Below are 48,178 nucleotides of genomic sequence, written 5' to 3'. Positions count from 1 at the left end.
CGCCCGCCCCGCGCAGTGGACCCGCCGTCCGACGGCGATCCGTCACTGCATCCGGGGTGCCAAGGCCCCGATCACCCGCTCGACGTCGTCCCGCCACGCACACAGCTCCGCCTGCGTGGGAGCCAGCTCGTACCCGTAGTAGTGGCAGGCCCGGCTGAGACCGGCCCAGGTCGACGACCAGCGGCGGGCCGTGTCCGGCTCGGCGTAGGACTCCAGGCACAGGGCCTGGGCGTGTGGCGGGCAGCGGGCCAGCTGCGGTTTGCGAGCCTGCCGGTAGCGGCGCAGGGCCTCTGCGGGGGCGTGGCGCAGCAGGCGGGGTCCATGGACTGCACCGGGTCGTCGATGACGAGGAACCGGAAGGGGTTCTCGGGGAGGAAGGTGCGTGGGAGGAAGAGGGACAGGGCAAGGGCGTGCAGTTCTCCCTGGCTCATCACGCCGAGTGCGGGGGCGTCGATGTCGTCGACGGTCACGTCGAGGGCGACCTTGCTCTGGGTTCCGGAGCCGCCGAGGCGGACGGGGCCGAGCGCGACGTTGCTCTGCTCGCGCAGGTTGGGCCAGATGCGCTGGGCGTCCTCGGCGATGGGCCGCATCCGGTCGGCGCGGATAGTCGTGGGTGGCCTTGAGCCACTTCTGGGCGGTCTTGACGCGGGCCAGGTGTGGGGCCGCCTGCTCTGCGGCGTGGGCCTTGTCGTGCCAGGCGGCGAGACCCCGCGCGGCGTCCGCCAGGTGTCGTCCTGGTCGGCGAGGCGCCCCGCGGCCTCCTGACGGGTGACCCGTGCGGCGTCGGCGGCGGTCCGTGCGGCGTTCTCGGAGACGGACGCCAGCGCGGCCGGGTCGGAGACGGTACGGCACCTCAGCCAGTCGTCCCAGGCGGCGGCGATCTCTGATGGCAGCCACTCGGGGGGCGGGACGGCCGGGTCACGGACGGCCTGCGCGGCCGCGTCGAGTTCCCTGCGGGCGGTGAGGATCTGCTCGGCCTCGGCGCGCAGCAGGCGTTCCTGCTCGGCGGCGTCGCGTGCCCATTCCTCGTCGAGGCGGGCCGTGCCGCCGCACACCGGGCAGGTGACGAGGGCGGGGTGGGAACGGTGATGGGCGAGCGCGCGGGCGAGGAGTTCGGCGCGGCGCAGCGCGTCCTCGGCGGAGGTGCCCCGCAGGTCCTCGGCGGAGGCGATGGCTTCGCGCAGCCGGGTCACGGCCGTGACGACCGCCTCGGTGTCGGGTCCGGCCAGGGTGGAGCGGCGGCGCAGGTCGAACAGGAGGGACTCGTCCGCCGTGCCGGTCCTGGCGGCCAGTTCGGCCGCTCGTGCGAGGTCCGGGCGCCGGCCGCTCAGGGCCGTGTGGGCAGCCTGGGCGCGGGGGTCGTCGGTGCCGTCCAGGAGGGTGAGCAGGGCGGGCAGTTCGGCCCTGGCCGCCTTGGCGGGTGCCTCGTACTCGCGAGCCAGCTCGCGCAACCGCTTGTCGGCGGCGGCAGTTGCTCCAGCCTGAGGATGGAGGCGACCGCGTCGTACATCTCGCTGGGCCTGCCGCCGATCACGTGGCCGGGCGCGGAATACGACAGGAAGGGGCGGTAGGTTGCCAGGTCCTCCTGCCAGCCCAGGTCCGGGAGGGGGACGGAGTCGTGGCCGGGCCGGTCGAGTTCGGCTGTGGAGTCGGCGACGTGAAGCGAGGCTCGATGTCCCCGGCCCGCACTCACAGACGCCACTCCTCGGCGAGCATGCCCAGCAGCTCCTCCTGCCTGGCCTTGCGGTAGGGCGCCCAAGACGACGGCGGACAGGTCGCCAATGTCGATGCCCATCTCGAGGGTAGGCGTGCAGGACAGCACGTTGGGGTCGTTGAACCCCTCGCCGTTACGGAAGGCGTCCTCGACGCGTTCGCGCTTGCCGCGGGAAAGCAGACCGGTGTGCTCGGCGGTGATGACCTGGTAGGTACCCGCTCGCCGGTACAGGCTGCGGTAGTAGTCGTCGCGGTAGTCGCGGTCCCGGTCGTGCCGGTCCACAGTCTCCAGCCACCGATCCCCCGCGACCAGCCGCCCGGTCGTGCAGCGATACGCCTGACAGGGCTGCCCGTGATACTGCGCCAGCAGCGAGGGGTGGACGGTCTGCTCCCAGAAGCACTTCGGGCAGCGCACATACGCCTCGTTGACCTGGGCGTCCGTCAGCAACTGCAACCGGATGGCGCCCGGTTGAAGGCCGTGCAGACGGGCCGCCGTGTCGCTCGGGATGCGCGCAGCGAGCAGCCCGGCGTCAGTGAGCCGGGGCAGAAGCCGCACCCAGAACTCGTCGGCCTGCTCGCGGGTCATGTCGAGGCAGCGCTGGGCCCAGGCCTGGTACCAGGACAGACGTCCGGCGGCGAAGTCGAACTCGCTGCTCGGCTTGGGCCGCGCGAGCAGGAAGCTCGGTGCGGAGACCCCCTTGGGGAAGGCTTTCATGCCGCGCGGGCGCCCTCCCCAGATGAAGTAGCGGCTGGTGCCCGCCTCGTCGAGGAACTTCTCCAGCCACCGGTGCCCAACCGCTCCACGCGTACGCAGCCGCTCCAACAGGCCGCGTAGGAAGGGTGGCTGCGCGACCTGTTGTGGGACCACATCGCCGACGTGCTGCGCTCGCCCACCTGCCCGCGCAGCGCCCAGCCGGTGGACTTCGTGCGCCGCGCCGGCGCCGAACTGGCCGCGTTCTTGGAAGCGGAGACACCGGGCGGCGGCCACGACCCCACGGTGCTGCGAGGCGAGCACGTCCACCGCTTCGTCGCGGACCTGCGCAACCGCGAACGCCTCGGCCTGGCCTTCCGCGGCCAGGCCCGCCTGGACGGCAAAAGGGCGAAAGTCACCGAGAACTCGCGCCGGCTGGTGTTCAACTACGGCCGGGCCCTGCTGCGCGGCGCGCTGGACAGCGGCAGCGGCGAGCAGATCGGTCTGGACCGCGCCTTCATCGCCGCCATGCCGGTCGGTGGCCCGGGCACGCCCCGCAGCCGCAACCCCTTCCCCGACGAAGTCGCCCGGGCGCTTGCGGACGAGGCCAACCTGCAGCAGCTCGCCGCCGGTTACAACCCGCACGACCGGGGCCTGAGGGATATGTGGGAGACCATCATCGTCACCGGCCGGCGCGCCAGCGAGGTCATCCAGCTGCGCCTGGACTGCGTCGGCCGCTACGGCGGGCTGCCCCTGCTCTGGCACGACCAGACCAAGGTCGGCAACCTGAATGCGGCCGTCCGCATCCCCGACCATCTCCTGGACCGGCTCGAAGAACGCCGCCAAAAGACCCTGACCCGCTACGTCGACCGGCACGCCGGCCGCCCGCCCACTGCCGCCGAGCGCGCTCACCTGGCCTTGTTCCCCACCGACATCCTCAACCCAGACGGCCGCCGCGCTTTGTCCTACACCTGGTTCCACACCGGGTTCCGTAGCTGGCTCGCCGAGCTTGACCTCGGCGGTCACTACGTCGCCCACCAGGCCCGACATACGCTGGCCACCCGGCTGCTGCGGCACGGTGCGAGCCTGACGCACATCCGCCGCTACCTCGGCCAGGTCTCCGACCGCATGGCCGAGCACTACGTCCACCTGACCCAATCGGACCTGGACAACGTCCTCCAGCACGTCTGGGTCGCCGGACCCGGCGCCGCCCACCCCGGCGAACTCCTCACCAGCGACACCACCCCGCTCACCCGCGAGCAGGCCCAGGCCCTGGCCATTCGACCTGTCCCGCCGCAGCACCCCCGCGGAGGGCGGGTTCTGCACCTTCCAGCCCGTCGTCGAGGGCGGCGCCTGCCCCTTCAGCCTCGACTGCCACAACTGTGACAAGTTCGTCCTGTCCGGCGCGGACCTGCTCTACTGGCGTCGCAAGCGTGAGCAGTGGCTGCTGCTGGCCGAGGGTGCCCCGGACGACGCCACCGCCGACTACCTCCATCGCTACTTCGAGCCCAGCGCCCGCGCCATCGACGGCCTGGAAAAGGCCCTGGCCGGCCTTGGCCTCCTCGACGACGCTCTCGCCCTGGACCTGCGCAAACCCCAGGACTACTTCCACCGCGTGTGGTCCACCGCCTTCCGCACCGCCGACCTCGCCGACGCGGGCAGCGACGAGCAGGACGAGTACAGCGATACATGCACAGCCGAGGGAGACGACCCCGAACAGGAAGCCGCATGAACACCGCCGCCATTCCCGAACCCCGCACCGCGGCGGCCCTGGCCGCCCGCCGCCGCAAGACCGAAGCCGCCCCTGAGCGCGTCCACCAGGCCATCGCCCGGCTCCGACGCGAGAAAGCCCAGATCAGTGTCGCCGCCGTCGCCCGCCGAGCGGGCGTCTCGCGCACCTTCTCTACGGCAACGTCGAGGCCAGAGCCGCGGTCGCCGCAGCGATTACGCAGGCCGGCGAACACCAATCCGGCACGCTCGCTGAACAGGGCGACGAACGCGAGGCGACGTGGCGCGAACGCGCCCTGAACTCCCAGGACGCCCTCAAGGCCGCCCACACCGAGATCCTCACCCAGCGCACTCGGATTGGCGAACTCATGGGCCAGATACGGGACTTGCAGGACGAATGGACCGAGGGCGCTATCCAGCGGATCACCACCGAGAGCACCACCCTCAAACAGCGCGTCCGCCAGCTCACCACCGACAACCGCACCCTCGACGAACGACTCAAGGCCGCCCGCTCCAACCTCCGCTTCCAGGACCGGCGCGTCGCCGACCTCGAAGCTCGCATAGCCGAACCGGCGCCGAAGTCCTGATCCTCCTGCCCAGCCACTTCACGGCCCGTCCTCCCTCCCGGTGGACGGCTCGTGCACTCCGAATGCCACCGTCAGCATCACGCTGGCGACAGCGAACGGGCCAGATAACCCTGCTGACCTGCGAAGCCCTCGTGGCTTGCTTGAGCCGGATGCGCTGAAAGGTGCACGTCCGGTTCTGAGGGGGCCGGGTCACGGCAACGTGATCCGGCTACCCGACCACAGCCGGGGACGAGCCGCTCATGCTGGAGCGGGCCCACAGTTCGATCTCGATGTCCTCCACGTTGGTGAACTTTCGCCCCCGCTGCTGCTCGGCGGCGACTGCTCCCGAGTGGACGGCGTACATGGAGGGCTGGATGATGTTGCGCTTACGTCCAGCTCGGTGCCGCCCCTTTGGGGTCTCCGAACGGCACTGGTCGACCGGTGAGGGCGTCCAGGAGGAGGCGGTCACCGATCGGCTGCGACAGTTCGACCCTCACGTTCTGTTCGATCATGTCGGCGGGGCATGTGCCGCTTTCGGCCCCCTTGATGGAGGCGTACAGTACTACGCTCTCATCTGTTTCCAGCGCTTTGACGATGGGGCCGTCGTCGCAGGATCCGTGAGTGGCCTTCACAGATAGGGAGCGGCCATCTGCCGCCGTTCCGGCCAACCGGGCGATGCTCCTGAGACCGCCAGTAGCCCCTTGTCGGGCTTGTCCGATCGGCGGCTTGGGAAGCTTTGAGGGGGTCACGGCGACACGCTTGAGCGGGGTGTCGTAGCTCTCCAGCGTGAACAACCATGCGGGAACGGTTGCGCTGCCGCGGCTTGTCATGATGGTTGTTGTTCCGAGACGGGCCCCAGTCACGGTCAGTTGGGGTCCGTCACTGCGGTTAAGGGCGAACGACTGGTATGCCTTCTTTGCCCCGATCAGTGGGCGGGTGAGATCTTTCCTCTTTCCCCAGTCCACCTTCCCGAGGGCGGCGGCTGTGCTGGGCAGATCGCCGCCCAGGACGAAGTTCTTCGTTTCGTAGGCTCGCTCGTCTGCCTTACTGCGCCAGCCGGATTCCGGCTTCTGCACCGCGTCGGCCATCGGGTAGTAGCCCTGCGCCCAGGCAGCGGCGGCTGCAGATGCCCGCCAGGCATCGGCTACTTGCCGGGCACGCTCTTCCTGCATGCGCAGCGACTGATCGCTCGCATGACCATCGTCTGTGCGCTGATCATTGCCGCAACCAGCAAGGAGGCTCATGCTCAGGAGTGATACCAATAGTATGCAGACGGAGCGCTTCGGTTGCGTATTCATGGAGTCCTCTGTGGCGGTCGACGAGGGTTAGGTACGGAACACAAGGGCGCGAGGGCTCTTCAGCGTCCAGCGCTGCCCCACTCCCACACCTTCGACGCGGACGGGCGCATCCGGGTTCACTCACGGCCTCTCGCCGCCTGCTGCATCTGCGTTGGCGTCGCAGGGCCGCAGGCAGCGAGAGGTCGTCCGTGGCCTAGTAGACCTTCAGGCCCTCCCAGGAGAGCACCTTGTATACCGGCTCGTAGAAGCTGGAACGGTCCGCTTGACTGTCGGAATCCCCACATGGCTGGTTGGCATAGCTGCCGCCCGAATTGATGCCCAGCGCCGTCTCACCGCTGAAGAGGGGTCCTCCGCTGTCGCCATGCACGGTGCAGTTGCTCGCCTCGACCATGTTGGTGAGGGTGGTGCCGTCGGTGTAGGTGACCGTCGCGTTCGTCGCCAGCACCATGCCCACCAGGTCCTGGCTCATGGTCCCCACGCGCTTCACCTTCTCTCCCTCGAACGCGGAGGCGGAACGCGAGATCTGCCCTTCCGAGCCGTCCCTGTACTGGATCGTTCCGTACGGCGCGACGTCGCTGTTGCTGTACTCCACCACTCCGTAGTCGGACTGATTCACGTCGTTGCCGTAGGCCCAGTCGATGGCCCTTCCGAGGGGAATGTCCCCGCTGCTGCGGCGCCAGGTAACAGCGCCTCCCTGCATGCAATGGCCGGCGGTAAGCATGTACTTCTTACCGCTGGAATTCTGCACGTTGAATCCGGCCGAGCAGGTCTTGGTCCAGTTTGCCCCGCCTGACGTGAAATCCGATTTTATGCCGAGGCCGCCGCGCATGGCGTACGCGGTCGATTCGATCTTGCCGGAGTGTTCGGTTATGTCGACCGCGTCCCCGATTCCGGAAACGGCCTCCTCGATTCGAGTCCTGTCGGCGTCGGAGACCCCGTCGTAGATCTTTACTTTCACCCGGTTGCTGCTCTGGTCGATACTCCAGGCAGTATTGGGTATCCCCGCCAGTTGATCCAGTTCCGCCTTGGCGGAGCTGAGCTCGGCCGCGCTGTGTGGGACGACCTCCGCTGCCGCCCCAGCGCTTCGCACGGTTTCTGCCGCGGCCTGATCGGTAACGGCGACAACGAGTCGTTCGTCCTGGTAGTAGATGCCGGCTGTGCGCTTATTGCCCAGCTGATCGGCGATCGCCGCCACCTCTGCCGGATCGGTGAGCGGTGCCGGCGCTGCCTGGGCGGTGGTAAGTGTGGTCAGCGTGAGAACCCCGCCGACCGCCGCCGCTACGATCCCTCGGTACGCGTGATGAAGTCTTCGCATGTATGCCCCCCTGCTTGTCGAAGTTGGATTGCGCTCCCTGTGATCGACGTGCTCGGGCGAGACTCGCGACAGCAGGTGACTGAGCGGTGAATTGGGCATGACAATTGCGCTTGCTGATCACGTTTGGCTTGAATCCACAAGCTGCGGGCCGGAAAGTCCCCACGGAAAGGCGTCTTGGCCCCGCCGCCTACGTATGAATCAGAGCGTGGTGGTGAACCGTGCTGTAGCTCGATGATCTGTGGCTTTCCTGTCCCCGTCCTGCGCCCGGGCTATGACCCGCGCCCGCCGGTCTGGCAGCCCGGGATGGACGCTCAGTCCCTGCCCGGGGCCTACCGGCAGGTGTTCGCGGCGGTCGTGGCGGCTGCGGGACCGGTGTCCGCGCAGGAGCTGACGCGCGTGCTGGGCCGGGACGCGTCGCGGTTGGGGCGCGTTTCTTCTGGGGGGGGGACAAGAAATACCTGGTCAGCACCTTGCGTCTGCGGCAAGCGCGGCACAGGAGGTCGCGCCGAGTTCCCAGCACCGACCACGTCCGTGTTGGTCGGCAGCGAGGTCCCTCAAGAAGAAGCGCACCCGAGCCCCAACCACGGCCACAACTCCCCGTCGCGGACATGCAGTCTATGAGTCGTCGCAGTTCAGGGACGGTTCGCGAGCTCCTGCGGTCGGTAAAGTGGAGTACAAGAAGGGCTCCGATAACGGAGTCGTGTCGCAGGCGGTCTCGTACCTGTCGTGGCTACGCTCCGCGCGTCACGAATTCGAGGCGCTGGTCAAGGAGAAGCTGGGCACAGAGGCAGCAGAGGCGATCGACTGGCGAAATCCGCGAATGGTCTGCATCGCCGCCGGCTTCTCGCATCACGACCGGGTTGCCGTGCACGACCTGAACAAGCGGATTGACCTCGTGCGCTACCGCGTCTTCGACGGCGGGCTGCTGAGCCTGATGCTGGTCGAGTCGGCCCCCGGGACCACCAGCCCAGCATCGGCTCGGCGACGTTCTCCGGGACGGGAAGTAACGGTTGATGTCGACGGTGGCACCAAGTCCGTTCAGGCGACTCTCGACGCGGTTTCCGATGATTTGCGTGCGCTTTACGCTGAGCTGGACGAGGTGCTAACCGCCTCGGGCGAAGTGGAAGTCGACACAAAGCAGCACTACATCGCCTACAGACGGATGGTGAACATCGCCTCCGTCATCTTCCGACGCAAACACGAGGCAATCCTGGTCTACCTGAGGGTTGACCCGGACACCGTGGCGCTGGAGGAGGGCTTCTCGCGCGACATGCGTGGCATTGGCCATCTCGGAACAGGCGACCTGGAGGTCCGGATCTCCTCGGCTGCATGCCTTGAGAAGGCAGGCCCGCTGATCCGGCGGGCGTTCGAGGCAGCCTGACTTTCGAGGCTGGAACCGTGATGGCCGTTGGAGCGGGACATCGGTATTTCACACCTCAAGGAGCTCGTCCTCAAGCTGCGCCCAACTCGGCCAGGTGCCACCGGTCTCGCGGACGACGGTGAGGAGCCGCCCTTCCAAGTGGACGTCCGCCCGTTTCCCCGCCAACTCGATGCCCTCGGGGTGTCGGCGGGCTCGGCGCTGCCCTGATGGGTACTCGGCCAGGACGCCGATCAGGACGTCATGACGGGCAGTGCCCAGTTCGTCGGCTGATGCCCAAGAACCTCGTACAGGTACGCCTGCGAAGCTTCCGACTGTCGGACCGGCTGTCCGGTAGAGCGTGTCGAGGACGTCCCCCACTCTCTCGTCCGTGCGGTCGCGGATGGCTACCACGTTGGTACGCCTCCTTCCGGGCCGTAGGGCCGAGGGTCGCCTGTCCATACCGTCGTCCAGCTCGGATCCCCGCACCCGGCGCGGCGGCTCAATCCACCAATCTGGCTCGTACTCCTCCTGGATCGCCCCGAGCTGCACGCCGTCACCACCCAACCAACCGGCTTTAGGGATGAAGATGTCAACTCCCACGCCGGTCGCGCCGATCCATACCCAGCTCATGAAGTACGGGTGATCCTGCAAGTCTGCTGACCAGGAGGCGAGTTGAAGAAGCCGCTTCTTCTGGTTCGAATCCGGGTTCTTCGGGAACAGCGTTTTCGCCTCGCGGTGACGTCCACGCGCCTCTCCGGCGACGGGCCCGTTCGGCAGGTGGAACAGAAGGTCCGGCCTAACGCCGAACGTCCCGTACTTGGTCTGCAACGGGCCGGGCGGGAGGACATCGAAGCTATGCAGAGTGTTACGCCCAGGCTTCCAGGAGAACAACGACTCGCTCCCGGCTGTCATCACCCCGAGCCCTGCGCACTCACTGATGAACCGTCGGACGTGCAGTGATGTAGCCAGCAGAGACGAGTAGTCGACCTGAAGGGCCAAGCCGCTTGGGGCGGCGAGGTAGCTGGTCAGCAGCCGGGCCTCGTGCAGACGGATGCGGTAGTCCACGACTCGCCGGAAGTCGCAGGCCAACGCGTTGATGTGAACCAGACGAGCGAGATGGACGGGTAGGTCCATCCCTCCAAGCTTCTTCGCGTGAACGCTGGGATCTCCACCCGCCCCCGGAACGATCTCGAACTGCCAGACCCTGGCGTGCACGGTGTTCATGTCAGCAGCTTACGGAGCCGCACCGACAACCGCACAGCACGGTGGCGCGCCCCCCAGTGCGCCGGGTTCCTGGCAGTCCTCCACCGAGCATGGACGGCTGGTGACTCGTGCTTCACATGCCACCAGCCGTCTGCTCTGTATCTCCGGGACAGCAGTGCTGCGTTCCTACTCTCATTCCTCTGGTCCCGCCAAGACGAAGTCCTCGCGCTGTGCAGTCTGTTGCAGCGTCTGCAACAGCCGAGCTTCTGCGATGTCGGCGTAGTGATAGGAGAGTTCGACGCCTATGAACTGGCGGCCTTCACGCAAGGCAGCAACGCCGGTCGTGCCGGAGCCAGTGAAGGGGTCGAGGACCGTTTCGCCGGGAGGGCAGATCTTCACCAATTCCTGCATCACTTCCACAGGCTTCTGCGTGATGTGTACGCGGTCCTTCCGGGGCTGACTCGCCGTGTAGAGACCCGGGAGGTAGACGGGATTCCGGTTGGCATCGACCGGCCCCTTGGTTCCCCACACGATGTACTCGCACGACTGCTTGAGTCGGCCCTTCTGCGGTCGTGAGACCGGCTTGTGCCACGAGGCGATTCCCCGCCAGGTCCACCCGGCGGCCTGGAGCGCGTCCGTCGTCGTTGGCAACTGCCGCCAGTCCGTGAAGACGAGCGCGGTGCCGGACTCGACGGTCGCGCGATAGGACTCGGTGAGCAGGAGGGTGAGCCAGAAGCCGTACGAGCGCTGGTCTCGGTTCTCGCCGGGGAAGTTGGCGAGGTCGTGCTCGGCGTCCGCCGATGTGTACTTCGCGCGCGCGGAGCGGCCGGTGCGCTCGCTGCTCGTTCGGCCGCCGCTGTTGTAGGGCGGGTCGGTGATGACGGCATCGACGCTGTTGTCGGGGATGCCTGCGAGGGCGGTCAGCGCGTCGCCTCGGTGGAGGGTGTATGGCATTGCGCGGTTCTCTCTTTCGGGGAGGCGGTCGTGCGCGCATTTCTCCGCTCGCGGACGGATACGCACGTCGGCATGGGTCGCTCCGTGGAACTGCGAGAGCAGTCGCCGTGGCGATCAATGCGCTGGAGGTTAACCCCGAATTCCGGCCGCACCCAATTGAGGTCGATCTCGGCCGAGCGCCCCGAAACCGCCCGAGGCACGGGCCGTTTGGTGCGGCCGGATTTCGTCCCTACAGTCTCGCCGTGTTCGCAGGACGGGGCCTGGTTCCGTCCCTGCTGAGCTGTGTCGATGCGTGCCGTTCCGTCCGAAGGACAGCGTGTCTGGCACCCCACCGAATGGCTTCCTAATCGGCGAAGGGGACTCCCCATGTGGCGAGTGAGATTACGAGCGCGGCTGGCTGCCGATTTTCAGTAATGGGCCAGCGGACGGGAGTTAGCAGCTCCCGGCCCTGGTTTCCCGGGCTCCCTCAGGGATTGCGAATTTATAACCGGCGTGGTGCCGGTGACCTTTTCGACGAGAACGCCTGCGCCGCGCCGCCTACGAGTAAGGAGCTGCCGATGCAGTATGCCCAGGCGCGCCCCTCCCCAGTGCCAGATTCCCTGTCCTGCCGCTCGGCGTTCGGCACGCCTTCATGAAGAAGGCCATCGCCATAGCAGGGGCCGTGGCGCTCGGCCCCACGTTGTTGATAGCGCCGGTCGCTGTCGCTCTCGCTGGTTCCAGCAGTGCTCAGGCCGCCTGTTCCGCAGGCGGTGCACAGGCTGTGGACAGCGCGGCGGTCGCGAAGCTGGTGAAGTCGATCCTCAAGGACGACAGCAAGGGATCCGTGTCCGTTTCGGGTCTGGATGCCCCAGAGGAACAGATACCGAACGCCGAGACGATCCAGGCCACCGGCGCCGCGATGAAGGTGCCGGCACGGGGGCAGATCGTTGCCCTGGAAACGGCCCTGCAGGAGTCGGGGCTGCGGAACCTGGATTACGGGGATCGCGATTCGCTCGGTCTCTTCCATCGCGACGTCGCTGAGCCAGAGCGGGAGTTCCAGCAAGGACAGCGACACCGACAGTGAGGCCGAGCAGACGGCCACCTCAGCAACTGCCGGGTGCGGCACCGGCGAGGATGAGTCCTCCTTCGGCCCGATCCCTGAGGGGTCGATACCCGAGGGCTACGAGATCCCGGCCAGCGCGCCCAAGTCGGTGCGTACTGCGATCCGTTGGGGTCTTGGTCAACTCGGTACGCCGTATCAGTGGGGCGGTACGTGCTCCGCTCCGCACGGTCAGGACCCGATGGGCCGGTGCGACTGCTCGTCCCTGATGCAGGCGTCGTACAAGGCCGGCGGTGTCTCGATCTCCCGGACCACGTACACGCAGGTCAAGGAGGGCAAGGCGGTCGGGGTCGATGCCCTCAAGCCGGGTGACCTCCTGTTCACTCGCGGCACGGCCGCAGCGCCCGAACACGTCGGGATGTTCGTTGGCCAGGGGCTGATTCTGCAGGCCCCCAAGACCGGCGACGTGGTCAAGATCTCGACCCTCGCCGAATGGCGTGCGGACATCGTCGCCGCCCGCCGGATCGTCTGACCGGCTTCTTCTCCCCCTCCCCTCCCTCCATCTCCTCTCCCGGGCCCTCACGCGCCCAAAATCGCACTGGAGTTCCACTTGAAGCTCATGCAGCACGCCCACTACCTGGCGTACAACCCCGGCATCACTTCGAAGGAGGGCGGGCTTCCCGGCCTCAGCGTGCTGAAGAACGTCGTCTCCTCGATCAACCTCTACAGCATCATCGCGGTGGTCGGCGCGCTGGCCATATCCGCCCTCGTCTGGGCCTGGGGCCACCACAGCGGTGGCCACCAGGCAGAGGCGAACGGCAAGAAGGGCACGGTCGTCGCCGCAGGCTGCGCCCTGCTGCTCCGGGCGGCCAACGGCATCGTCGCGTTCTTCTCGGCAATGGGGACGCAGGTCCACTGATGTCGAGGAAACGTTCCCGCACTGCTAAGGAGCGCACCTACGGGGCGCCTTCCTCGGTCCTTCGGCGTATCGCTCTCGGCAGCATTGTGCTCGCGGTGCTGCTGGCGATCTCCGGACTGCTCGCGTACCTGACTCGCCCAGAGCCCGCAGCCTCCGCGGCCCCCACTCCCGCTAGGACGTCCGCCCCGGAATCGGCTTCGCCGGAGACGGCCAACGGCAAGCGTGAGGCCGTCGCGGCGCCGCCCCGGACGAGCGATCCGATCGCCTTCGCCAAGGCGGCCACCAAGGTCCTCTGGTCGTACGACACCCGCTCCATCTCCCGGGCCGAGCATGTGGCCGGGCTCAAGCGGTGGATGACCGACGAGAAGAAGTGCGCCGACTGGGCGTCCGTCACCAACCAGATCCCCAGCCCGGTGCTGTGGTCGCGGATGCACGACAACCGCCAACACGCCAGCGCCACGATCGGCGAGGGCCACTACCCACAGGCGTTCAAGACCGCCCTGGCCCAGGACCCCGGCGCGATCACCGAGGCGTATGTCTACGCCGTCACGGTCACCGGCAAGCAGGCCATCGCCTGGAAGGGCTCGGGCGCCGGAGCCGAGTCGCGCTCCACGACGCTCGCCGTCCAGTGCCGTCCCCACCACGACTGCGGCCTCGTCGGCGTGCTGCCGAGCGTCGCGCCGTGATCGCCGCCGCTCCCGAAAGGAGGTGCCCTCATGGGGGCTTGTGACCTACCTCTGATGCAGACGATGTGTAACACCATCGGCCATCTGACCACGCTGACAGGGCTGATCAAGGACCTGTCGGACGAGGTCCTGTTCCGGGCCGTCGACGAGGATCCCGGGCTCGGCCTCGGGCCGGTCATAAACGCGTACACCTCGGGGGCGGTGCCCGCGGGACGCGCGATGGAGAACTACACCGAGGCGTATGCCCAGTTCGGCTTCCTGCGCCGCTTCGCCGAGGCCCCCGACTCGGCGGATCTGCACGACGCGCGTGCGGCGGCGTTCCGTGTCGTCCAGGAGCGGATGGAGCTCGTACGCGACGATCTCCAAGAGGTGAGCGACACCTTGCGGGGCGCGGCGGACCGGCTGGACGGCACGCCACCGCGCGTGCTTGCAGCGCTGAGCCGTTCGGCACAGCCGACAATCTCGATCTACCGCCTGCCCACGGAGCCGCCCGCCCCTGGTCCCGTCCGGCTCGCCTACACTCCGGCACCCCGCCATGGCCGCTGACCTGGCCTCGGTGGCTGTGCCGCCACTGATCGGGAGCCTGTGCTCTGGCTACGGCGGCCTGGACCTCGGCGTCCAGGCCGCCCTCGGAGGCACGCTCGCCTGGCACGCCGAGATCGACCCAGGTGCCGCCCGGATCCTGGCCCGCCACTGGCCCACCGTGCCCAATCTCGGCGACATCACGGCCGCGAACTGGGCCGATGTCCCGGAGGTGTGCGTCGTGACGGCCGGCTTCCCCTGCCAAAGACGTCTCCGTCGCCGGCCGCCGCGCCGGACTGGCTGATGGCACCCGGTCCTGCCTGTGGCACCACGTCGTCCGTGCCATCGAAGCCCTCAACCCCTGCCTGGTGGTGATCGAGAATGTCCGAGGGCTCCTCACCTCGCCCGCCGGTTCCCCTGGCGACGTGGAACTCTGCCCGTGGTGTCTGGGAGACACCGCAGGCTAGCCTCCTGTGCGCGCACTCGGTGCCGTACTCGGTTCCCTGGCCGACATCCGGTTCGATGCGCGCTGGTGCGTGCTTCGCGCCTCGACGTCGGAGCCCCGCACCGTCGAGAGCGGATCTTCCTCGCCGCCTGGCCATCCGGACGGATCACCGCTGCTCAAGACCCCGACCAGCAACCTGGGGGCCAACGGGGGCAGCCAGCACCCGGCGAAACGCAAGCAGGGCGGCCACGGCCCGAACCTGGCGGACGAGATCGAGTGGCTCCTGCCCACCCCGAAGGCCTCCGACGGCACCAAGGGCTCGCCCAACCAGCGCCACAGCAATGGGGACTTGACCCTGCCCTCGGCAGCAGCACGCCTGCGGCCCACCCCGGATGCCACGCCCACACGAACGACAGGGCAGCGGAAGGGCGCTGCGAGCAGGACCCCGCGCACGCACGCAACGCCGCTGTTCGGGGATCCGGCGCACCAGCAGGACGGGCCGAGATCTGGGGGCCGTACGCCGCCGCGATCACCCGCTGGGAACACGCCACCCGTCCCGCACCGCGACCAACCGACAACGCCGGCCGCCTCAGTGCGCGGTTCGTGGAGTGGATGCAAGGCCTCCCTCCCGGCTGGGTGACCAGCACACCCGGACTGGGGCGCCCCGCCCAACTGACCGCTCTGGGCAACGGAGTCGTACCCAGCAGGCCGCCCGCGCCCTGCAGATCCTGGCTCCACCCAGGACCGGATGCCGCCATCGCGCGCCGCGCTGACCTGCGCCTTCTACACCCGTTTCCCGGCCGGGCCAAACCCCCGTTTCTCCGGAACCTCGACACCCCACCCACCAGAACCTGCACCAGGGGTAGCCATGTCCGAATCCGCCCACGAGAGCGAGCCGGTGCGCATACCGGACCACGACCTGGACGACCTCGTCGCCACGGTCCCCCGACTCGTCGCCGAGAGCGGCAAGCAGGGCGAGACATTCGCCCGGCTCACCGACGACCAGCCGTCCGAGGACGACAGCGAACCGGCCGATCCCGTGCACCCTGAAAGCCCGGCATCGGCCTCCGCACCGGCCGATGGCGATGCTAACGACGGCCCGGCCTCCGTCTTCATCCTGGCGCTCGGCGCCAAGGCGTACGCCGAAGAACTGGCCGCGCTGACCAACTGGGTGCACAACCTGCTCCTGCCGGTCTACGGACGGGAGATCACCACCGGCCGCCCGTGGTGCCGGCAGTGGCAAGAGCACCCCGAGGCCGTGGCCCGGCTGCACGCCCTCTGGCTCGCCTGGCAGCAACTCACCGACGTCCAGGCGGGCCTCACCGGTCCCTCCACCTGGCACCGCGACCACCTCGACCCGGCCCTGCTCCAACTGCGGACCCCAGACGGCCCGTTCGGCGCCTGCACCACCAGTGCGGCCCGCCCCCACCACCGGCTGCTGGCCGCGCCCGAGCCCGCCGGAGTCTGAGATGGCCCACGAGTACGAACCCCCTGCGCCGGACTACCGGCTCGACGACTTTCAAGCCGCAACCACGCAGATCGAGGACGACTTCTCCTCCGTCACGCTCTCGGACGACCTGTTCGTCCCCTTCTCCGAACACCACAGCGCCGACGGCCGCGACAGCTACCTGCTTCTCTGCACTTCACTCTGCGGCGTGAACAGTGAGGGTGGGCGCGCCTGGACGATCGACTTGTATGTCTCTAGTAGCGCTTCGTTACGTTGAGTGATCTCGGCTGATCGTGGGAAGCTTCCCGGGGTGAGGTTGGGGGAAGTGGAACGGCTCCGGGCCGAGTTGGCGGAGTTCGTTGCCGATGTGTTCGGATCGTTGCCGCGGCGGGATCAGCTCCGGTGGGGCGAGTGCTATGTGCGGGGCCTGATGCTGGACGGCCGGCGCAAGTCGATCCAGCCGATGGCCGAGCGTCTGCCGGACGGGAACATGCAGGCCCTGCAGCAGTTCGTGAACCAGCCGCCGTGGGATCCGCTGCCGGTCAGACAGCGGATCGCCGAGCGGCTGTCCGAAGTGATCACTCCTGAGGTGTGGGTGATCGACGACGTGTCGTTCCCCGAGTGCGGCACAGCGTCGGTGGGGGTGGCCCGCCAATACTAGGGAGCGGTCGGCAAACGGGCGAACTGCCAGGTCTCGGTCAGTGTCCATGCCGCCACCGACACCGCCTCGTGCCCGTTGCAGTGGCAGTTGTATCTGCCGCGTGAGTGGACGGACGAGCCGGACCGATGCCGCAGGGCAGGAGTCCCCGACGACGTGGTCCACCAGGAGAAGTGGCGTCTCGCGCTCGCCGTGTTGGACACACTCGCCGCCTGGCAGTTGAAGGCGCCGGTCGTGGTCGCTGACGCCGGCTACGGCGTCAGCACCCCGTTCCGGCTCGGTCTGACGGAGCGAGGGCTGTCCTATGTCCTGGCCCTGAACGGGAAAGAAGTCGCCCACCCGGAGGACGTCGAGCCGCACCAGCCGGCTTACGGCGGGCTCGGACCGCCCACCCTTGCCCGCTACCGCACCCCACCGCGAGCCGTCTGCGTCCTCGCGGCGGAGACCCTCGGCTGGCGGACACCCGCCGAGCTCTTCGCTAGGCTCGTCGCAACACTTGAGTGATCGCGTGTTGCGACGATCGCCAGAATCCGCCGGTCCGCCGCGGCTTGGTCAATGCAACACCCCTCAGGGTCTGGTGCTGCGACCACCTCTAGAACCCAAGCTGTCGTCCGGGGCCATCGAAAAGTGTCGAAGCCAGGCGAGCGTGCCGTCCAGGAGGACGAAGTCCGGATTCTGCTCGCGTAGGACCTTCAGCAGGCCCGGTGCACGGTCGGCGAGGAGGTCGATGACCGCGCTGGTGTAGGCGTGGGCGGCGGACTCGCTGATCCCGAACCCGGCAGCGACCTTCGCCAGGGTGGTGTGCTCGCGCAGGTACACCAGTGCCACTATCGCGCGCTGGGACGGACGGAGCTTGCAGCGGCGGTCACCCTCACGGGTGACGATGAGCATGGTGACCCACTCCACGAGCGCATGTGGCAGGTCGAGTGCGGCAGGATAGACGACCAACGAGGCCCCTGACCAGCGTGGTTGAGACGTCAGACATCTCGATCAACTGCCCGGGGGCCTCGCTCGTTACGCTTCACGATTGTCACCCGATCGGTGGCCCGCCCGAAGAAGCTCAGTGTGACTCTGGGTGGGTACACGAGCGCCCCCGGCCGGTTGCGGGGCCGGGGGCGGTGCCTGGGGTGTACTTCGACGAGAGGGCAGCCGTCCGCTGCTCGGCCAAAGTGCGAGACCTGACGGGGTTTTGCAATCGGCTGCGGGGTTGGTGGGTGGTGAAAGTGAGCGGTGTGTCGCGCGCTCACCACTACTGGTAGTTGTCGTCTCTACCCAGCCATAGACCGGGGTGAGGGGAACACGCGCACGCGTATCTGATCCCCGCATGACGTGGTCATCCGACGGGATGGTGGAGCCCGTCGTAGCAGCCTCGGCGGGGGACTCGGTAACCCCCTGGGGAGCTGGCGGCCCTGGGCCGGCGCCTTCATCACCGTCTGGTGGCGGCTGACCGCCCTCCCAGCCATCGCCTGACCGACCGACACTCGCCCCGACGAGAACCGAAGAGGAGAGGACCGCACCACCCGGGAGACACGGGCGCTCCGCTGGGCCGATCAACGACCGACGGTCCCAGCTGACGAAATCGAGGCTGGATTTCAGAAGGTCACAAGGGCGAAGTGTCCCTTCTGGCGCGGTGCTGATCAGACTCCGCGGAACGAATACGCCGAGAGTGCCACCGACTCCGGATGGCGTGAATTACTAGAGCCAAAGCAACAACGCCCGCGATGAACCGAATAACATTCCAAGTAATTCCAAGGACCGCCCGTTGCCCATCCGCCTCTGCAGCCAGTTGCATGGAGGTCTCGAAAAGCGCTACGAGCGGAACAACCAGTCGGAATGGGAGACCGCCGACACTTGGAATTCGCGCCAGGTTACCCAAGAGCCCGACGGGTGCCCCAAGGGCGAAAGCTGCCATTCCCCATACAAGTATACTGGAGTAGTTTACCTCGCCGGTGGCGCCAGATTCCAGTCCGGCCGGGACGGTGGGGCTCAGGTCCTTGAATGCATAGTATGTGACCACGCCGATAGCCAACCCCAAAGAGGACAGCAACGCTGACTCAATTTTGGATCGGCCGAAATAGCCCACCAAGAACGCATAACAGACCCACGACCACCCATCAGAAAAAACAACATTCAGGGAGGCACAAACGGGATTGCCCCATTTTTCGGTAAGGGGACCCGCTAGTCCAAGCAGAAAACCGACCCCGGGGGGCACTGCGAGCGACGCAACACGAGTGCGCGGAAAGTGTGCGATTTCTTCTTCCCTTTTCCGTGATTAACTCAAAAGTAGGAGGTGGCGCCACTCGGATACTGCGCAGCCGACGGAACGGACCCGAGTGGCGCACCAACCTACCCTTTAGCGAAAGGGTGACCGCGTCATGCGGGGATCAGAATCTACTCATCAAGACTGTAGAAGGTTTCACAGGTGTAGGCACCGCCCCCTGTCCGGTTGGCATAGGAGGTTTTGCCAGCGGCCGCGTAACCGCTCCCCTTCAATGCGCCAATCTTGACCGAGGAATGGTGCATTTTAGTGCCGTGGTAGTAGTTCGAGTAGCAGTACTTACCGTCGGTGGTCAGCTCGTAGCCGTAGCACCAATTTCCGCCACTGGCACCGATGCAGCCCTGCGCCGCAGAAGGAGAATTGTCTATGTTGATCACCATCGCACCCCATTTTGAGGGGTTACCCAGCTCTGCGGGCGGCTTGGTCCCGTCACCACGCTTATGGAAGGCGACCTGACCGATCTTGGAACCATCCGCGGCGACGACAGTGCCGTTCGCCGTAACGGTGGCGGCCTGAGAGGCGTCTGCGGCCGCCGGTGTAGCTAAGCTAAATGCTGCGAGTGCCACGCTCACAAAGCCGAGAACGATCGATTTGCCGGATATCCTCACGGTATTCCTCCCCTAACTCCCCCAGTGGGAGTTTGCGTAATGATCTTGGGTGAGGGAATGGGTGGCAGTCAATAGCCTCGATAAGGACTGTCCGAAAAAGGACTGTCCGTTAAAGGGCTGTAGTGCAGCATTCGGCAGGATGTGGGTCAGTTCGCCGTCCTTGAACTGGACTTTTGTGGGCCTACGGTAGGTTGTTCGGAGCTTCCGGCCACCTGATAGGACTTCCATCGAGGTTTGTGACGGTGAACTGGCCGGCACTCTCCCCTTCTTCCTGTGCGTGAGCCTCAGGGGCCATCAGGGATAACAGGACGGAAAACATGATCATAGTCAGCCATGTCGATCTTCGGTTCTGGTGCGCTATTGATCTTCGCAAGCGGAATCCCTCCACACTTTTCAGGCAAGCCGAAGTACGCCAGCGGCAATTGCCGACGGCGCGAGCTGATCTTCACACAAAAGTGCCGCACGGATGGAGGGGTTGATCGAATTCACGCAGACTTGCATGGCTCGGGATTGCAAGATCGCAATGGAGGGGGCGCAGGCTGCCCGCGCATCGAGATCAGGGGGTTGCAGCGTTAGCTACGGCGAGGTCACGGGCGTCGTCAAGGTCTGGCGGTGAGGGTGCACCGGTCGGCCTTCACCAGGATCGATTAGCCAATGGGTTTCTCGATCGGCAACTGAAGCGGGCCGGGTGATCGACTCACCCGGCCGCACGTCAGGCGGGTGGTCCAATGGTGTTGAGCCGCACCCCTGAGGGCCGACTGACCAACCTCTGGGAAGGGACCGTCACATCCAGCCCGCGCTCCACCCGCGCACCGGGAATTGTCTCAATTGCAGCGCCCGCTGGGACTCGCGTCATCGGAGACTAGCAGTGCACCGCATCAGCGGTCTATCGCCGGGGGTTAGCGACTGCCGCTTGGGCGACTCGACTCAAGACTCTCGAGGTAATCAATTCTCCTCCGCGCCTGTTCGGGCGTCTCGTCCTGAGTCCAGGCTTCGCGCTCCTGTGCGGTGCGAGGGTTGGCTGAGGGAGTGCGTCCCTGGCCGTCTGTCACCTCGAACCGACCCCCTTGCCCATCTCCGTCACCAGCGTCCTGGCTCGCAGTCGCCGAAAGGACCGACAGGCAAGCGATGACAACTCCGACAACGACGCTGGAGAGTACGGCTCTTCGGTGCATGGCCATCTCGGTCCACCCTGCAACTTGGGAGATGACAGTCTATCGACGCCAGGTATCCCATGGCGACGGTAAGTACTACAGCGTTCGAGACATCAGATGGGGGCCAGTGCACTGTCAGTCAGGACGGTCCTGCCTGGCTCCTGACGCCCGTACACGCGCTTGAAGCCGCTGCGGCCAGTGCCGTCAGAAGCCTTCCATCCCACTACACCGATCGAACGCCCGACCGACCGCGGTGACCAGCTTTCACTGTATAGGCGCGTTGTGGCCTCCGGCCGCGACAGAGCGAGGCCGCGGCCGTGTCTGGTGCCGGTGCGCAGTCGGAAGGCGGCATCATCTCCGTGAAGCGTCGTCGGCGACAGCGACAGCCAAGCCCCAGGAACCGCGTCTCGTCGATCATGTCCAGGGCGAGCGTGGATGCGGAAGGCCGAGATCGACGGGGGGCCGTCGCCTGAGCCGTGCAGCGTCGGCCTGCTTGGTGCGGAGGAAGGTCAGGGTCAGGTCGATGCCCTCGATCTCTCCGAGCCACTGCTCTTCCTCGGCGTGCTTGCGCCGGAGGAGGAGGTCCTTCTCCAGGTCGGCGAGCCGGGGCAGCATCTTGGGGTTGACCTGGAGCATAGGACAGCGGATACATGCGTGCTCATACTGACAAGGTGATCCATAGGGGCGAGCGCAGTTGCCGAGTTCGACCTTGCGCTTGTCGAAGTGCTCCTCGAACTCCTCCCACTCGCCAGGGGGGACGTCGACGTACTCCCCCTCGGGCCGGAGCGACCTACGGTGGTTGAGGAACTCCTGGTAGTGCCTGACGATGTCCTCGGCGAACACCGCGACGTAGCCCTGAGTGGTCTGCAGATTCAGGTGTCCGAGCAAAGCGGCTCCGATGTGGATGGGCAGGCCGCCGTTGACGATGTCGGTGGCGAAGAGTCTACGGAAGTCGTGCGGGGTGAACTTGGCGAACGCCGGGTTGGTCTCGCCGATCTCCCCGCAGGTGCGGGTGAGCATGTTGAGGACGGTGCCGGCGGCCATGACGCCCCGGACGGTGCCGAGCTGGCGTTGCAGCAGGAACGGCATGGGCTCGGACCAGGTCTTCTCGTGGGGGTCGTAGCGGCTGACCAGCGGAATGGTCCGGGCACTCCGGGTCTGGCGGCGGACGATCTGGGCGACGGCGTGGAAGAGGTCGGCGGACATGGGAATGACCCGCTCGCGTTCGCTCTTGGACGGGGCGATCACAAGGAGCGCGATGGCCTCGCCGTTGGGCCGCTGGTATTGGCGGACGCTGAGGTGGGTCAGCTCGCAGAGCTCCTCGATGCGAATGCCGCTGTGCCGCAGGATCTCGACCGCCGCCCACTCCCAGAAGGCCGCATCCTCGGCCATGGTCACGTGAATGGTCTCGCCGGTGCCGTGGTCGATGACCCGGACGGACGGGTCAGAGAAGATGGTGGCCCTGCGCCGGTCATCCCGTGAGTCGGTGCGGCTGTAGCTGCGTCCCTGGTGCACGAAGGGTGCGCCCAAGGGGACCGGCGTGGCGGCTTCGAGGAGGCTGGTCAGGTGTTCATAGCGTGCCTCGACGTGCTGGACGAGTACGGGCAGCAGCGGCTGGCGGACTCGGGTTCTGTCGGCCATCCGCCGGTTGATCTCCCGGCGGCGTTTCCCGAAGCCCTTGAGATCGCGCGGCATGATCGGGCAGGGAGCGACCCACTGGGCCCAGCGCCCGGGTTCGGCGATTGCCCAGCTGTGCAGGTCGACATAGAGACCGCGGACGGCCAGCAGGATACTGGCGGCACCCTTGCGTTGCTTGGTCCGGTCTCTCTGCTGGTACTGGAGCTCGGCTCGCCACTGATCGTAGACATCTGAACTGAGCGCGAGGTTCTGCTGGTTGGGGTTGATGCGCTCGATGGCCGCCCAGAACAGGCTGGCCAGATTGCGGGAGAGCCCCTCGATGGTGATGTAGTCGGTGTCCGCGCGGCGCCGGACGAGGTAGTCGATCAGGAGCTGGCGGACGCCGGCGTTCCTGATGCCGTAACGGTCGACGAGTTCCTCGACGGTGTACTGGCCGCTGTAGATGAACATCCGGAGCGTCGGGGCCGTCCCGGGCGGGAGGTGCCCCATTCGATGCAGGATCTCCCAGGCGCCCAGGGCCGCGAAGCGGGTGGTGTTGTTGACGGCGCCGGGGGTGAGGCCGAGCTTCTTGTTCTCCAGCGAGTAGTGCAGCAGAGCGGACGGCGTCAGGTGTTCCAGTGCGATGCCCTGCGTGGTGAGCGCGCAGGTGAGGTCGAACTTCGCCCGTTGGCGGTGGACAAGGTGCAGGTGCGGCTGGGCGTCGACCGTCTTGAAGAACTCGTCCAGCCGCGGGTCCTTCTGAATGATTCGGAACGGCTCGGCGTAGTCGGTGAACTTGTTGGCCCTGAACCCCGGCACGGACGGCTGGATGACCCGCAGGGAGAATGCCATCTTGAGCGCCGAGGTCAGGCAGCTGCTGTGGTACCGGACCTCGGGCCGCCCCAGGATGGTGACCGACGGAGCGTTCACGTCGTTGAAGCCGCTGGTCTCCCACCGTTCCTGCCACGTGTTCCCCGGCAGGGTCGCCAGATGGTGGAACAGCATCCGGATGCCGGCCCGGCGCTGCTCGGCTGACGATCCGCTCTGGCCCGGCAGGATGTCCCTGGACACGCCGCACAGCTCGACGACCTCCGCCTTCGAGAGGTCCCCGAACGGGGCCGGCGGGTTCTCCGGCCGTGGGGCTGGTGCCGCTTTGATGGCGGCGCTGGTGAACCGGGTCGGCTCGGGGCCGGGGTCCTCGCGGAAGGTCTGCCGACGGTTACGGGCCGTGTAGGTGTCGACCCGGGTGCGGCTAACCACCGAATACCGCCTTGACATCGTCGAGGTCGTATCCCGGTGCGAAGCTCCGCTCGACGCGGGGCCGGTTGTAGTGCTGCTGCAGAGCGTCGAAGAGGTCCTCGACGCGGGCGTTGAGGTAACGGCCGGTGGTCGCCAGGTCGGCGTGTCGCATGATCGCCCGCACTTGAGCGAGGGTGAGGTTGGGGTCGTTGGCCATCCGGTTCGCGGCGGTGTGCCGCAGGTCGTGCAGGCTCCAGTTCGTCTGGAGTTTCTCGTTTGCCCGCTGCAAAACGCGCCGCATCGCCCAGTAGCTCAGCGGCTTGTCGGCGCCGCGCAGAGTGCGGAAAACCGGCTCGTGCGCCGGCGGCAGACCCGCTTGGTCGAGGTAAGCGGCCAGGATGACCAGGGACTGCGGGCTGACCGGGACCGGTTCGCGGTCGTCGGTGCCCTTGGTCACCACGTAGATTTGCTGGCCGGGCCAGTCGATGTCGCCAGGAGTGACACCCAGGAGTTCGCTGGCCCGCGAGCCGCTGGAGACATAGAGCAAGATCGCCGCCCGGTCCCGGTTGTGTGTCATCGCTGCGAAGAGCTCGTCCCACAGCGCGTCCGGAATCGCGCGCGGGTCGGTCTGCCTGACGCGCTGCCGCAGACGGGCCCGCCGGAACACTGGCATGTTGGCGTCGGGAATACGATGGGCCAGAACCTGGCGTTGCGCCCGTGATTCCGGCACTGGATTCACCAGCGGGCCCCGGTTGTGGTGCCGGTGGAAGGCGTAGAAGCTGCTGATCACGGTGAGGTTGTGGTTGATCGTGGTGGGCGCGTAGCCAGCCCTGAGGTAGCGCTTGCCGGTCCGCAGGTTCACCGAGCCGGGCGGCGGAGCGCCGGGGTTCTTCCGGCCGCGCTGCGGGTTCTCAGTGACACGGAGCCAGCCCACCAGCGCGGAGGCTTCGGCCTCGGTGGCCCGCTCCCAGGCCACCCCGAGGAACCACAGCAGCCTGTGCCAACGCAGCAGGTCGTACGCGTAGCTTCGGCTGGTCAGCGGCCGGTTGTCATCGAGTGCGAGCTCGCGCAGGTACGACGCGACGGGTTCGACGACGACGCCGGAGGCATCGAGCACGGCGTATTCGGGATGTACGGTCTCCAGCTCGACGACAGAACCGACGCGGGGCACGCTGGCCCGCCCCTCGATCAGCTCACGATGTAGATCCTGCAACTCTGGCTCCCTGGTGTTGAGTTCATCTCGCTCAACGAGCCAGAGAAGGTGCAGTTAACACACCTGCTGTACGACCGGTCCGCGATCTGGGACATCCCCGGGACGGCGGAGTACGTCACCCTGCACATCACACGCGACATCGAGCAACGCACATTCGGCTTCGCGTCCGAGCGCCACCCGGTCGTTCCGCTGGCGCAGCACTGGCTGATCGGCCGGGGCTGCCCGCATGAAGCCGCCGAGGGATCCCCCACCGCGGGCCCCGCCCGGCCGACGCGGTCACGGCCCGCCTTGAGGACCTGCTCCGGACCAACCCCGGCAACCGGTACGAGGTCCTCGACCACTACACCGACAACCCATGCTCCTTCGACGTCGGCGTCGAGGTACGCACCCTCGTCTACGACAGCCACCCCGACTCCGCGGACGCGCCGTATCGGCTCTTCCTCGAAGAGACGACCAAAGACATGCACACCTACACCGTGCGGGAGGGTGTCTTCGCCAGCGCCGAGGAAGCGGACACGTGGGTTGTGGAGCGGGACTCGCCGCTCCCCCTGGCACCTGCCTCACCGTGCGCCTTCGACCGCCGGGCGGTAGCCGCCCGCGCTCGCTCCACGATCGGCGGCAGCGGCCTCGCCGTGGCTCCCGCGCCCGTCTCCCCACCGCGATCATCGGAACCTGCTCCGGCGCGCTCCCGTAGGAGCACGCGATGAGCCGGGCACGGTACGCCTTCGCCGCCCATCCCGAGGCTCTGGCCGACCTGCGCGCCGTACCGGAAAACATCCGCGACCTGGCCCTGCTCGAACTGCAGCACCTGGTCCACGGCAACGAACGCGGCGCCGCCCTCCAGCGCGAACTGGCCGGCTGCCACAAGGTCTACGTCGACCCGGAAACCCGCTGGCGCCTGGTCATCCAGTACCGGGACGCTCCCGCCTCCTCCCAGCACAAACGGGAGATCTACCTGCTCGCGGTCGGTGAGCGCCAGGACCATGCCGCCTACCGCGCCGCGGCCCTTCGGCTGGAGCGCGAGCGGGCGGCCACCGCCGCGTCCCCGCACGACCGACGCGCCCAAGCCGCTACGGCCCGCTCCCCTCGCCGCCGCAGCGGGCGACCGGTCACCGGTACCCAGCAGCCTCCGGCCACGAGCACCGCCACGAACCGCACCACGTCTGAACGCGCCGCGCGGTCCCGCTGACGGCGCTCAACGACCCTTCGGAGAACCCCACCGTGCCCAGCCTCAGCCCCTCACCCACCCGTCACACCGAACTCGTCGACCAGGCCATCGCCCGCCTCTCACCCCGCTGGACCACCTGGACCCTGCAGACCATCCAGCACCACGGCCCCATGCGCCTTGCCGACATCAACTCCGCGCTCCCGCGGATAGGTGTCCATGCCATGGCCCAGATCGTGCGCCGCATGCAGACGAGCGGTCTCCTGGACCGGCCTCAGTTCGGGGTGTACGACCTCACACCGCTCGGCCGCGACGCGCGGTCCGTCCACCGTGCGCTCTCGGCCTGGCGCCGTACCCACCTCGCTGACGACGCGGCGTCACTCGCAGAGGCGGAACGCGTAGAAGACGCACTCGGCCGACTCCGAGGGAAAGGCGCGGTCCCCCTCCTTCATGCCCTCGCACAGCACGGCCCCCTTCCCAACGGCGCGCTGCGAAACGAAGCCGCGCTCGCCACCGGCTCGTTCCACTACCGCATCACGCAGCTCCAGACCGACCAGCTCATCACCCGCACGAGCCCCTTCTCCGGCCGAGGCTCCGAGTACACCCTGACGTCCGCAGCCCGCGGGCTCACGCCCGTGTACGCCGAACTCGCCGAGTTCGCCCGCAAGGCACAACCAGCAGCAACTCGCCCGGACCAGCACGGTGCGACAGCTCAGCAGGCCGAACGGGCGAGCGCCGCCGTGCGCCGCAGTCCTGCGGCTGCTTCCGAGCTGTTCTCGCACGTCTCCGCCCCTCAGCCGCGCGTCCCGGCGTACGTCACAGCACGCTCCCACCCGTCCCGAACCAGGTGACTCGAGTGCCCGCACCCAGACTTCGCCGCGCGACCACCCCCTCATGCCCCAACACGAGCCGCTCAGCCGCCCGTGCCCCGCCGCCCGGAGACCCTCTCATGCCCAGCCCGGATCCCCTTGCCCTCGACCCGATTTCGGATGTCCTGGTCAGCCCTGGCTACCTCGCCGGTCCTGGGGACAGCCACAGTATCTTCAACGCCCTTGACCTCGCGCCCGGTTGGACCAAGGCCGTCGCCTTCGGCACCGACACCTACTACACCAGTCCGTGCCAGCGCGTACGCGTCGCCAACGCTGCGGAGAGCTTCTACGGCGGATGGACCGTCTCCTACGCCGAGGACCCGCTCGGCGTCCCCGACTGGATCACCACATTCGACCGAAACACACCCCACGAGATCGTGGCCGCGTTCACCAAGACCCTCGTCAACGGACTGCACAACAACTTCGCCGACTACCTCAGCGGCGGCCAGCACTACACGGGCATCAGCTCCGCCTCCCTGACCGCGCGGCACCGATGGGAGCCAGTGCACGGCTCCCGGCCGTTCCGCACGGTCTCCCCCGACGGCCACGCCGCCTATCAGATGCGCGTCGGCTGGCTCCACGAGTACGATGAGCTGCTCACGCTCGAGAAGTCGACGTGGCGCATGTCCGTCGGCACCGACCCCGTGTACGCGCCGAGCTGGCAGGCCTTCTTCAGCCGATACACCCCGCAGCATCTCATTGCGGCCTCCACCGCCGCGTTCACGGACCCCACCCCTGTGGCGCGCGCCCTGGACCACATCCCCGACCGCCACCGCTCACTGGTCTCGATCACGCGCGAGGCCACAGCCAGGCCCAACCCGCTGGCCACAGCGGCGCTCGCCCGCAGCACTCAAGCTCAGGCGATACACGCGCCTCCGCGCCCAACCGCGCCGACCACGATCGCCATGCACGCCGGCTCCCGGCGGCAGCGCTAACGCCCCCTTCAGCACTCCTCGGCCGACGCCTCCACATGTGCGCGCAACCTGGCCGCAAAGGCCAGGACGTCTCCAGGGTGCAGGCGGTGGGGTTCGTCGAGTGGGAGGGGAGTGTTGTTGACGCAGGTGGCGTTGGTTCTGCTCACGTGGCGGATCCACGTGCCGTCGTTGTCGGACCAGGCGATCGCGTGGACACGGGAGACATTGCCGTAATCGTTCCCGGTCCACTGGGCGTACTCATCCATGCGCTCGGCGAGTTCGCCGGCCTCGGTGACGGAGCGGCCCACCACGAGGGGCGTGGAGCCGACGGGGTATGTGCCGAAGGGGAAGACCACGGAGAGCGACGTCGTCGCACCGCCGCCAGGACCGGTTCCCGCTCGCGGGCCTCGCCCGGGGCCGCCCCGCTCCTGCGCTTGGGGCACGGTGGCCTCCTGCTCGGGTGCCCCGTCGTGGTCCGGCTGTGGGTGGTCGAACGGGCAGACGCCGTCGTCGAGTACGATCCCGCAGCCTTCCTCCGCGCAGATCACCATCGCTGATGCTCTGGGCGGGCGGGGGCGCGGTGACTCCTCCTCCCCCGGGACGCCGGCCGCGGCTCCTCCCGTGGGTGCCTTGCGCAGGAACTCGCCGCAGTGGATGCAGGTCGTCCCCTCGCCTGGCTCGTCATGTCCGCGTGGGCAGATCAGGGCCGCCATGTCACTCCGTCCAGGGAAATGCCTTGTGCTGCCAGGGCCTTCTGGATCCGGGCCGGGTCGTCCGGGCGGGGCACGCCGATCAGATAGAGCCGGTCGTCCTCGACCTGGAACTGCATCTTGGCCGGATGCTCGGGACCCGGACCGTCACCCGCCCAGGGCCCGTAGCGCTCCTGCCCGAGTTCGGTGAGCGGGATCAGACGCTGGTTCGCCGATCCACGCCAGCGTCCGCCACCCGCCTCGACGACGCGATACGGTCCGGTGACCAGTCCGTCGAGCAGCCCGTACGCCTCCGGGCAGCGGTCCGCGAACGGCTCCTCCTCAAGGCCCGTCCAGCACAGCAGATCCCAGCCGTGCCGGGCCCGGCGCTCGGCCAGGCCGGCTAACAGCTCCGCCAGGGCCTGGGGCTGCTCCGAGGGCTCCCCTCCACTGATGGACACCCCGTCGATACCGTCGGGGTCCGGGCGATCGCACCATTCCAGCACCACCCGGGTGCCAACGGCGTGCTCCGGCCCGGCCTCCCAGGTGTCCCGTGACAGACAGCCGGGGCAGGCCAGGGCGCAGCCCTGGGTCCAGACGCCGAGGCGGGTGCCGGGCCCGAGGGCGGTGACCGGGTGATGCAGACGCGCGATGTGGAGAATCATTCCGTCAGCAGCTTCCAGTTCTGTCCGTCCGGCTTCAGGCCGGTGATCCGGATGCTGCTCCCCAGCGTTCTGGGGTGCAGGAACAGTTCCCTGGCCAGCGGGTTGACCAGTACGGCCTCGACCTCGGACACGATGCCGCGGCCACCGTTGCGCAGATCGAACGTGACCAGCTCACGCAGCCGATCGCGCGCCTCGTCGGTGTACTCGACGGTGACGCCGTGTACCCGCCGCACGGTCTCGGCGACTCGGTCCAGGGCCCGGTCGGCGATCTGCTCGGTGACGGGCGGCCGGAGGAAGTCGAAGACCACGATGTTCTGCTGGATACGGTTGTAGAGCTCGGGGCGTCCCAGCAGATACCGGAAGTACAGCTGGAGGTGCTCGCGGACCCGGCTCTCGATCGTTTCGAGGTCGTCGTCCGGAGTGACGTTCTCCTTCGGTTTGCCCTCCTCGTCCGCCGTGATGACACCGAGGTTGGTGGTGAACACCAGCAGAGTCTCGGTGAAGAACACGGTGGCGCCGCGTCCGTCGGTGAGGCGTCCGTCGTCGAGGATCTGGAGGAACTTGTCCATCAGCCGCGGGTGGGCCTTCTCGATCTCGTCGAAGAGAACGACTCGGAACGGCTGCTCACGGATGCCGTTGGTGAGTTCGCCTCCCGCGTTGTGCCCCACATAGCCGGGGGGAGCTCCGATCAGCCGGGCCTCGGAGTGCTCCGCCGAGAACTCGCTCATGTCGAAACGCAGATAGGCCTGTTCGTCACCGAAGAGCAAGCCGGCGAGTGCCTTGGCCAGTTCGGTCTTGCCCACGCCGGTCGGCCCGGAGAAGAACAGAACGCCCCGCGGCTTGCTCCCGGTACCCCCGCTCTGCGCCCCGGCGAGGCCGGTCACCGAACGGGCGACGATGTCCACGGCCCGCCGTACGGCGTCGGGTTGACCGAGTACCCGGTGGCCCAGGGTCTCCTCGGCGCCGGCCAGCCGGGTGCGCAGAGTCGGATGCTGCCACGGGTTGTCCGGCACACCCACCCGGAAGGTGCGTACGGCGTCCTCGATGCGCTCTGCCGGGATGTCAGCGGCGCGGGCCAGTTCCACCACATCGCGCAGTTGCCGTAAGCGCATGCCGTGCGTGGCCTCGGCGAAACGCCGGGCGAGGTCGGCCCGCTGTCTGGGGTCGGTCGGCATGGCCAGCATGCGGGGGGCGTACTCGGCGGCGGCGCGCTGTCTGGTGCCGAGGTCCGGCTCTGGCACGGCGGTGACTCTCAGGGTGTGGTTGCCCGTGGTGAACCAGCTGGGCAGGTCGTTGACCCGGTCGAGCACCCAGAACACGACGGGATATCCGGCGGCGGACGGGAGGGCCCGGTAGGCCAGCCGGTCCGCGACCGAGAGGAACAGCCGTTCCTCCGCGGTGGCCTGCTCCCCCGAGAGCAGTCGGGATGCGTCCGTGATGACGAGGGCGACCGGAGCCGCGGTTGGCGGACGCTCCCCGGCGACCGCGGCCAGGACCTCCCGCAACTGCCCGAGCGACAGATGATGCCCCAGGTCCACCTGGGCCTCGGCGAGAACGTCCTGTACCTCGCGCGGTTGCGGACCCTCGGGCCAGGCGAGTTGCAGGCCCTCTCCGCCTGCACAGGTCAGCAGGCCCGCATAGCCCCGCTGTGCGAGGACGGTGGCGAGGACTTCCACCAGCTGCATGTACCGCGGGCGCCCGTCGAGTTCCGGATCGGGCAGCAGATACAGGTCGTGGACGTTTCCGGTGAGCAGGATCTGCGGGTGCGCGGTGACGGCGAGTTCCACCTCCCGCACCCACGCCGGCCGTGGCTCCTCCGCGGCATGCGGTGCCGCACCGTAGACGTACCCGTCGGGCCCGCCTGCTGTCGCTCGTGTCTCGGACATGCTCTATGCCTCCCGTTCCCCACCGTGCTGCCGGCCCTGATCCTGGTCGCGTCGGGGCACGGTTCCCGTCGGGACCCTGGGCACCGGCCGCACCCCCGGTTCCTCCACGAACCGCTCCTTCAGCCGTACGTGGTAGCGGCCGAGGCCGTTGTGCAGGGCGGTCAGGCCCTCGCAGAACACCCGCTGTGCCCGCCGGTCGGCGTGCTCGCCGCCGTCCGTCCCGGCGTCGCGCACCACGATGTGGTTGAGCCGTGCGCTCCCCCGGTCGAAGAGGATCTTCAGCCCGTATCCCGGTTGGTCGGGCAGTCCCGCCACCGCTGTGCCCTCGTCCACGAGCGCGGTCTCGAACCCTTCCGAGACCTGGTAATCGAGGTCGGCTAGAACCCGCGCCAGCGCCTGCGCGGCGATCCTGCGGGTGCGGGCGACATCGGCGTCGGCCACCGCCTGTTCGACTTCCACGACGAAATCCGCGGGCACGTTCTCCCGTCGTTCCTCGATCACTTCGGTGAGCCTGGCGGCCAGTCGTCCGGCATGCGCACCCGGCACGTCCTGCAGCCGTGCCAGGAGCACCGCGGCCTGCTCGGCCGCGGCTTCCACCGTCCGCTGACGGCGTTCGGCGGTGCGGACCTGGTCCTCCAGCCGACTGAGGACGAGGCGTGCCCGCTGCTCGCCGGCGGACGCGATCTCGGCGGCGTTCTCCCGGCATTCCTCCCTTACCTGCGCGGGCACTGCGGCGGGCAATCGCGCGAGCAGGGCGGCGGCGCGTTCGGCCATGCGCCGTACGCTTTCTGCGGACTCCTGTTGCCGGCGGGCGCGGGACTGCCGGGCCTCTTCAGCGGGAGTGGCCGCCGCCGCGCGGCGGGCGACGCGCGGGGCGGGCCTGGCCGCCAGGGCAGAGAGCGACTCGCTGAAAGCGCGCTTCAGCTGGTCGTCGAGCACGGTCCGTGCCTGTTCCCGCTCCGCGTCCAGCCGCGTGGCCGCCGCTTCCAGTTCGTCGGCCGAGGCGTGCGGTGACGGTTCGGCGGCACGCCGGATCGTGGAGATCGCCTTGCCGTACGAGGTGCGGTACGCGGTGGTCTCGGTCACGAGGGCCGTGTGGCGGACCGCAGCAAGGCGATAGCGCTCACGGGCCGCTCGTCTGCGCCTGGCCTCGATCTCCTCCGGTGTCTCCACCCGGTAGGAGGCGGCGCCCATCGAGCTCAAGAGGGCTCCTCGCGCTGCCGGTTCGTCACCACAGCTCCTTCGTCTCGACGGGTAGGAGAGCGGTCGGCCACCAGTCGAAGGCGGGGCCGATCAGCAGCGCAAGCACCGCGAGGACCGTTAGCGTGCGGGCCCAGAGCGCCCATGTGGCCGAGCGGCCGGAGACCGGGCGGCGGTCGGCCCACATCGCGATGCCGATCAGTCCGGCCAGCACGATCACGGCCGCCACTCCGGCCGCGGTGCCAGGGTGGTCGTGGATGCCCGGCTGTGTCTCCAGGTCCAGCAGGACGTCCTTGAGATCCGATCCGGGGAGGTACGGGAAGCGGACCTCCTGGCGATGACCGTTCCACAGCGTCACGGCGAGTGCGGCGCCGGCCGCCGCGACACACCAGCCGGCCAGCTTGGCCGCCGGAGCGGGGTTGCGTTGGAGTAGGACCAGCGAGAGCAGCACCGCGGCCAGCGGGACACTCAGGGTGTACTGGAGGTCCGCGGCCGTCGTCGCGTACTTGCCGAGCTCGGTCTCGGGGGTCTCCCCGGCCCAGCTGAGCCAGGCCACGACCGCCACGTAGAGCGCGACGAGCGAGAGGAGGAACAGCGCGGTCGCCGTCATCAGGTCCCCGGACAGCCGCAGCGCGTGGGTCCGGGCCTCACCCAGGGCGTTCTTGAGCCCGGTGCGGCGACGTTCCCGGGCTCCGCCGGGCTTCTGCAGCTCCTGCAGCCCTTCCGCCTTGGCCTGGGGCAGCAGCATCTGGGCGAGCAGCAGCCGGGCGACGGAGTCACGGTCGCGCACGGCGTCCGCCGACAGGTCCATCCACCAGGAGCAGGCCCGCAGTTTCGGGACGGTCCGGCGCTGTACGCGGATACTCGACCGCAGTCGCTGCACGCTCGCCGGGTCGAGAACGCTGCGCAGGCACAGGACGCGCAGTTCACGGTTCTGGTGCAGCCCGCGCAGCACCTCGGCCAGCTGGGGCGGTGCGGCGGTCCCCAGGCGGGAGACCAGCGCGCTGATCTCGCGTCCGAGCCGTGCCTCCTCCTCCGGCAGTGTCTCGGCGGCCCGTACGAGGACGCGGCAGCCCCTGCCGCACCGGCTGTGGCCGCGCTCGTCGGGGGTGGCGCAGGGGTGGGAGGCGAAGACATGCAGCAGGTCCCCGCTGACCACGGCGATCACCTGCCGGTCCTCCGGGGCGGAAGACCGTGCCAGCTCGGCCAACCCGACGGCGTCGGCGTCGTGGCCGGCAAAGCGCGGAGGGGCCTCCTTGAGCACGGCCGCCCGGAAGGCGGCGGCCCGTACGGCGGCGTCCCGCACATCCTCGGCCGGGTGCTCGACGAGTTCGCCGGGGACTCCGCCGCCGTTGAACTCCTTTTCTAACCAGGTGCGCAGGGAGCCCAGCCATTCCGTCGACAGGAACGGGCTGCGGGCCACGGGCCAGCCCGCTTCCCCCATGGCCTCGGCCAGGCTTTCGCGGTCGGGGTACGTTTCGCCACCGACGCGCAGGGGTTTGCCGCTCTGCGGAGGAGGCGCGTTGTGCACCTCGGGGCTACCGCCGTTGAGCCAGATCCGCACCTGTTCGTGACCCCAGCGGTCCTCGGGCGCGCGGGTCAGCAGTCCGGCACACAAGAGGCGCCAACGCTGGTTCTCCACACCGCTGAGATCGACGCCGTGCGTGGTCAGGTGCTCGAAGAGGGCCTGGGGGCCCGACCAGCTACCGGCGCCCCCGTCATTGGGGTTGCGTCCCGTGAGCATGCGGACGACGAGGATGCCGAGTGACCACCAGTCCTGTGCGACACGGCGGTCGGCCCGGTAGAAGGTCTCCGGCGCCTGGTACATCCAACTGCCCGCCGCCAGGTCGGTCTGCCGGGTCTCGCGTGTCTCCGCGACCAGGCCGAAGTCGGCCAGGGCCACCTCGATGGGGCCGTCCGCGTGGCGGAGCAGGATGTTGGCCGGTTTCACGTCCCGGTGCGCAGCGCCGCGGCGGTCGCCGATGTGCAGTTCGGTGTGCAGATAGTGCAGGGCCTCCGCGGTCTGGCTCAGGACCGTACGGACGTCGTCCTCGTCCAACGCGCCGCGCTCGCGCAGCAGCGTGTCGAGTGAGCCGCCGGGGACGTACTCCAGCACTTCCCAGGGCCAGTCGGTGCCGTGGTCGTCCTGCTCCGAGCCGAAGTCGCGGACACGGACGACGTGCGGGTGATCCGCCTCCTTGAGGGCCGTCATGACGGGGGTGTTGCGGCGTAAGGACCCCCGGTAGAGCTTCACGACCCACTCCGAGCCGTCCCGGCGGTCCCTGACGTGCTGCACGACGAGGGTCTCGCCGCCGGCCCGAAGCGGTCGGACGACCTCGTAGCGCTCTGTGACGACGGACGGCACATGGATCCAGGCCGTCGTTGCGTCCGTGTCGCGTCCGCTCTCCCCCGGGTCCCGGCGCCGTGTGTCGGCGCGGGTGGCGTCCCCGGTCCCCGCACCGGCGGGTGGAACCGTGTCGCGCCGGGTGGCGTCCGTCCGGACGTCGGACCGGCCTGTCGGGTCGTGTCTGGTGACGTCCTCGGCGTCGCCGGTCGTGCTGTCCCCCTGGAATCTCCTGGAGTTCCCGTCCGATGGGCCTGATGCGGCGGCCATGGTCCCCCTACGGGCTGTGCTGCGTGTGCGGTCTCGCGCGTGCTATCAGCGCGGCACACGGCTTCCGGGCCCGCACTGTAGCGGCACCTTGAGCCGTGATGCCCTGATATTGCGAGAACTCCCGTGCATTTCGCTTGAGTTCGTCAATAGGGTCACGCAAGAGCGACTTCTGGTGATACTTGATGGCTCTGCCTCCGTGCCGCCCCGAGGGGGACCACGTGGATCTGGACCGGCTCCTCAGCGAGGAGGTGCCGTGCGAGCGCGTTCCGGAACTGCTGCGCCGCGCCCGGGCGTCGCTGCCCGGCCCCGACTCCTCGAAGCTGCGCCAGGCCGTCGCCCTGTCGAATCTGAGCCAGGCGCACCTGGCCGCCTATCGCTGCACGGGGGAAGTGAGCCACTGGGAGGACTCGGTGGACGCCGCTCGCCAGGCGTTGGGCCTCGTACCGGAGGGGCGCGCCGAACGACGGACACTGAGCGGGAACCTCGCGGGCTGTCTGTCGTACGGCCGCGCGGTGGGCGACCAGGAGGAGGCGATCGAGCTCTGGCAGGAGACGATGCGGGGGCTCCGTGAGGGCTCGACGCAGCACGCGGAACTCCTGGGCAGGATCGGGCAGGCCCATGTGGCCCTGCATGAACTTCGGCACCGTCCTGAAGATCTCGAGCGTGGCCTGGACCACCTGGAGCGGGCGCTCGGCTCGGCGCGGCTGCCCGACGTCGAACGCGCTCCTCTGACCATGGGGCTGGCGGCGGCCCTGCTCGAGCGGTGCCGCCGGGTCAGCGGTGATCCAGCGGACGCGGTGCGGGCAGTGGATCTGTTGGAGGAGTTGGAGCGAACGGACGGCGCGTCCACCGTCGTCGGGTTGGCGGACGCGCTCGCGGTCAATCTGGAGGCGGCGCGGCAGGAGGTGGTCCGGACCGGCGCGGATCCGGCGGCGCTCGACACCGTTCCGGAACCAGCCGCCGGGGAGTCCGGCACCCGCCTGCTGCCGGGCCTTGCCTCGTCCGGGCTGCCCGCTCAGCTGGCTGCCACTCGCTCGGCCATGTCGATGGCGCTCAGCGGCCGGCTCTCGGAAGCGGACCGGGCGATCGCGCTGGCCGACCGGCACCTCGGGGACATGGCGCCGGACGACCCGTCCCGCGCTCCGATGCTGTGCGACGCCGCCCACCACCTGCTGGCGCGCGCCCACCACCGTCGACGCGCGCAGCCCCAACTCGCCGACCAGGACGTACGGGAGGCTCTGGACGGGGCGCGTGAGGCCCACCGGGTGGCTGTGGGCGTGCATGTGGCGGGCGCGGCGGTGATGCTGGCGCAGTGCCTGACGCAGCGGTACGCCGAGACCGCCGACCGGAGCGCGCGGGACCTCGACGAGGCCATCGGCCTGCTGGAGGGTGTCCTGCGCTCACCCGGCCGACGGCCCGACATCGTCCCCCCGGCGCGGCACCGGTACGCGGAGGCGTTGCTGCTGCGCGGCATCAGGGACGGCAGTGCCGAGGACTTCACGCGGGCGCTGGAGCTTCGCGCGACGGACGCCGAGCGACTGCGGAAGGGCACCCCGAAGCGGGCGTTCGCCGAAGCCGGGCTCGCTCAGATGCTGCACATCCGGGCCGCTTCGACGGGGTCGAGCGACGACTGGGCAGAGGCGTCGAACCGGTCCAGGCAGGTCGTGCGGACGCTGGCCGCGATCACGCCGACTACCGCGCTGGACGCCGCCCGGACCTGGGCCGACCGGGCCTGGGAGGGACACCGGCCGCGCGAGGCCGCCGAGGCGTACGGCTGGCTGCTCCAACTGCTGCACAGGGTGGCGATCACCCAGACCACCCGAGCCGACAAAGAGACCGTGCTGGTCGAAGCAGCGACCGCGGGGCAGCGCGCGGCCCCGGTCCATACGGCGGCGGGCAGATTCCAGGACGCCGCAGTCGTCCTGGAGACGGCACGAGCCGTCATCCTGGCCGAGTCGCTGGACCGTGAGCGGTTCGCCGTGGGCACCCTGCGCACGGCCCGCCCCGATCTGGCCGCCCGCTATGAGCGGGCCATGTTGCGGCTGGAACAAGCCACTCAGGCGTACGACGAGGCGGGTGCGTAGTCCATGTGCCGACTGAAATCCCTGGGGCGACGGGAGCGGAACCGGTGATCCAGGACGAGCGCTCCGAGGAGATCCGGGCCGCGCGCCGCGAGCTGGACGAGGTGGTCAAGGAAATCCAGAACGTCGAGATCGACGGAGTCCGCGAGTTCGCCTCCTTCCTCGCCCCGCCCTCGATGGACGACGTCACGGCCGCTGCGTCCGACACGCCCCTCGTCTACCTCGCGCCGGCGGAACCCGGCGGCCTGGCCCTCGTCGTGCGGGGCCCGGAAGTGGATCATGTACCCCTGCCGGAGCTGACCACGCGGTCCCTGCACGAGCGGGTGACGGCCTACCTCACCGCGCACGGCGCGGCCAAGGACGCCTCCGAGGAGGCGGCGCGGCGCTGGCGGTCGGAACTCGACGACCTCACCCAGTGGCTCTGGACCGCGGTCATGGCACCTGTGTTGCCGCGACTGTCCCACGAGCCCGCCGCGACACTGGTGGCCGGCGGTCTGCTCGGGCTGGTTCCCCTGCACGCGGCGTGGACCGCCGACCCCAGCAGGCCGACCGGCCGCCGCTACGCGCTGGACCACCTCACCCTCAGCCACATCCCCAACGCCCGCGCACTGAGCGCCGCCCGTGCCCTCTCTCAGGTCCCGGCCCGGCGATTGGTGACCGTCACCGACCCGCCCCGTACGCCACGAGGCCGGGAGCTGGAGTACGCCGGCACCGAGGCGCTCGTCGCCCAGGCGGCCTTCCCGGGCGCACACGAGCCGCCCTTGTCCGGCGAGGACGCCGGCACCGTCGCGGTCTCCGCCGCGCTGCGCCGGGCCGACGTAGCGCACTTCGCCTGCCACGGCAAGGCCGACCTCGGCACCCCGCTGGACAGCCATCTGCTGCTCGCCGGGACCGATCGGCTGCGGCTCGCGGACCTGCTGCCGCTCCGTCTGCGGCTGCGGCTCGCCGTGCTGTCGGCGTGCGAGACCTTCGTACCGGGCACGGACCTGCCCGACGAGGTGATCTCCCTGCCCACCGGGCTGCTCCAGGCGGGCGCCGCCGGAGTGCTCGCCTCGCTCTGGGAGGTCCCGGACGTGGCGACGACCATGCTGATGACCGAGTTCTACCGGCTCTGGCGCCATCAGGAGGTCTCTGTCCCGCCGCCCGTGGCGCTCGCCCGGGCGCAGGTGTGGATGCGGGACACCACCGACGAGGAGAAGCTGGACCACTACGAGCGGGCCTCGGCCGAGCAGGCCCCCTGGCTTCCGCACCAGGCCGCGCGCCGTTTCCGGATCGCGCTGCGCCTTCGCGGCGCGGGAGCGGACCGTTCCCACGCCCATCCGGATCAGTGGGCGAGTTTCACCTACATGGGCGTCTGACCGGCACCGCATGGACCCCGGCGCGCACGGGTATGCCTTCGCCGGGTCTGTGGACCACTGTCCGGCGCAGGCCCGTTCAGGTAGGTGGGGATGATGATGAGCCAGTCCGCGCTTTTCCTGCTCTTCGACGCGTACAGCCGACGCGCCCGGCTGCGCCCCCTGCTGATCGCCACGCTGCCCGTGGCCCTGCTGCTCGGCGCGGGGCTTCCCGCGCTGCCGCGCTCCTCGTGGCTGTGGAGTCTGATCCTGTGCAGTGGACTCCCTTTCTGCGCCGACCAGTTGGGGCGCAGCCGGGGCAAGCGCCTCGAGGAAGCCCTGTTCGCGTCCTGGGGCGGCAAGCCCACGGTTCAGCTGCTCCGCTGGCGGGGGCCGGCCGACCGTTCCCAGCTGACGTACTTCCACGAGGCGGTCCAGCGAATCACCGGCCCTGCGCTGCGGCTGCCCACCGAGGCCGAGGAACGGCGCGATCCGCAGGCAGCCGACCGTCTCTACGACGCGGCGGGACTCGTGCTCAGGTCCCGGGCGCGTGGTCTGCCCGGCTGTGCGCTCGTCATGGAGCAGAACCGCGAGTACGGCTTCCGGCGCAACGCCCTCGGGTTGCGGCCGTACGGCCTGGCGACGGCCATTGCCGGATTGATGGCGGCGCTGGCGTGGCTGTTCGTGCCGGTCGGATTCCTGGGACGTCCGGAAACGGCGGTGGTGGTGGCCGTGACCGTGGTCCATGTGGGCCTGGTCGCGTTCTGGTCGCTGGTGGTGCGGGCGCGGTGGGTGGAGTCGGCGGCGTGGCTGTATGCGGAGCGTCTGCTGGAGACATCGGCGCTGCCGGACCAGAGTGCGTCGCCTGCCACGCCGGCGAACTGAGGCCCGCCCTCCCCGGGAGGTGTCACTCCGGTACCGGGCCCTCCGGCCGCGAAGTCCCTCGGTCGCGGAACACCGTCCCCCTGGACACGGCCACGGCGATGCCCCGGTTGTCGTCCCGCGGATACTCTGCGCGCAGCCCCAGTTCGCGCAGCGAGGGGGCGGCGTAGCGCTCCGTGCTGGGTGAGCGGTGGTTGAACCAGAGGGTGGTGTGCGGGGCGCCGGGACGGCCGGCCGCCGCGTTCCTCACCATGATCCGGGCGACGGCCTCGGGCGCCGGATGTGTGGAGCGGCCGTCCGCGAACCTCGTCCTGTGGCCGTGGCCGCCGTCCGTGGAGATCAGCCAGTTCGCGCAGCGGAGCGCGGCCACCAGTTCCCGGCTCGTGTTGTGCGCGCTGCCGTGGTGCGGTGCCTTGACCAGGGAGACCGGGAAGTCGTTGCCGTGCCATACCCGATGGAGGGAGCGGACCAGGGCTTCGGCGTGGGCGTCCGCGCCGAACAGTACACGGCTGCCGTCGGGATGTTCGGCGAGGAAGGCGATGCTGGAGCCGTTGGGTGCCTTGTCGTCGGCGTGGTAGGGGCGTGCCGCGAGTCGCGCCAGGGTCCGCGCGTCGGCGCCGTCGAACAGGTCTGTGCCGCCGAGGACATCGCGCGCCTGGCGGCGGGCCCGGGCGGCGGTGGCCCGCTGCCAGTGCGCACGCAGTGCGGTGAGCTGCTCCGCCCAGGGGGACAGCAGGGTGAGGGTCAGACCGCGCAAGGGGAACTGAGGTGGACCCGTCCTCGTGGGCACAGCGATCGGCTCACCGGACGTGGCCACGTTCCACGGGTGGCGGCCGCTCCGCAGGCATTCCGTGAGTCGTTGGGCCCCCACGACGCCGAGGGTGTCCGCGGGACCGGTGTGTTCAAGTGCGTTGAACCAGATGTCGCGCGCGGAGAAGTTCTTCGGCGGGGCGGTCAACAGCGGGAGCAGCCCGGCGAGATGGTCGTCGTCGATGTGGGTGCACACGACGAGTTCGAACTCGCGCTGGTTCTCCGGCTGTCGGGCGAAGCGCGCCGCCAGCCCGGTGGGCAGCTCACGCGTGCCGCCCGGCCCGCCGTCGATGAGCATCCGGCGCAGCCGGGGGCCGTCGTCCCACTCGACCCAGAGGCAGTCACCGTGCTTGGCGGGCAGCGCCTCGATACGGATCACGCGGCCACCAGCCGTACGTCCGCGGAGCCCAGCGCCGTGTAAAGCAGGCACAGCAGATTGCCATGGCTCTCGACGAGGTCACGCGCCGTCAGATGCAGCGCCTCCCCCAAGGTGGCCCCCGCGAGAAGCCGGTCGAAGAACCGCTCCGCCCACACGGCGCCCAACGTGGTCGGCACTTCGACGTCGGTGACGAGTACGGCACGGGCACCCTTGTCGAGAAAGTACGCGCCGAAGTCCGACCGGAGCATCGCCCCGCGCGCCCTGGACGAGCAGGTGTTCAACACCACGAGAGGGGCGCCCGGGAGCGGCACCTCGTACGGAGCATCGAGCTGCATGTCCCGCAGGCTCACCTGCTTCTGCTCCGCGAACAGCAACGTGGCGTCGGACGACGTCGGCTGTTCGCCGGGCACGAGGTGACAGTAGAAGTACCAGAGAGAATCGCACCGCTCCGGCGTTCTCAGTGCCTCGGCCACCCGGTCTCCGTCGTCGACGATCTCCGCCCGGTCCGCCATGCGCCGCTTCCAGTAGCCGACTTGGTCCGCCACCAAGGAGCGAGGATCGTCCGTGTGGGCGCGGTCGATCTCCGTGTTCACGGCGATGAAGGCGGTGGTGTCGGAGGCGGGGCGCACGGTCGCGTCCGTGGTGTGCCGGTGCTCGGAGAACTCGGGGACGACCGTGAGCCTGGCTCCGATGCCGAGCAGCCGGTAGGGGCTCAGCGTGTCTTCGTGCCAGCGGTCGGCGGCGTACAGCAGATGCCAGGGCAGGTTCAGGCCGTTGGGGACGATCTCGATATGGGGCGCGTCCGAGTCCGACCCCGCATCGGCGACGGCAGAGACGAGCATGTCACCGATCCTCGGCAGGTTCGGGCTGAGGTGCCGGCCCTCGTGAAAGAGGCGTTGGAAGAATTCGAGGCCGGACCGTGCCACGCTGCGCAGGTCCGCCGTGTACACCTCGTCCGGGATGTCCAACTGCTCCTCGTACAGCTGCCCTCGAGCGCCCGTGAGAAGCCTGCCGATGCCCTGCCGTGCGTCCTCGGCTATGCCGTCCAACAGGTCAGAACTGTAGGGCAGTTCGGCCAGCATGGCGCCTCTCCGGTCCCGGGCCACCACGCATGGGACTCCATGGAGGCGGGCGATCACCAAGGAGAGCGCCACGGGCGTGCCAGGCATGCCGGTCTGGCGCGGTGGCCGTACGGGCGCCTCCTGGTCGATCCGTCCCGACGGATGCACGGTCATGACGATCGCCTGCCGCATGTGCCCGTGGGGCGTGCGGACGACCGCGATCAGCTTCACCGGCCCGTCGTCCTTGAGCAGGGTGACATCGAACGCGGCGTCACCGGCACCCTCCGCCACGGCGAGGCCCGGGACATCGCGCCACACCACCAGCGTCCGGCGCACCGGCACCACTTCGACCGACTCGGGCAGGCCGTGGACGTCGACGTCCAGGACGGCGGACCCCGCCTCCTCGGGCACGGTCAGGGCGAGTTCGGCCGAGGCGAAGGCGTGGGGATGGGCGAAGCGGTCGACGCCGATGACCAGTCGGTGTGCGACGTGCGCGGGCAACGCATCGCCGCGTGTACGTCCGTCGAAGCGCGCGTTGATCCACTGCTCGTGCGGCATCGCGCCGAGCAGGCGACACACCGCCGCCCAGTCGATGTCCTCCAGGCCCTCGGGAGCACTCGATCGGCGACCGCGGAAATAGGCGTCCGACAGAGCCTCGCGCACCTGTGCGTAGGGGAGCAGCAACTCCATGATGGACTCGGTGTGTTCCACCCGGTCCGCGTCCGTACCGGACCGGCGGACACGGTCCACCAGATCCAGCAGCTCCCCCCGCACATCAAGCCAGTCCCGGCCGACCAGCTCGGGCAACCGCGGCCACAAGCCGACGAGTTCGACGGCCGCGTCCTGAGCGGTCATGACTTCTCACCGCGGAGGATGAGGACGCGGGGAGAGAGCCGTGAGCAGCGAAGCCGACGAGGCTCCACGCGACGTTGCCGATCGATCACTCTTGGCATAGTAGGCCAGTCGGACCGCCGGGATCGGGCCTTGCGCAAGCACTACTAGAAGGCTGATGAAGATCTTGGTGAGGGCTGTCCGGCCGTCAGGCCGGACAGCCCTCCGGTCATGTACTGACCGGTGCGACGTGCCAGGTGCCACTGGTGTGGGTGAGTCCGAGGCTGATCAGTCGGCGGAGGTTGAGGGCGGCGGCTCGGGTGTGGAGCCAGGTGTCGTTCTTGATGGTGCCGCGGTAGCGCAGACGCCGGTTGCCGTGGTGGACGAGCCAGGCGACGGCGCGTTCGACCGGTGGCCGCCAGCGGCGGTAGTCGGCCTGCCAGCCGGGATCGGTGGCGGCCTGGCGGCGGGCTGCTGTCTGGATGTTGTGATGGGGCCGGATGGTCAGGATGCGTCCGGCCCTGGCCTTGGTGCACTGCTCGCGCAGGTGGCATCCGGTGCATAAGTTGCCGAAGGATGCTTTGCGTTGGTGGTGCTGCCCGCCGGGGTCGGACAGGGCCACGGTGTGTCCGGCCGGGCAGGTCACGATGGCGGTGGTGGTGTCGATGGCGAAGTCGCCGGGGACGGCGGGCCGCAGCGGTGCGGGCTTGAGGAACAGCCGGTGCCCGGCCTCGTGGAGGGTCTGGCGGGCGTCGCCGGTGGAGTAGGCGGTGTCACCGAAGGCGTCCACTGGCTCGCTCTCCCCGGCGAGCAGGTCCAGGCCGACGGCGGCCTCATGGTGTTCGGGCCCCGCGCCGGGTCTGAGGGCGACGGCGGTGTACAACCCGGTCTCGGGCTCGACGGCCAGGTGGGCCTTGAAGCCGTCCTGCTGGTGGCTGCGGGTCTTGTGCACGTGGCGTGCTTCCGGATCGACGGTGGAGACCATCCGGTTCGGGGCGGTGCCCCGGGTGATGCGCCAGCGGCCATCCCGGCCGTCGGAGTCCTCGGCGGGCTCGACGTCCTGGCCGGCGACCAGGGCCAGGATGCCCACCGCGTTGGCCGCCCTTTCGCCGAGTTGCTCATCGGGCAGGTGGCCCAGCAGCCGCAGGGCATCGGTGACCAGTGCGTCGACCAGCACGGCGCGGGCCTGCTCGTCGTTCCAGGCGATGCGGGGCTTGCCCGGGTCGGTGTAGTCGTGCGCGCCGCACTGGGCAGCGGCGACCGCGTCGGCGCCGGGGACCTCGCGGATCACCGCGCGGACAGCGGCGATGATTTGGGTGACGGTGTCCTGGGTGGCGACCGCGTCGTCCAGCACGGTGGAGTCCAGCGCCCGGCGGTGCTTGCCCTTGAGGGTCCCGGTGGCCTTCACGACCTCGCGCACGGCCTCGAAGATCCGGTTAGGACGGGCGGAACGGGCCAGCCGGCGGCGGAAATAGGCCAGCAACGACGGATCGAACGCCATGTCGTGAAGGCCCAGGCCGCATGCGGCCTTCCACCGCAGGTCGCACCGCAGTTCCTGCACCGTCTCGAAGTCCGACAGTCCGTGCAGGGCCTGCAACGTGATCGCGGCGGCCAGGATCTGCGGCGGCATGCTCGGCCGTCCGTTCGCCGACGGGTACATGTCCGTGAACATCTCAGCCGGGAACAGCTCGCCACGATGCTCGGCCAGGAACGCGAACACACTCCCCGCCGGGATCAGTTCCCGGCAGGTCTCCCACACGTCCGGCCCGACCACCTCGCCGACCCACTCACCCATCGCCACAAGACGAGTCTGGCCCTGCCGCTGACGCGGCAGGGCCAGAACCCAAGATCTTCATCAGCCTTCTAGGGACAAGTGCTGCTCGAAAAGAGAACGGCTGCCCGCTATGAGCGAGGCTGAGCGACCACGAGGAGCCAAGCGACAGCGGACGTCGAGCCTGTGATTGTTCGTCTACCAGCCGAGGTCTCCGACCCAATATCTCTGCAACGAGGGGAAAGAGCGTGAGCACCACCGCCGTATCGACGACCACGGACAGCGGCAGCACCAAGGATTGCAGTGCACTGGCCCCCCAACGCGCCGCCAACTCCTCGTCGCCTGCCAACGGCACCGGCCTTGAGGGCGACGACTGGCAGCTGTGCCCCGTCCACCGGGACTGGTGCACCGAGACTGGCGTCCACGACGCACACATCGGAGCCCGGCACGTCGTCATGGGCAATGACGGCAGTGAACTTCTGGACGCGCGCCTGCTGGACTTCTCCGGTTCAGATCCGGTGATCGGCCTCAGCGAGACCGACACGGACGCGGCCGAGGCCCGCGCGAAGGCGACGGAGTTGCGAAGGTTCGCGGACGAGCTCGAGATCCTCGCGGACAAGGTTGATGCCGTCATCAGCCGTGAGCAGGCACCCGATCCGGAGAGGGTCGTCTGCCCCGATGGCATCTCCTTCTGCACGGGAGACCCGGCGGACCACGAGGACCCGAACGAGCACTTTCACCACGGCCCGTTCACCGCCATGGGCGCCCACCGCCCGTACGCTGGACGGCACAGGGACGGCATCATGGCGTTCCACCTGTCCCAGATCAACGACGAAGCGCCCGGACTGGACTTCGTGGCCGGCGGCGACTGGCCGACGCTCAGCCTCGGGGAGGTAGACGAACTGATCAGCGACATGAGCGTGCACCTGGCGAAGCTCCGGGCAGCACGTACACAGATCGCTGGCCTGATGTCCGGGCAGACCATCGAGACCGCGGCAACGGCCGGCCGCACTTGGACGTACGAAGACAGGTACGGTACCCGGCACACCGTCACGTGTCCGTCCTGGTGCACGGTGGATCACACCGACGACATGGATGGAACGCGCCACCCGGCCGACGTCCACCACCAGCTGTACGGCACTGTGGCCCACGCCGAATACACCGAGGGCTACGAGGACTACAAGTCCTGGCAACTGCTCTGCGCGCACCTCGCCGTGAGTCCGGACTCAACAGCCAGCCCGGCTTACCGAGTCCCGCACGTTCTGGTGGAAGTGGCCGCCGACATGTACACCCGCCCGATGGATCCCGACCAGCTGGCCGAGTTCATCGAGACGGTGGCCGGGCAGCTGGAAGAGCTTCGCGCGATGCACCCCCGGCTCGCCGCAGCCAGCGCCGAATGGGCCGCACGGCCCCACACGACCACCAACGCCGAGGCCGCCTAATCGCCGGTCCAAGGCCACCCCGAGGACTGCGATCCGCTCCCTACGTCATGGTCCGACGGCTGACGCGAATGCCCAGCCCAGAGGCCTCGCCCGCCCCTCCGCTCCTGGGACTTTTCAGGGACTTTCAGCCCTGTCCGAGGGACTTCCGAGGGACTTTCCGCCACCAACGCGGCAAGCCCCCGAAAGACCGGAAAGAGCCTCCGTCCCAGATCAGAGGCCCTTTCCGAGGCAAAGCCACAGGTAGGGGCAGACGAGTCGGGCTATACGCCGGGTTCTGTACCCCGGGACCTCGCGGTCGTCGGGGCGACGGCCATCCATCTAGGGCCGGCGTTGCCACCGGCCTCGTGCGGTCTACCCGCGGACTCGGGCGGGCAGCCCTCGATCGTCCGCGCAGAGCCACCTCCGAAAAGGCGGCCCCTCTTGACCTTGCTCCGGGTGGGGTTTACCTAGCTGCCCAGGTCACCCTGGGCACTGGTGGTCTCTTACACCACCGTTTCACCCTTACCGAGGACCGAGGTCCCCGGCGGTCTGCTTTCTGTGGCACTGTCCCGCGGGTCACCCCGGGTGGCCGTTAGCCACCACCCTGCCCTGTGGAGCCCGGACGTTCCTCGGGGAGCTCCCCGTCAGGGGGACTCCACGCGGCCGTCCGCCCGGCTCGTCTGCCGTGTCGACCATGGTACCCGGCGGATGGTCCGCTTCGGCGCCGCGGCCGTGGCCAGTACGGAGCCCACCACGATCAGGGCGAAGGCGACGCCGATGCCGAGGTCAGCTCCTCGTCCAGGAGCAGCGCGCCCGCGGCGACCGCTACCGCCGGGTTGACGTACGTGATCACGCCGGCCCGGGTCGGGCCGACCTCCTTGATCAGTTCCAGGGCAGCCGGGACTCGGCCTCCAGGGGGTCGGGGCAGGCGCTGATGTCGGTGTGGGCGGCGCGCAGGGCTGACGCCAGCTCCGGGTCGTGCAGGACGGGGTCGCTGAAGTGCGGGAGGCCGCCGCCGAGAGTGCCGTCCGTGAGGAGGGCCGGTTCCGCGTAGAGGGCCTGGTAGGCGTAGCCGTCGGCCGCTGCCGGGCCGCCCGTGTGTATCTCGCCGGGCTCCAGGACGACGATCGAGCCGGGGTAGGAGTGGATGTGCCCGCCCCGGTAGGCGATGACCTCCGAGCCGCCGACGGTGACGCCTACGGTGAACTCGGTGTGGGCGTGGGGCGCGTAGACGTGGCTGTCGAAGTGGGCGGTGAGGAGGTCGAGGGGCGGGCCGGACCGGCCGAGTCGTGCCCTGGTCCATCTCGCCTGTTCACGTGACCCCAAGTCGCCCACCCCCGCCCACAGGGGATCAGAGGAGATCCGCGGTGTCCAGGTCGAAGGCGAAGGGTTCGGGGAGAGTGACGGACTTGCCGAAGGGGCGGGCGCAATGCTCGCGGTAGTCGTCGTCCTTCGGCTCGCTGAACACGGTGACCTGCGCTGTGTCCCGGTCGACGAGCAGGTGGAGCGGGATGCCCGCGCGGGCGTAGCAGCGGCGTTTGGCCTCGCGGTCGGCCTGCGGTTTGGTGGAGGTCACCTCCATCACCATGGCGACGCCGTCGCAGGGCATCCAGGAGTCGGCCCCCCGGTACAGGCGCAGTTCCATGGGAGCGAACGTGCCGTCGGGGACCAAGTGGTTCTTCGGGCAGCCGCCTCCGCTGCGCAGTTTCAACCCCTTGTTGCCTGAGAATTGCATGTCGGTCTGGGAGCGTCTGATCACCTGGTTCACGATCAGTCCGATGTAGTCCTCGTGATCCCCGTCCGGCGGCGGCGTCACAACGATCTCCCCCTCGATCAGCTCTGCCCGGAAACCCTCCGGCGTGTCCAGGGCGAGGAAGCCCTCAAGCAGGACGTCTTCCTGCGAAAGCGGCTCGTGTGCCATGGCAGTCATGTCACGCCCCTCCTTCTGTCGCTCACCAGGCTGGGACATCGGCTGATCACCTGTCCGTGAGATCGGGATCTCTTCCCTCGATCGTGGCACACGATCAACGCCGCCGTCAGGCACCGAGCCGTTCGCTTGACCTTGCCGCAGCGTCAACGTCTTCACTGGTCGTATGCGGATCGGAGAACTCGCCGAGGTCGTCGGCGTCACCACGCGGGCCGTGCGGCACTACCACCATCTGGGGCTGCTGCCCGAGCCCGAGCGGCGGGCCAACGGGTATCGGGAGTACGGGTTGCGGCATGCCGTCGTGCTGGCGCGGATCCGGCGGCTGACCGAGTTGGGGCTGGGGCTGGCGGAGGTGCGGGACCTGCTCGCGGACGACGCCGGGAAGGACCTCGTCGAGGTGCTGACCGAGCTGGACGAGGATCTGGCGCGGCAGGAGGAGGCGCTGCGGGAGCGGCGGGCGCGGTCGCGGTCGCTGCTGGACGCGGAGGGCGGGGTGCCCGCGGAGGGGCCCGTGTCGCCCGAGCTGGCCGCGTTGTTCGCCGGGACCGCGCATCTGTCGGATTCACCCATGGCCGTCAAGGACCGCGAGATCATGGCGTTCCTGGAGACCGCCATGCCGGCGGGGGCCCGGGAGCAGATGGTGTCCTCGATCGGGGAGGCGCTGAGGAGTCCGGGGGCCGTGGCACGGGCCGGTGAGGCCTACGCGCTGCTCGACGCGCTCGCCGGTGCCGAGCCGGATGACCCGCGCGTCGACGAGGCGGCCCGGGCGCTCGCCGGCTGCATCCCGCCGGGGCTGTTCCCGGAGGCCGGGGAGCTGGACCGGGACGACGGCTTCCTGCGCGCGTTCTACGACGACCTCTCCCCGGCTCAGACGGAGGCCGTCCGCCGTGCGCTGCGGATCCTCGCCGAGGAGCGGCGATGAGGGTCGGGGGGCTGCTGGTGCGGCATGAAGTGCGGTTGCTCGCGAGTCTTGTCCTGTGGGTGGCCCGGCGTACGCACGGGACCGGCGGGGGCCGGGCCTTCGGG

The 48,178-nt window shown here is 68.9% G+C and carries 37 protein-coding genes, 1 other RNA gene and 4 pseudogenes; 21 read left to right on the top strand and 21 right to left on the bottom strand.

What is annotated here, in order from left to right; translation table 11 throughout:
• Positions 1–71: 71 nt before the first annotated feature.
• A complete protein-coding gene (locus tag C1J00_RS45015) occupies positions 72–1,451 on the bottom strand; it encodes a hypothetical protein (protein ID WP_180989393.1) in 1,380 nt (459 codons plus the stop codon).
• A 1,118-nt stretch (positions 1,452–2,569) separates the two neighbouring features.
• Here C1J00_RS45015 and C1J00_RS03805 point away from each other — a divergent pair.
• From C1J00_RS03805 to C1J00_RS46360, 3 genes are all read left to right on the top strand, one after another.
• Positions 2,570–3,790 (top strand): tyrosine-type recombinase/integrase, encoded by a 1,221-nt coding sequence (locus C1J00_RS03805; protein WP_245936185.1) that lies wholly within the window; start codon positions 2,570–2,572, stop codon positions 3,788–3,790.
• Between the two features lie 342 nt (positions 3,791–4,132).
• Positions 4,133–4,432: a hypothetical protein gene (locus C1J00_RS46365; protein ID WP_245936184.1), complete on the top strand. Its 300-nt coding sequence runs from the start codon at positions 4,133–4,135 to the stop codon at positions 4,430–4,432.
• A gap of 86 nt (positions 4,433–4,518) precedes the next feature.
• Positions 4,519–4,719 (top strand): hypothetical protein, encoded by a 201-nt coding sequence (locus C1J00_RS46360; RefSeq protein ID WP_245936183.1) that lies wholly within the window; start codon positions 4,519–4,521, stop codon positions 4,717–4,719.
• A 208-nt stretch (positions 4,720–4,927) separates the two neighbouring features.
• On the opposite strand, the gene C1J00_RS47580 is transcribed toward C1J00_RS46360, so the two are convergent.
• From C1J00_RS47580 to C1J00_RS03790, 3 genes are all read right to left on the bottom strand, one after another.
• Complete coding sequence (locus tag C1J00_RS47580) at positions 4,928–5,062, bottom strand: hypothetical protein (protein WP_281262741.1); 135 nt, start codon at positions 5,060–5,062, stop codon at positions 4,928–4,930.
• Between the two features lie 22 nt (positions 5,063–5,084).
• Complete coding sequence (locus C1J00_RS03795; RefSeq protein WP_245936182.1) at positions 5,085–5,942, bottom strand: hypothetical protein; 858 nt, start codon at positions 5,940–5,942, stop codon at positions 5,085–5,087.
• Positions 5,943–6,189: 247 nt separating this feature from the next.
• On the bottom strand, positions 6,190–7,311 hold the full coding sequence (locus C1J00_RS03790; protein WP_180989392.1) for a S1 family peptidase: 1,122 nt from the start codon (positions 7,309–7,311) through the stop codon (positions 6,190–6,192).
• 667 nt (positions 7,312–7,978) lie between these two features.
• Between C1J00_RS03790 and C1J00_RS03785 the strand changes: the two genes are divergently transcribed.
• Positions 7,979–8,692: a DUF5655 domain-containing protein gene (locus C1J00_RS03785; protein ID WP_245936181.1), complete on the top strand. Its 714-nt coding sequence runs from the start codon at positions 7,979–7,981 to the stop codon at positions 8,690–8,692.
• A gap of 48 nt (positions 8,693–8,740) precedes the next feature.
• Here C1J00_RS03785 and C1J00_RS03780 read toward each other — a convergent pair whose 3' ends face one another.
• Positions 8,741–9,895 (bottom strand): hypothetical protein, encoded by a 1,155-nt coding sequence (locus C1J00_RS03780; protein ID WP_146046130.1) that lies wholly within the window; start codon positions 9,893–9,895, stop codon positions 8,741–8,743.
• Between the two features lie 171 nt (positions 9,896–10,066).
• Positions 10,067–10,828, bottom strand: a complete 762-nt coding sequence (locus tag C1J00_RS03775) for a DNA-methyltransferase (RefSeq protein ID WP_102907597.1) — start codon at positions 10,826–10,828, stop codon at positions 10,067–10,069.
• A gap of 631 nt (positions 10,829–11,459) precedes the next feature.
• Between C1J00_RS03775 and C1J00_RS48155 the strand changes: the two are divergent.
• From C1J00_RS48155 to C1J00_RS03730, 9 genes and pseudogenes are all read left to right on the top strand, one after another.
• Positions 11,460–12,399 (top strand): annotated as a pseudogene (locus C1J00_RS48155) (C40 family peptidase).
• Positions 12,400–12,486: 87 nt separating this feature from the next.
• Complete coding sequence (locus C1J00_RS03765) at positions 12,487–12,786, top strand: DUF6112 family protein (protein WP_102907602.1); 300 nt, start codon at positions 12,487–12,489, stop codon at positions 12,784–12,786.
• Positions 12,786–13,472 (top strand): hypothetical protein, encoded by a 687-nt coding sequence (locus C1J00_RS03760; protein WP_102907596.1) that lies wholly within the window; start codon positions 12,786–12,788, stop codon positions 13,470–13,472. The genes C1J00_RS03765 and C1J00_RS03760 overlap by 1 nt, the downstream gene beginning before the upstream one ends.
• 54 nt (positions 13,473–13,526) lie before the next feature.
• The gene (locus C1J00_RS03755; protein ID WP_102907595.1) at positions 13,527–14,018 is read left to right on the top strand and encodes a hypothetical protein; all 492 of its coding nucleotides are present in this window, start codon (positions 13,527–13,529) and stop codon (positions 14,016–14,018) included.
• Entirely contained in the window at positions 14,008–14,298 is a 291-nt protein-coding gene (locus C1J00_RS46345) for a DNA cytosine methyltransferase (RefSeq protein WP_245936178.1), read from the top strand. Before C1J00_RS03755 ends, C1J00_RS46345 begins: the two co-directional genes overlap by 11 nt.
• Positions 14,291–14,461, top strand: a complete 171-nt coding sequence (locus C1J00_RS48055) for a DNA cytosine methyltransferase (protein ID WP_369333483.1) — start codon at positions 14,291–14,293, stop codon at positions 14,459–14,461. Before C1J00_RS46345 ends, C1J00_RS48055 begins: the two co-directional genes overlap by 8 nt.
• An 846-nt stretch (positions 14,462–15,307) precedes the next feature.
• Positions 15,308–15,907: a DUF4913 domain-containing protein gene (locus tag C1J00_RS03740; protein ID WP_102907594.1), complete on the top strand. Its 600-nt coding sequence runs from the start codon at positions 15,308–15,310 to the stop codon at positions 15,905–15,907.
• Position 15,908: 1 nt separating this feature from the next.
• Positions 15,909–16,163, top strand: coding sequence for a hypothetical protein (locus tag C1J00_RS03735; protein ID WP_102907593.1), 255 nt, complete (start codon positions 15,909–15,911; stop codon positions 16,161–16,163).
• A gap of 33 nt (positions 16,164–16,196) precedes the next feature.
• Positions 16,197–16,982, top strand: a pseudogene (locus C1J00_RS03730) (IS701 family transposase); the annotation flags it as partial.
• A 201-nt stretch (positions 16,983–17,183) separates the two neighbouring features.
• On the opposite strand, the pseudogene C1J00_RS03725 reads toward C1J00_RS03730, so the two are convergent.
• From C1J00_RS03725 to C1J00_RS03700, 4 genes and pseudogenes are all read right to left on the bottom strand, one after another.
• Positions 17,184–17,492: pseudogene (locus C1J00_RS03725) on the bottom strand (helix-turn-helix domain-containing protein); the annotation flags it as partial.
• A 1,443-nt stretch (positions 17,493–18,935) separates the two neighbouring features.
• Entirely contained in the window at positions 18,936–19,430 is a 495-nt protein-coding gene (locus C1J00_RS44580) for a lactococcin 972 family bacteriocin (protein ID WP_146046129.1), read from the bottom strand.
• A 1,568-nt stretch (positions 19,431–20,998) separates the two neighbouring features.
• Positions 20,999–23,461, bottom strand: coding sequence for a tyrosine-type recombinase/integrase (locus tag C1J00_RS03705; RefSeq protein WP_245936177.1), 2,463 nt, complete (start codon positions 23,459–23,461; stop codon positions 20,999–21,001).
• Positions 23,454–24,653 (bottom strand): tyrosine-type recombinase/integrase, encoded by a 1,200-nt coding sequence (locus C1J00_RS03700; protein ID WP_180989391.1) that lies wholly within the window; start codon positions 24,651–24,653, stop codon positions 23,454–23,456. Before C1J00_RS03700 ends, C1J00_RS03705 begins: the two co-directional genes overlap by 8 nt.
• A 703-nt stretch (positions 24,654–25,356) precedes the next feature.
• On the opposite strand from C1J00_RS03700, the gene C1J00_RS03695 reads away from it, so the two are divergent.
• From C1J00_RS03695 to C1J00_RS03685, 3 genes are all read left to right on the top strand, one after another.
• Positions 25,357–25,842: a type II toxin-antitoxin system RelE family toxin gene (locus tag C1J00_RS03695; RefSeq protein WP_102907587.1), complete on the top strand. Its 486-nt coding sequence runs from the start codon at positions 25,357–25,359 to the stop codon at positions 25,840–25,842.
• Between the two features lie 32 nt (positions 25,843–25,874).
• Positions 25,875–26,669, top strand: coding sequence for a winged helix-turn-helix transcriptional regulator (locus C1J00_RS03690; protein WP_245936176.1), 795 nt, complete (start codon positions 25,875–25,877; stop codon positions 26,667–26,669).
• A gap of 98 nt (positions 26,670–26,767) precedes the next feature.
• Entirely contained in the window at positions 26,768–27,622 is an 855-nt protein-coding gene (locus tag C1J00_RS03685; RefSeq protein WP_102907586.1) for an SPDY domain-containing protein, read from the top strand.
• Positions 27,623–27,630: 8 nt separating this feature from the next.
• On the opposite strand, the gene C1J00_RS03680 is transcribed toward C1J00_RS03685, so the two are convergent.
• The 5 genes from C1J00_RS03680 to C1J00_RS03660 are packed head-to-tail and all read right to left on the bottom strand — an operon-like array spanning position 27,631 to position 34,655.
• Positions 27,631–28,314, bottom strand: coding sequence for an FHA domain-containing protein (locus C1J00_RS03680; RefSeq protein WP_102907585.1), 684 nt, complete (start codon positions 28,312–28,314; stop codon positions 27,631–27,633).
• Positions 28,302–28,955 carry a 4Fe-4S cluster-binding domain-containing protein gene (locus C1J00_RS03675; RefSeq protein ID WP_102907584.1) on the bottom strand — a complete coding sequence of 218 codons (654 nt, stop codon included), beginning with the start codon at positions 28,953–28,955 and terminating at the stop codon, positions 28,302–28,304. The genes C1J00_RS03680 and C1J00_RS03675 overlap by 13 nt, the downstream gene beginning before the upstream one ends.
• Positions 28,952–30,841, bottom strand: coding sequence for an AAA family ATPase (locus tag C1J00_RS03670; protein ID WP_146046128.1), 1,890 nt, complete (start codon positions 30,839–30,841; stop codon positions 28,952–28,954). Before C1J00_RS03670 ends, C1J00_RS03675 begins: the two co-directional genes overlap by 4 nt.
• Before the next feature lie 3 nt (positions 30,842–30,844).
• Entirely contained in the window at positions 30,845–32,044 is a 1,200-nt protein-coding gene (locus C1J00_RS03665) for a hypothetical protein (RefSeq protein WP_146046127.1), read from the bottom strand.
• Between the two features lie 25 nt (positions 32,045–32,069).
• Positions 32,070–34,655: a serine/threonine-protein kinase gene (locus tag C1J00_RS03660; protein WP_102907581.1), complete on the bottom strand. Its 2,586-nt coding sequence runs from the start codon at positions 34,653–34,655 to the stop codon at positions 32,070–32,072.
• Positions 34,656–34,837: 182 nt separating this feature from the next.
• On the opposite strand from C1J00_RS03660, the gene C1J00_RS03655 reads away from it, so the two are divergent.
• The 3 genes from C1J00_RS03655 to C1J00_RS03645 all read left to right on the top strand — a co-directional run bounded on the left by C1J00_RS03655 (position 34,838) and on the right by C1J00_RS03645 (position 38,955).
• On the top strand, positions 34,838–36,739 hold the full coding sequence (locus tag C1J00_RS03655; RefSeq protein ID WP_146046126.1) for a hypothetical protein: 1,902 nt from the start codon (positions 34,838–34,840) through the stop codon (positions 36,737–36,739).
• 44 nt (positions 36,740–36,783) lie between these two features.
• Entirely contained in the window at positions 36,784–38,094 is a 1,311-nt protein-coding gene (locus C1J00_RS03650) for a CHAT domain-containing protein (RefSeq protein WP_102907579.1), read from the top strand.
• A gap of 96 nt (positions 38,095–38,190) precedes the next feature.
• The gene (locus C1J00_RS03645; protein WP_146046125.1) at positions 38,191–38,955 is read left to right on the top strand and encodes a hypothetical protein; all 765 of its coding nucleotides are present in this window, start codon (positions 38,191–38,193) and stop codon (positions 38,953–38,955) included.
• A 22-nt stretch (positions 38,956–38,977) separates the two neighbouring features.
• Here the strand turns inward: C1J00_RS03645 and C1J00_RS03640 are convergent, their stop codons facing one another.
• The 3 genes from C1J00_RS03640 to C1J00_RS03630 all read right to left on the bottom strand — a co-directional run bounded on the left by C1J00_RS03640 (position 38,978) and on the right by C1J00_RS03630 (position 43,828).
• On the bottom strand, positions 38,978–40,141 hold the full coding sequence (locus C1J00_RS03640) for a ComEC/Rec2 family competence protein (protein ID WP_102907577.1): 1,164 nt from the start codon (positions 40,139–40,141) through the stop codon (positions 38,978–38,980).
• On the bottom strand, positions 40,138–42,057 hold the full coding sequence (locus C1J00_RS03635) for a CHAT domain-containing protein (RefSeq protein WP_102907576.1): 1,920 nt from the start codon (positions 42,055–42,057) through the stop codon (positions 40,138–40,140). Before C1J00_RS03635 ends, C1J00_RS03640 begins: the two co-directional genes overlap by 4 nt.
• Before the next feature lie 205 nt (positions 42,058–42,262).
• Positions 42,263–43,828 carry an IS1182 family transposase gene (locus C1J00_RS03630; protein WP_102907575.1) on the bottom strand — a complete coding sequence of 522 codons (1,566 nt, stop codon included), beginning with the start codon at positions 43,826–43,828 and terminating at the stop codon, positions 42,263–42,265.
• Between the two features lie 224 nt (positions 43,829–44,052).
• On the opposite strand from C1J00_RS03630, the gene C1J00_RS03625 reads away from it, so the two are divergent.
• Positions 44,053–45,246, top strand: a complete 1,194-nt coding sequence (locus C1J00_RS03625) for a DUF6907 domain-containing protein (protein WP_102907574.1) — start codon at positions 44,053–44,055, stop codon at positions 45,244–45,246.
• Between the two features lie 247 nt (positions 45,247–45,493).
• Here C1J00_RS03625 and rnpB read toward each other — a convergent pair.
• The 3 genes and pseudogenes from rnpB to C1J00_RS03610 form a co-directional block, all read right to left on the bottom strand.
• An RNA gene (gene rnpB, locus C1J00_RS03620) (RNase P RNA component class A) lies at positions 45,494–45,904 on the bottom strand.
• 209 nt (positions 45,905–46,113) lie between these two features.
• A pseudogene (locus C1J00_RS03615) lies at positions 46,114–46,551 on the bottom strand (AraC family ligand binding domain-containing protein); the annotation flags it as partial.
• Positions 46,552–46,576: 25 nt separating this feature from the next.
• Entirely contained in the window at positions 46,577–47,146 is a 570-nt protein-coding gene (locus tag C1J00_RS03610) for a Uma2 family endonuclease (RefSeq protein WP_180989394.1), read from the bottom strand.
• Between the two features lie 172 nt (positions 47,147–47,318).
• Between C1J00_RS03610 and C1J00_RS03605 the strand changes: the two genes are divergently transcribed.
• Entirely contained in the window at positions 47,319–48,074 is a 756-nt protein-coding gene (locus C1J00_RS03605; protein WP_102907572.1) for a MerR family transcriptional regulator, read from the top strand.
• Positions 48,075–48,178 lie beyond the last annotated feature (104 nt).

The organism is Streptomyces cahuitamycinicus (assembly GCF_002891435.1).
Lineage (GTDB): Bacteria > Actinomycetota > Actinomycetes > Streptomycetales > Streptomycetaceae > Streptomyces > Streptomyces cahuitamycinicus.
This window is presented reverse-complemented; position numbering and strand designations above follow the sequence as displayed.

Bases quoted from the DNA above. Each gene is read 5' to 3' on its own strand.
- C1J00_RS03760 (WP_102907596.1), top strand. From the start codon at position 12,786: ATGTCGAGGAAACGTTCCCGCACTGCTAAGGAGCGCACCTACGGGGCG.
- C1J00_RS03660 (WP_102907581.1), bottom strand. From the start codon at position 34,655: ATGGCCGCCGCATCAGGCCCATCGGACGGGAACTCCAGGAGATTCCAG.
- C1J00_RS46345 (WP_245936178.1), top strand. From the start codon at position 14,008: ATGGCCGCTGACCTGGCCTCGGTGGCTGTGCCGCCACTGATCGGGAGC.
- C1J00_RS03755 (WP_102907595.1), top strand. From the start codon at position 13,527: ATGCAGACGATGTGTAACACCATCGGCCATCTGACCACGCTGACAGGG.
- C1J00_RS03675 (WP_102907584.1), bottom strand. From the start codon at position 28,955: ATGATTCTCCACATCGCGCGTCTGCATCACCCGGTCACCGCCCTCGGG.
- C1J00_RS03645 (WP_146046125.1), top strand. From the start codon at position 38,191: ATGAGCCAGTCCGCGCTTTTCCTGCTCTTCGACGCGTACAGCCGACGC.
- C1J00_RS03610 (WP_180989394.1), bottom strand. From the start codon at position 47,146: ATGGCACACGAGCCGCTTTCGCAGGAAGACGTCCTGCTTGAGGGCTTC.
- C1J00_RS03635 (WP_102907576.1), bottom strand. From the start codon at position 42,057: ATGACCGCTCAGGACGCGGCCGTCGAACTCGTCGGCTTGTGGCCGCGG.
- C1J00_RS03780 (WP_146046130.1), bottom strand. From the start codon at position 9,895: ATGAACACCGTGCACGCCAGGGTCTGGCAGTTCGAGATCGTTCCGGGG.
- C1J00_RS03790 (WP_180989392.1), bottom strand. From the start codon at position 7,311: ATGCGAAGACTTCATCACGCGTACCGAGGGATCGTAGCGGCGGCGGTC.
- C1J00_RS03775 (WP_102907597.1), bottom strand. From the start codon at position 10,828: ATGCCATACACCCTCCACCGAGGCGACGCGCTGACCGCCCTCGCAGGC.
- C1J00_RS03740 (WP_102907594.1), top strand. From the start codon at position 15,308: ATGTCCGAATCCGCCCACGAGAGCGAGCCGGTGCGCATACCGGACCAC.
- C1J00_RS03630 (WP_102907575.1), bottom strand. From the start codon at position 43,828: ATGGGTGAGTGGGTCGGCGAGGTGGTCGGGCCGGACGTGTGGGAGACC.
- C1J00_RS46365 (WP_245936184.1), top strand. From the start codon at position 4,133: ATGAACACCGCCGCCATTCCCGAACCCCGCACCGCGGCGGCCCTGGCC.
- C1J00_RS03795 (WP_245936182.1), bottom strand. From the start codon at position 5,942: ATGAGCCTCCTTGCTGGTTGCGGCAATGATCAGCGCACAGACGATGGT.
- C1J00_RS47580 (WP_281262741.1), bottom strand. From the start codon at position 5,062: ATGTACGCCGTCCACTCGGGAGCAGTCGCCGCCGAGCAGCAGCGGGGG.
- C1J00_RS03735 (WP_102907593.1), top strand. From the start codon at position 15,909: ATGGCCCACGAGTACGAACCCCCTGCGCCGGACTACCGGCTCGACGAC.
- C1J00_RS03685 (WP_102907586.1), top strand. From the start codon at position 26,768: ATGCCCAGCCCGGATCCCCTTGCCCTCGACCCGATTTCGGATGTCCTG.
- C1J00_RS03655 (WP_146046126.1), top strand. From the start codon at position 34,838: ATGGCTCTGCCTCCGTGCCGCCCCGAGGGGGACCACGTGGATCTGGAC.
- C1J00_RS03680 (WP_102907585.1), bottom strand. From the start codon at position 28,314: ATGGCGGCCCTGATCTGCCCACGCGGACATGACGAGCCAGGCGAGGGG.
- C1J00_RS03670 (WP_146046128.1), bottom strand. From the start codon at position 30,841: ATGTCCGAGACACGAGCGACAGCAGGCGGGCCCGACGGGTACGTCTAC.
- C1J00_RS03765 (WP_102907602.1), top strand. From the start codon at position 12,487: ATGCAGCACGCCCACTACCTGGCGTACAACCCCGGCATCACTTCGAAG.
- C1J00_RS03605 (WP_102907572.1), top strand. From the start codon at position 47,319: ATGCGGATCGGAGAACTCGCCGAGGTCGTCGGCGTCACCACGCGGGCC.
- C1J00_RS03695 (WP_102907587.1), top strand. From the start codon at position 25,357: ATGAGCCGGGCACGGTACGCCTTCGCCGCCCATCCCGAGGCTCTGGCC.